Source organism: Flintibacter porci, from assembly GCF_041925195.1.
Lineage (GTDB): Bacteria > Bacillota > Clostridia > Oscillospirales > Oscillospiraceae > Lawsonibacter > Lawsonibacter porci.
In genome coordinates, this window is sequence record NZ_JBHEVB010000006.1 from 167,610 (window position 1) to 224,403 (window position 56,794).

The window sequence follows — 56,794 nt, forward strand, 5'->3', positions numbered from 1 at the left end:
GGAGGCGGTGCGCCATCCCTTTGAGCAGGGTATCACCGCCCGGGATGGTATTGAGTTTTAACTAGTTTGCCATAAGCTCACTTCCAGCGGATTCTTTTTCCCATCTGACTTTCCTTATTCTCATCTGTCTGTCTTTACGAGACGCCTTATCCCGGCGTCTCTTTTTCTTTTGCACAATTTCTTTCCTTTTTGTTTACTTTTTCTTCCTTTAAGCATTTTCTTAAGCAGAATAGTGAATTATTTTCTCTGAGCTCCATAAAAACCGTGAAAAATATCCAAGAACCGGTTGCAATATTTCCTTCAAATAGGTATAATATTTGCGCGGTAATTTCGTCGCTTTCCGAAAGGCGGCGGTACCATCGGTATGAGCGGCGCCGGCGTATCCGGCATTCGGCTGTTCCACGTGAGAAGGGGACAGGCCTTTGCGCCCCCGCCGTCATCACAGAAAGGAATGAAGTAAATGGCAAACAAGTTTGTGTACCTCTTCTCCGAAGGCAACGGCTCTATGCGTGAGCTGCTGGGCGGCAAGGGCGCCAACCTGGCCGAGATGACCAACCTGGGCATGCCCGTGCCCCAGGGCTTCACCATCACCACCGAAGCCTGCACCCAGTACTATGAGGACGGCGAGAAGATCAACGACGAGATCCAGGCCCAGATCATGGAGTACATCACCAAGATGGAGGAGATCACCGGCAAGAAGTTCGGCGATCTGGAAAACCCCCTGCTGGTCTCCGTGCGTTCCGGTGCCCGCGCCTCCATGCCCGGCATGATGGACACCATCCTGAACCTGGGCCTGAACGAGGACGTGGTTGAGGTCATTGCCAAGAAGTCCAACAACCCCCGCTGGGCTTGGGACTGCTACCGCCGCTTCATCCAGATGTACTCTGACGTCGTCATGGAAGTGGGCAAGAAGTACTTCGAGGAGCTCATCGACGAGATGAAGGCCAAGCGCGGCGTCACTCAGGACGTGGAGCTCACTGCCGAGGACCTGAAGGAGCTGGCTGGCCAGTTCAAGGCTGAGTACAAGGAGAAGATCGGTGCCGACTTCCCCTCCGATCCCAAGGAGCAGCTCATGGGCGCCATCAAGGCCGTGTTCCGCTCCTGGAACAACCCCCGCGCCATTGTTTACCGCCGCATGAACGACATCCCCGGCTCCTGGGGCACCGCCGTCAACGTGCAGTCCATGGCCTTCGGCAACATGGGCGATGACTGCGGCACCGGCGTAGCCTTTACCCGTAACCCCGCCACCGGCGAGAAGAAGCTCATGGGCGAGTTCCTGACCAATGCCCAGGGCGAGGACGTGGTAGCCGGCGTACGTACCCCCATGCCCATCCAGGAGATGGCCGACAAGTTCCCCGAGGCCTTCAAGCAGTTTGAGCAGGTCTGCCAGACTCTGGAGAACCACTACCACGACATGCAGGACATGGAGTTTACCGTGGAGAACGGTAAGCTGTACATGCTCCAGACCCGTAACGGCAAGCGTACCGCTGCCGCCGCTCTGAAGATCGCCTGCGACCTGGTGGACGAGGGTCAGATCACCGAGCAGCAGGCTGTTGCCATGATCGATCCCCGCAACCTGGACACCCTGCTCCACCCCCAGTTCGATCCCGCCGCTCTGAAGGCCGCCACTCCCGTGGGCACCGCTCTGCCCGCTTCTCCCGGCGCTGCCTGCGGTAAGATCGTCTTCACCGCCGACGACGCCAAGGATTGGGCCGCTCGCGGTGAGAAGGTGGTTCTGGTCCGTCTGGAGACCTCTCCCGAGGACATCGAGGGCATGGTCGCTTCTCAGGGCATCCTGACCGTCCGCGGCGGCATGACCTCTCACGCCGCCGTCGTGGCCCGCGGCATGGGCACCTGCTGTGTCTCCGGCTGCGGAGCCATCAAGATGGACGAGGCCAACAAGCAGTTTGAGCTGGCCGGTCGCGTGTATCACGAGGGTGACTGGCTGAGCCTGGACGGCTCCACCGGTAACATCTACGGTGAGGCCATCCCCACTGTGGACGCCTCCATCGGCGGCGAGTTCGGCCGCATCATGGCTTGGGCTGACAAGTACCGCCAGATGAAGGTCCGCACCAACGCGGATAACCCCCGCGATGCCAAGCAGGCCATGAAGTTCGGCGCCGAGGGCATCGGCCTGTGCCGCACCGAGCACATGTTCTTCGAGGCTGACCGTATCCCCGCCATCCGTGAGATGATCTGCTCTGACACTGTGGAGCAGCGCGAGAAGGCTCTGGAGAAGCTGGAGCCCATGCAGCAGGGTGACTTCGAGGCCATGTACGAGGCCATGGAGGGCAACCCCATCACCATCCGCTTCCTGGATCCCCCCCTGCACGAGTTCGTTCCCACCGAGGAAGCTGACATCGAGCAGCTGGCCAAGGACATGAATAAGTCCGTGGCTGACATCAAGGCCATCATCGCCGGCCTGCACGAGTTCAACCCCATGATGGGTCACCGTGGCTGCCGTCTGGCTGTTACCTATCCTGAGATCGCTGTGATGCAGACCAAGGCTGTCATCAAGGCTGCTCTGAACGTTCAGGCCAAGCACCCCGAGTGGAACATGGTTCCCGAGATCATGATCCCCCTGGTTGGCGAGGTCAAGGAGCTCAAGTATGTTAAGGACGTGGTGGTTAAGACCGCGGACGAGATCATCAAGGCTGCCGGCTCCAACATGACCTACAAGGTCGGCACTATGATCGAGATCCCCCGTGCCGCTCTGACTGCTGACGAGATCGCCAAGGAGGCCGAGTTCTTCTCCTTCGGCACCAACGACCTGACTCAGATGACCTTCGGCTTCTCTCGTGACGACGCCGGCAAGTTCCTGGACGCCTACTACGAGAAGAAGATCTACGAGTCCGATCCCTTCGCCCGTCTGGACCAGAACGGCGTGGGCCGTCTGGTGAAGATGGCTGCCAAGCTGGGCCGCGAGACCCGTCCCGACCTGAAGCTGGGCATCTGCGGCGAGCACGGCGGCGATCCCTCCTCCGTGGAGTTCTGCCACGGCGTGGGTCTGGACTATGTGTCCTGCTCCCCCTTCCGTGTGCCCATCGCTCGTCTGGCTGCTGCTCAGGCAGCTATCAAGAACCCCAGAAACTAAGCTTTCTTGTAGCATAAATACCCCCCGCCCCAACTCTAACTGAGTTGGGGCGGGGGGTATCCTTTTGTCTATCGATTCGTTGATGTTAATTTACCAGATTCTGCTTCTCCAAGGCCGCCAGCTTCAAACAGGTACAAAATACCTTGGCCGCTGTTTTCACATCCTCTAATGCCGGATACGAGGGCGCAATCCGAATATGACGGTCCTCCGGGTCCTTTCCATAGGGATATGCTGCTCCTGCCTGAGTCATCACAAGTCCTGCCTGTCGGCACAGTTCCACCGTCCGCTTGGCACAACCCGGCAGGGTGTAGAGGCTGATAAAGTATCCTCCCTGCGGCTGGGTCCACCGGGCAATCTCCAGGGGCCGCAGTTTCTCCAATTCAGTCAGAAATGCGTCGAATCGGGACCGGAGAAGCGCTGCGTGCCGCTGCATCAACTCCAATGTGTGTGCCGTATCTTTCAGGAATCGAACCTGTCGGAGTTGGTTGATCTTGTCGCAGCTGATCATCTGGGCATCCATCAGCCCGCTGAGGTACTGAATGTTGGCCTGGCTGGCAGCCATAACCGCCATCCCCGCTCCCGGAATGGTTATTTTTGAGGTGGATGCAAATTCATAGACCATATCCGGGCTTCCATTCCAAGCGCACAGCGACAGGATGTCGGCAATAGGCTGATACTCTCCCCGGAACTGATGGACGCAGTAGGCATTATCCCAAAGTATCATAAAATCGGGGGCCGCGGGCTTGAGGGCTGCCATGCGGGCAATCGTCCGCTCCGAATAGACGATGCCGTCCGGATTGGAGTATTTCGGCACGCACCAGATGCCCTTGACCTCCGGATCGGCGGCCAACCGCTCCACTTGGTCCATGTCCGGTCCCTCTTCTGTCATGGGAACCGGGGTCAGCTCCATGCCGAAGGACTAGGTGATACGGAAATGGCGGTCATATCCGGGACAGGGACACAGGAATTTGACCCGCTCCAGCTGGCTCCAGGGCTTTGGACTATGAAGCAGTCCGTTGCTCCAGGCTTTGGCTACCAGATCATACATCATGGTCAGGCTGGAGCTCCCGCCCACAAAACACTGTTCCGGCTCCACATCCAGCATCTGGGCCCAGTACCGCCTAGCGCAGGGCATACCGGCCAGTTCTCCATAATTTCTGGCGTCCACACCGTCCTCCACACAGTGGTCGAAATCCAGAATCGTAAATAACTCCCGGGACAGGGCCAGCTGCTCCAGGCCCGGCTTTCCCCGGGCCATATTCAGTGTTAGTCCCTTTGCTTTCCATGCGTCATAGTCTGCCTGAACCCGCTCCCTTTCCCACGCCAATTCTTCTCTGTCCCAATGTACGCAGCTCAAGACCGCCGCCTCCTTTTATGCTCCCGCATATCGGGTTTTTATGTAAGCCTCCAACTCTTCCATATACTGCTCCAGGGAACTGCACGAGAGATATTCACGCTCAGTATGGAAATCGCCCCCCCGGGGGCCATATAAAATCGTGGGAATTCCAAGGCTTTGATATAGGATGTTTCCGTCGCTCACGCTCTGGTTGATTTTCAGCTCCGGTACACGCTGAAACCGCTGCTTCAAAAGCGTGCGCAGCGCTGCTAAATCCGGTTGATTTTTCGGTAGCTGATAGGATGGGTAGCTTGGGATCTGTCTGGTGACGCGCAAGGTTCCCTGCCCCACCGCTTTCTCATAGATCCGCTTCAAATCCTCCAGGAAATCCTCGCCCCGTTCCTCTGCCATCAGCTGCTTGTTTATCAGGCAGGTGCAGCGTTGGGGGATATTCAAACTATATCCCGGATAATCACTGTGGATCATCAAACAGCAGTGAGACCCCACCCTTCCTTCCCGGTAGCAGCTTCCCCAGGTCTGGTTGACTGCCTGGAGCAAAGCCGCCATACAATCCACCGCATTGATCCCCTTTTCCGGCATCGCTGCATGGCCGGGCGCCCCGGTGACCTCCAGCTTCAGCAACACCTTTCCTGTGGCTCCCACAACAATATTATCAAAGTGGGGCTCCGCCATAATAAAAAAGGTCTCCGGCTGTGGCTGTTTTTCCTCCTGGACCCGCCGCACATAAGCATTGGCTCCCACCGAGTGGCGCTCTTCATCTGCCAGCCCCACAAATTCCACCTCTGCATCCCACAGCCCCCCCCGTTCCTTCAGGGATTTCAACACCATGAGCTGAGCTGCCAGTCCCCCTTTCATGTCACCTGCTCCTAGTCCGTGCAGCTGGTCTCCCTGCTGCACCAAACGGTAGGGATCGGTTTCCCAGAGGTCTGTGGGACTCACCGTATCCAGATGCCCGCCCAACATCAGTTTGCGGCGGGCTTTTCCCTTTATCGGCTGCCAGCATCCTGTCACATTGTAGCTTTTGCCCTCTACATGCTGAAGCTGTGTCTCCATCTCCAGCTCATCTTTGAGATAGTCCGCCAGAAAACGGGCATGAGCCTCCTCATTCTGCGATTCACTGGGGATTGCCACCAGCTGACGCAACAGGTCCAGACAGTCACTGATCTGACTCATACTTCCTCCTGTGTACCCACACTCCCATAGGAACGTCTGGACGGCCGCAGATTCAGCCGGGCGGCCATCTCTGCCCATGCAACCGCCAGGAACGCGGGATCGATGACCTTAATGCCAAACTCCTGCTCCAGAGCATCGCCATAACCCGAGTTTTTTGTCTGCTACAGCATAATCAGCCATTTTTGCAGATGCCTTAAAATAGAAACCAACTCCCAGCATCATGCATACATAAACCGCCAGAATACAATAATCCAGCACACCAATATTTATGTTTTCCACATCGTTCCCTCCTCAAATTATTATTCCCTCAAAAGCACCATTTTGTTACCACCAAATCCGGTCATAGGTGTTCAACACTTCGAATCCATCCTCTGTAACCAGCACTTCATCTTCAACTCTGCATCCTCCCAAACCGGTGTTGTAAAGTCCAGGTTCCAGTGTCAACACCATACCAGGGACAAGCCGAGTCAGATCTCCTTTCATCAGAAGTGGAGGTTCATCTACACTTAATCCGATCGCATGTCCAAGATAAGTCTGCGGTCCATTGTAGGCCAAGCTGAAATTGGAAGTAAACCCTTCGCGTAGCGCAATTTTCCCCGCAATTGCTTCCAAATCTTCCGCGACTACACCTGGACGGACCGCTTTGCAGCTTTCACTCAACATTTCGACCGTCGTATCAAGCACGTGTCGCTGTTCTGGACTAATTGTTCCAACAACCGCAGTTCTGCATACGTCAATCATGTAGTCCTTATATTTTCCATTTATTTCCATATTCACAAAATCGCCGTTTTGCAAGATTCGATCACTGGCCTCAGTATAATATACCTTCTCTGACCGCTCACCAGATTGACAAGTAGCAAATGCCCCAGTAACCCCACGTTTCTGAAGCTGACTGGTGATAAATGCATAGACATCGCGCTCCGAAATCCCAGGTCTGATAAACTGACGAAGTTCCGCCGCTACTTCATCCGATATCTGCGCTCCAGTCCGCATAATTTCAAGCTCATACTCGTTTTTCTGTGCCCTAATATTTTGGATCAGGTCATCTGCGAAATAAAATCTTGTATTCGGACACTCTGCACGAATGTCCTCATACAATGCGACACTCAAAATATCAGACCCGACCAATCCAATATCCTTTCTTTCCAAGCCATGCTTATGTATCGCTTTTTTAAAGCCGATGCCAGATCGTTATCTGCATACACATCCTTAATATACTCAATTCCGCCTGATGGAAGTCCTTTGATCAGACTAGGCTCACCGTGCAACGGGATCAAAAGTGCTGAGTAACCACGGCTGCGGCATCCAAATCTACGGGTATGCCCAGGCAGAAGCGGCATATGGCCTGCAAGATACATAAGGTCTCCGGCTCTTCTGGGTGCAAATCCTATAACAACCAGAGCCTCAAATGCTCTTTTTGCCGCCTCATCTCTCACTTTTGATAACCGGTTTTCAAATTCGATTTCTAATCTCTTGTCCACTTAAATCTCCTTTCCAAATCGCAGTTGGCTTTACTTGCACTTCTCCGCTTCATCTTGTCCCTTGCATTTTATAAATATTGTGCAAATTATGCAACAAGAAAACAGTCCTTGATTATATCATTTAGTTCTAAAACATTTTGACTGTTTACATTTGAGTACAGGAAAGAATTATTTTTTGATAGAGTACTGAGATCCTGCTGATAAGTTCTAATGCATCATTGATCCGATTTTTATTCTTTACCATTTGAGTCTTGACCAGACCATATTCCAGACTATTTTCCTTCAATTTATCCAGCCGGGAAAAATCCGCAAACAGGGGAATGGGAGCAGACAGCTTGGTATAACCGTAGCTATCCTGGGAGTATTTGTCTGTATAGGTCATAGTCACGTTGGTAATCTGGCGTGAAACCTCCTTGACAAAATCGTTATAATACTGTGCTCTCTCCCCCCGGAACGCCTCTTTCTGTTCCTGTACCTGAAGGACCAGATGTTCTGCCTGCTTCAGGTTCTCCAGCAAATCTGAGAAATCCATGTGACATCCGTACTCCTCTGCAAGCTTCTCCACCTTTCTCCGAAATTCTTTTATTTTTTGGGAAAAATCATAGGGCAGAAGTTCGATGGTCGCTAAGTCATAGATCACCTGAAGAGACACCTTGGTATCTTGTACCAGCACCTCGGGATCGCACTTGTCCAGGCCATCCTCCTTCGTATGGTTCCACCAGCCCAGAGTGGCTCCGTGGGCGTGCTCCATATAAGCCTGGGTAAAGGAGATTCGCTGGGTGATGGAAGGGACACCAATACCCATAAAGCTTTGATCCCCGATTTTTTTCAGAGACATGGCCCGCAACTCCATTTGCGGCAAAACCTTCTCCGCATTGGCCTTGGCAAAGTCCAGCAGTTCTTCGGAGGCCTTGATTTCAAACAGCTCCGTTTCCCGCACGCCGGTGGAATCAATGTGCATGTAACCGACACACTTTTTATTCAGCAGGTCCCAGTAGTTGTCCACAAACCAGGTGGAGCCAGCCGCTTCCGCCACCTCGTGGCCGTTCCAGAATACAAAATAAATGTCCCGATCCAGTTCTTTCCGGTGCTGGCTTAAAATTCTGCAGATTTCCAGGGTAGTAGCATTACCAGTAGCATTGCAGGTAACCCCCGGTTTCCAGGCATCCAAATGAGAACACACCAGTACAAATTCGTCTCGCTTCCCGTTGCCCTGTAGAATTCCTTTGGGCTGATGCACCTTGCTCCAGGTACGGTCGGCAATGGCAGTTACCTTTACCCGCACCGTCTTCCCCTCCTGACACCAGTCCTTTAATTTCAGACCGGCTCCACGGGTAATACCGACCCCCACCAGGTCGGGAATGTTCTTAACATTGCTCTCAGTCGGATTGCCCCACACGGCCTTCAGCCCTCGGTGACAGATGACTTCTTCGTCATTACCCCAATTCATGCACATAATGCCGGCCGCACCCATTTCGTAGGCAATCCGTGCCTTTTCCGGAACAGGCGGAGCATAAGATACCTCCACAAGAACCATCTTTCCCACTACGTCCAGCCCCTTATATGCCCCATAAGAACCATCACCCACATAGATCAGATCAAATTCCTCCCTTCCGGCTTGGTGCCACGGATATGGGCGCAGGGCAGGCTGTCGATCTCCAGAAACTCCGGCTGAAGGATCTGTACCTTTGGTACATGGGGTCGCTGTTATAGGTGTAGAAGGTCTCGTTGTCTACCTCCAGTCCGTACTCCTTCATCCGGTTGGCAACATACTCCGCTGCTGCTGCCTCGCAGGGACTACCCGCCAAACGATACGGAAAGTGTTCCGTCATATAGCGGATTGTCTCCATCATGCTCTCTTGGGTTACTTCTGATCTCAGTTCTCCTTTTTCCATCGCATTTAAGTCCTTTCCAATCCAATTTTCCTGCCGCTGTTTATCTGGCTCTATCATCCTCATAGTTCGTCTTTTTATCTTGGTTGCTTGGTTGCTTGGTCACCCACGTATTCTTAAAAAAAGAAGATGTTTACATCTTTGTTTTTATAGTATACACAAGAAACGACAAAAGTCAACTGTGACTTTTGTCGTTTTTGTTCTTTTTATTTTAAATAATCAATAGTTCCCTGAATGTGGTCAAACATAAGCTGCTTTGCCTTAACTGCATCCCGCTGTCTCAGCGCATCCACGATTTGCCGATGCTCCTTTGCTTCTAGCTCAACATTATGCATATCCAGCACATCGTGGGAAGTTGTCTGCATCATCTCCAAAATCGTACTCAGGACGATATCCAGTGTCTGCTCCATAAACATACTACCCGTTTTTTTTGCATACAGGCGGTGCAGATCAAACTCGCCTACTGTCGTCCCCGTCTCCTGAAATTTAAGAGCCATCCGCCCATAAGCTTCCTCAAGTTCCTGTAAATCCTCATCTGATGCATTCCTTACGATCAGTTCCATTGCCTTCTCTTCCAGCACTTGACGAACCTCATACGCCTCCCGCAAGGAATACCGTTCGAGATTTTTTGACATTTGGGCATACTTATCCTGCTGGGCACCATTGCTGGGCAAAGACCGCAAAAATCTTCCTCTCCCTTGGTGCGAAACGATGATCCCTCGCTGTTCTAACACATGGAACGCTTCACGCAATACATTACGGCTCACCCCAAGTTGCTCAATCAGCTCCCGCTCAGAAGGAAATTGAGCCCCCGGCTGCAGCTTCTGCTCATCAATAATTTGATACAGGGCATTGACCACTTCCTGGTACAGTAAGGGGCGACTAATTCGAGACGAAAAATTCATATTTTCACTGAACTCCTTCAGCACACAATCTATTCTTATTGTAGTGTGCCACCCAAGAAATGTCAAGTTTTGAACTCTGTCATCAGTAGTTCCAACAATGACACCTGCTAAGAAAAGTTCTAAACGCTTTAGCAGAACATCAAAATATCGTCCGTTCTATATAATTCGGATAATTGCATTTCACAAGAAAACATTTCCATCTTAGAATTTCACAGGTCAATGGCAAATATTTGCGTAAAAGATGGTACCGGGTTTCACCTGTTGTGTGATAACATAGTCTCTGATACCAATATTTTTGACATACAACTCATTATTTTGAGAGCATCGGATCGTCTTATTAATTCTCTCTTATTATGCATGGCACCTAGGCCGCTATCAAGCCCCCCAAAAATAAGCGAAAGCCCCGGCTCTGCTTCCAGAGCCGGGGGCTTCACTGCATCTTATGAATTTTCTTTTTTGCCGGGCAGAGCATCCCACCCCATCAGGCCATAGGCGGATTTTGCGCTGCAAACAGCCCGGCGGATCGCATGTTCCATGGCGCGGGCGGCCATGGCTCCCACCAGGTTCAAATCTCCGGACACGTCTCCCAGCGACAGGGCGTAGATACTGTCTCCGTCAGCCGTGGTATGCACGGGGCGGATTGCCCGGGCATAGCCGTTGTGGGTCATACCGGCAATTTTGGTCAGCTGGGTCTTATGGAACGCTGCGTTGGTGACCACCACGCCCAGGGTAGTATTCCCGGTGAAAAGATTCTCCTTTCCTTCCGCATCGGAAAACATCTCTTCCAGCGTGTTGGACAGGCCGGTTTTCTCCTGATTCAAAAGTCCTGCCATGGGCTCTCCATCCGCTCCGTACACGTCTCCCAAGGCATTCACCGCTACCAGGGCTCCTACCTTCAAATCACCGGTCTGGAAGGCACAGGTTCCAAAGCCGGACTTCATAGCTCGAGCCATCCCCCGGTACTTTCCAATGGAACAGCCGGTCCCAGCCCCTACATTACCCTCGGCAGGAGCTTCATAAGAGGCATTTTCACAGGCTTCATAGGCCATAGCCCCTGTGGGACGTACATCTTTGCTTCCCACCACCAGATCAAACAGACAGGACTGACTGACCAGCGGAACCTTGGTCACACCCACATCAAAGCCAATATCCCGCTCCTCCAGATACTTCTGTACTCCGCCTGCCGCATCAAGGCCAAAGGCGCTGCCTCCAGAGAGGAGCACAGCATTGATCCCTTCCGCCGCAGCCACCGGATTTAAAATCTGAGATTCCCGGGAAGCCGGTCCTCCTCCCCGGACATCCAATCCGGCCGGACTCATCCGGTCACAGAGGATCACGGTACATCCGGTAGCGGCCTGCACATCCTGAGCGTGGCCCACCCGAAAGCCGCCGACCTCCATAATTCCGATTTCCTTTAACATAAGCAGCACCTCCTGGAATGAGATCTGTTGGAATGTGATACGAATGTACTTCATTTTCCAGTGCTTGTCAAGGAAGCTCTCCCTCCCTCTTATGATGGTTTCCAGTCCTGGAGCAATCCCCGTCGTTCCACCAACGAGCAAGGAGCTGTGTACCCTTCATATTAAGCTTTCCATGGAATACTGGACTTTTTTACTAAAAAGAGGTATACTTCAATGAATATTGTTTTGGCCGGGTCCGTTTGATCTATCTATGTGTTGGAGGTTTTTATGTATCTTCTCCTCTGGATTTTCTTTGTTTATGCCTTTCTGGGCTGGTGTACAGAGGTCAGCTTTGCAGCCCTGACCTCAGGCCGCTTTGTAAACCGCGGCTTTCTTAACGGTCCGGTGTGCCCCATTTACGGCGTGGGCGTCGTGATCGTACTCTTCTTTTTGGACCCGCTGCGCGGCAACACCTTTTTGCTGTTTCTCGGCTCGGTGCTGCTCACCTCCCTGCTGGAGTGGGTCACCGGCTTTGTCTTGGAAAAAATCTTCCATCAGCGCTGGTGGGACTACTCCAATGAGCCCTTTAACCTGGGAGGATACATCTGCCTGCGTTTCTCTATTGCCTGGGGTCTAGCCTGTCTGTTTGTGGTGGAGATCATCCATCCCTCCATTCTCTGGCTGATTCACCTGATTCCGCACACCCTGGGCCTGGTCCTGCTGGCTTTGTTTTCTGCCGGGATGCTGGTCGATCTGGCTGCCACCGTGCGTACCATCGCCCGCATGAACCGGCAGCTCACTCAGCTGGATGAATTGGCCAGCCGCATCAAGGCTCTCTCCAATGAACTGGGCGAAAACCTGGCTGAGCGGGTCATCGATGCAGCGGAACTGGGCAGCGGACTGCGAGAGGACATTCAGGAGAACCTTGAGGATGCAAAGGATGTCCTGGCCCAGCGCCGGGAAGACCTTCAGGATAGCTTGGAGGATATGAAGGAGTCCCTTGCCGAGCGGCGTATGCAATACCAGATGGATCAGGCCGAGCGGCTGGAGCAGCGCCAGCGCGACTTGGCTGAACTGCGCACCAAGCTGGAGGCGGCGATGGCCCGTCCTATCTTTGGTCAGCGCCGTCTGATGCGCGCCTTCCCCAAGATGCGTTCCACTACCCACGCCCAGGCTTTGGAGCGTCTGCGCCAGTGGATGGAGAAGCGCTGAGTTCCCCCTGCGGAATGTAATATTCCATATTATATTTGTCTTTTTCTCCTCTTTGTGATAGCATAATGGTAATTACACCAAAGGAGGCCTTTTCATGGAAGAATTGCTGGACTTAAAGCAGCGCCTGGAGGGCCAGCGTCCCGCTTCCTGGCAGGAACTGCCTGATATTGCGCTGTATATGGACCAGATCATTTCCTATATGCCCCGGCAGCTGATCCATTTTGACGAAGGAGAAGCTCTCACCTCCGCCATGGTCAACAACTATATCAAGGAGGGACTGGTCCCCCGGGCAGACGGCAAACGCTATGGTCCCATCCATTTGGGGTATCTTACCGCCGTCTGCGCACTAAAAAAGATCCTCTCCGTGCGGGATACCGGGATTCTGCTGGCCGCCGGACAGGCCCGCAACAAAACGCCGGAGGAGCTGTATACCTACTTCTGCGCCGCGCTGGACCGGGCATTGGCAGATACCGCAGATACCATCGATGAAAACGCTACCCGGGAGGATCTGCCCAGACTGGCTCTGGATCTGGCTTTGCGCAGTTACGCCAATCAGCTGGCCTGCGCCCGTATTTTGGATATTCTTCAGCCCCCCCACTCGGAGTCGCCGAAAAAGGGGAAAAAATGATCCTGTATCTATAACATCTGTAAGGAGGTTTTCATATGTCTGAATTTGTTTTGGTCACTGATTCTTCCGCCGACCTCAGCGAAGAGATGGCCCAGGCAATCCGCGTTCCTGTCCTCCCCCTTCGCTTTACCATTCAGGGACAAACCTACCGCAACTACCCCGATAACCGGGAGATGGACCCGGCTTTGTTTTATGATATGCTGCGGGCGGGCGAGCTGGCCACCACCGCCGCCCTCAATCCCAATGATTTCGAGGAGGAACTGGAGCCCTACCTGAAAGATGGCAAGGATATTTTGATCCTGGCCTTCTCCTCCGGACTGTCTACTACCTTCAACTCCTCCCGCCTGGCCGTGGAGGAATTGCAGGAAAAGTATCCCCAGCGTAAGATTTACACCGTAGATACCCTCTGTGCCTCCATGGGACAGGGTCTGCTGGTGTGGCTGGCTGCCCAGAAGCGGGATGCCGGCGCTTCCATTGAAGAGGTACGGGACTGGGTGGAGGAAAACAAGCTCCACCTGTGCCACCAGTTTACAGTGAGCGACCTTCACTTTCTCAAGCGCGGCGGACGGATCTCCGCTACCACTGCGGTGGTGGGTTCTATGCTGCAGATCAAGCCGGTGCTTCATGTCGATGACGAAGGTCACCTCATCAACATCGGCAAGGCCCGTGGCCGCAACGCTTCTTTGAAGGCTCTGGTAGACAAGATGGAGAAAACGGTCACCGAAGAGGGCAAGAAAACCGTCTTTATCAGCCACGGCGACTGCCTCAAGGATGCGGAGCTGGTGGCTGACATGGTCCGGGAGCGCTTTGGCACCGAGGATATTCACATCAATTATGTTGGCCCGGTCATCGGCGCCCATTCCGGCCCCGGCACCCTGGCCCTGTTCTATCTGGGCACCGTCCGCTAAACCGCTTTCTTGAAAGAAAGCTTGGCAAAGAACTTCCTGCGAAACTTTGTTTCGCTTCTGCGCTTGCCTGAAAGCGGGCTGTGGGTGGAAAACGTCGAGCCCATCTCGTTCCAACACAAAACTCAGCGTGAAGTGGAATTTCACGCACAAAAATTTTTGCCCCGCTTTTTCGAAAAAGCGGGCGGGGTCCAGGGGCGGCGCCCCTGGCGGAAAGGAAGAAATACATGGCAGATACAAAGTGGCTGGAGATCGCCGTCAACACCACCCCCGATCGGCTGGACGAGGTGACGGCTAAGCTCACCGCCGCCGGTATGGCCGGACTGGTCATTGAGGACGAGGCGGAGTTCCAGCAGTTTTTGGAGCAGAACCGGCAGTACTGGGACTATGTGGACCAGGAGCTGCTGGACCGGATGAAGGGAGTCACCCGGGTCAAGTTCTACGTCACCGACGACACCGATGGCCGCGCCCAGCTGGCCCAGTACACCCATGGTCTGGACTGCGAGTACACGGTGACTCCTCTCAGCGACAACGACTGGGCATACAGCTGGCAGAAATACTACAAGCCTCTCTCCATTGGTGAGCGCCTGTATGTTGTCCCCCAGTGGGAGAAGGAGAATCCTGTCCCCGACGGCCGGGTCCCCTTCTATCTCAATCCCGGGCTCACCTTCGGCACCGGTTCCCACGCCTCTACTCAGCTGTGTCTGGAGGGTGTGGAGGCCCACACCAAGGCCGGAGACGCCGTTCTGGACCTGGGCTGCGGCAGCGGCATTTTGTCCATTGCCGCTCTGGTGCTGGGTGCAAGCCATGCTCTGGCGGTGGACATCGATCCCAAGGCGGTGGATGTAGCTTATGAAAACGCCGCCCTCAACGGCATTGGCAAGGACCGCTACACGGTTCGGGCCGGAGACGTGCTCAGTGATGCCGCTCTGGCCGCTGAGATTGCTCAGCAGCGCTACCCTCTGGTGTTGGCCAACATTGTTGCCGACGTCATCATCCCCCTGTCTGCTCAGGTGCCCAACCTGCTGACGGAGGACGGAATCTTCCTCTGCTCCGGCATCATCGATACCCGGGCACATGAGGTGGAGGCCGCGCTGGCCAAGAACGGTCTGAAGATTACCCGGAAGCGTGAAAAGAACGGCTGGGTCGCCCTGGAGGCCGTATTGGCGTAATTCTTTACTCAAATGATCGTCTGAACGGGGGGGAAGCATCCGTGTCACAAAATGCTATCATTATCCATCCGGAGTTTGCCCCCGGGCGTCGTATTCTAGCTGTCAGCGACATCCACGGCAATCTGCCCTTCTTCCAGCACCTGTTGGAGAAGGTCTCCTTCTCCCCTGACGACATTCTGGTCCTGGTGGGAGACATGCTGGAAAAAGGGCCGGACAGTTTGGGCCTGCTGCGCTACATTGTGCAGCTGTGCAAAACCCACACCGTCTACCCTCTGTGTGGAAACTGCGACGGCCTGGTGCTCAATTTCTTTGAGACGGACTCCCTGGACGAGAGCTTTTTCTCCCGCTACCTTCCTCAGCACCCGGAGAGCTGTATTTTTCAGATGGCCCATGAGGCAGGCTATGACGGTGATCCAACCGACCTGCCCCGTCTGCGCCAGACGCTGCGTGCAGCCTTTCCCCAGGTGCGGGAGTGGTTGGCCAAGCTGCCCACTATTCTGGAGACAGAGCACCTGGTATTCGTCCATGGCGGCGTTCCCTCGCTGGAGCATATGGAGCAGCTCAACCGCTGGCGGTGCATGAAAAACGATGACTTCCGCGGACAGGGACACTCCTTTGAGAAATACGTCATTGTGGGTCACTGGCCGGTGACCCTCTACCATGAGCACATCCCCAGCGCCGCTCCCATCTTTGACTGGGACCGGAAAATCATTTCCATTGACGGCGGCTGCGTCTTGAAGATCGATGGCCAGCTCAATGCCCTGATTCTTCCCTCAGAAGACGCCCAGAACTTCACTTGGCAGGCGTGGGATGGTCTGCCGGTATACACAGCCCTGGACGCGTAGGAGCCCTCCTGCGACTCGATAAACATCCGCTGGGGCCGCTCCGATCTGGAGCTTTTGGAGGCGGGAGAGGAATTTTCCCGCTGCCGCCACCTGGAGACCGGACGGGAGCTTGACATTCTCAACTCCTACCTGCGCCATACCGGAGAGCGGCTGTGGTGTGAGGACTCTACCGATTACCATCTGCCTGTGACTCCAGGCGACTGTCTGTCCCTGGTGGCCAGGACCAGCCGGGGCTATCTGATGAAAAAAAACGGCGTCACCGGCTGGTATTTCGGCCGTCTGGCGGACAAACTAGGAAAAACAAAATGAGGATTTAAATTTATGCTAGAATTTCACCCCCTGCAACTGGAAGATCTGCCCAAACTGTGGGACTTTTTCGCTTACAGCGGAAGCCGTATCTGTGACACCACCCCCGGCACCGTGTTTATGTGGCGGGACATGTACCACACCGAGTGGGCTGTCCACGACGGCTCGCTGTACTTCAAAGTGGACTATCCCGGCCTGGGTCCCACCTTTACCCTCCCCCTGGGAGGCGGCCGGCCGGAACACTACCGCCAGATCGCCGGCTACTGCTGCCGGCGGGGCATGCCCATCTCCTTCTACCCCGTCCCCAAGGATGAGCTGGACCGTCTGCAAACCGCTTTTCCCAACTCGGCAGCCATCCCCACCCGGGACGCTTATGACTACCTATATCGGGCAGAGGATCTCCAGTTCTTCCGTGGCAAAAAGCTCAGCGGTCAGCGCAACCACGTCAACAAATTTTTGAAAACCTATGGCAACTGGTCCTTCCGGGTCATTACTCCGGAGGATCTTCCCGCAGTAGGAGCCTTCCTGGACCGCTATGCCGCCGGAGTAGACAAACCCTCCGCCTCCTTCCACGAGGATTTGGCCAAGACCCGGGAGGTTCTGGGCAACTACACCACCTATGATATGCTGGGCGGTATGCTGCTGGTGGAAGGTGAGATCGTGGGCTTCTCCCTGGGCGAGATCGTGGGAGACACCCTGTTTACCCACATTGAAAAGGCAGACCGGGACTACCAGGGCTGCTATCAGATGCTGGTGGCTCAGTTCGCCCAGCAGTTTGCCCAGGACGGAGTCCACTTTATCAACCGCGAGGACGACGCCGGCGACCCCGGCCTGCGCAAGAGCAAGCTGTCCTACCATCCGGTAACTCTGCTGGAGAAGTACCTGGTCACGGTGGACGAGCCCTGCAAGTTCTGTGACTGCGAAGATACCTGATTGATAAAACAGAGGCGGCCTAAAATAGGCCGCCTCTGTTCACGTATTAAGGCTGAATTTCAAAGGGAGAACCATTGTAGTCGGTGGACAGCAGCGATTCATAGTCGCGGATGCCCACCACCACGTCAGGCTGGTACAGGGCAATATAATCCGCCAGCGTCATATCCTTATAGTGGCGCAGGTCAATGGTGCGCATCTCATCAAAGCTGTAATACATCAACCCCTCCACCGGGTTGGTAAAGCTGTCTCCGTAGATGAGCAGGGAGGGCAGCTCATCCCGGCCGGTATCAATGACCGTTTCTGCAATGTCGCCCCCCATATAGGCCGCGTAGGCCACCTCGTCGGTGTCATTGCCCGGCAGCGTATACACGGTAGCCGGCACCTCCTGGCCGTTGTCCGTCCGAGTAAAGGGAATGGGCTGGGACGGCAGGCCGATCTCCAGCTTCTCATCCGTCTCCCATAGTCCAAACACCTTCCGTGCCCGAGAGCCCAGGTAGGGATTGGGCAGGGTCTCCCGCACCAGGCTGTCCTCGTCCAGCACAGTGAGAGAGTGGTCAAAGTCCTGGTTGATCCGCTCCAGAATAGCCAGATAGGTGGCGTAGGCTCCGCCAAAGGTGTAGTGGTAGTCCACGGTGGAGTAATATTCCGGCGGGTTGCCCTGCTGCGCCAGAATTTCTCCCATTTCAATCAAAGTGACTCCCTGCTCCTCCATAGCCTGCTGGAACGCGGGGATCTCCAGGTCGGTATAGGTATCCCGGTTATTTAAAAAGTCGGGATGCACCTCTTCAAAATAGGTGTACTGGCCGGGCACCGCCACATAATAGAACTTCCCGCCGTAACTCTCCACCACATCCCGAAGTTCTCCCAGCTGTCCGGCCATGGCGTCGGCCTGCTGCTGGATCAGCTCCGGGTCCGGCGTCTCATAGGGGTTCCAGCTCAGCAGCATCCCCTCCGCCGGAATGACCTGATTGACCACCGGACGATGAAACAGCTCCATGTCCATCCATGCAGACAGCTTCAGCAGGGTATTGCGCCCGGCGGCGTGGTCCTGAAGGGTAGGTTCTACACTGTTAGCAAAGGTTCCATCCCAGAGAGTCTGGGGCGTAAGCTCCTCCATTTGGGCCAGAGTGCGGTTTTCATAGTAGGACCAGCCCCCTTGGGGTTTTCCCAGAGTGATAACCATAGCCGCCGCCAGAAAGCCTGCAAAGGCGAGGACAAGCACAATATTTGCAATTTTCTTTTGTTTCATCGTGCTGTCCTCCTTAGAATTGGAAGTAAATGAACGGGTTGAAGGAGCTGGTGACCAGTTTCAGATAGGACAGCCCCAGCAGCCCCAGAGCCAGTCCCTTGGGCGCCCAGATCAGGATGGTCTGCCCCAGGTTCCCACCCTGCTTCAGCTTCTCCTGGAGCCAGCCCTTCACCGGCAGGCTGGCCACGATGGCCAGCAGCCACTCCGGCCAGTACTCCAGCAGGTAATAGGCTGCCTGACCGTCCTGGGCTAGTCCGGTAGTCTGGCCGAACATGGCACCCAGATAGGCCCAGGCCTGGGGCAGATCCACACTGCGGAACAGCACCCAGCTAATGACCACTGCCAGCATCGTATAGCCGTGGCGCACCAGAGCGGGAGTCTTATTCAGCACACCGCCCCACAAGAACTTCTCGCCCAGCAGCAGCAGGCAGAACCACACGCCCCACAAAATAAAGGTCCAGGCCGCACCGTGCCACAGGCCGGTAAGCAGCCACACCACAGTAATATTGCGCACGTGCTTCCACTTCACGCAGCGGTTGCCTCCCAAGGGGATATACACATAGTCCCGAAACCAGGTGGACAGGGAGATATGCCAGCGCCGCCAGAACTCGGTGACACTTTTGGAGATATAGGGATAGTTGAAGTTCTCCAGAAAATGAAAGCCGAACATGCGGCCCAGGCCAATGGCCATGTCCGAATAGGCGGAGAAATCAAAGTATATCTGGAAGGTATAGGCCAAGGCTCCTACCCAGGCCAATCCCGGGTCCAGGTTGGCCGCGGTCTGGTTGAAGACCCCATCGGCAATCTGTCCCATGGCGTTGGCAATGACCATCCTTTTGGCCAATCCAAAGCAGAAGCGGGTCACTCCGGCGGCAAACTCATCCAGGGTCTCCCGCCGATGGGTAATGTCCTCCATCACCGTGGTGTAGCGCACAATGGGGCCCGCCACCAACTGTGGAAAGAGGGCCACATACAGCGCTACATCCAGAGGATTTTTCTATGTGGGCGCATCGCCCCGGTAAACGTCGATCACATAGCTGAGTCCCTGGAAGGTGAAAAATGAGATTCCAATGGGCAGGGTGATATGGGGTACCGGAATGGCAAAGCCCAGGTCACAGATAGTCTGGGCCAGAAAGCCGGCATATTTGAACCAGCCCAGCAATCCAAGCCCCAGGACCGCCGCAAACCACACACCGAATTTGGCCAAGGCCGGATGGTCTCTCCGCCCGGCCATCAAACCGCCCAAGTAGTTGACCAAAATGGATGCCACCATCAACAAAACCAGCTGATGGGCGCCCCACTGGTAGAAAAACAGGCTGAAGGCCAGCAGCACCAAATTGCGCAGCCACCGCACCTTGGCCGGAATAATAAAATAGATCACCAGCAAGCACGGCAAAAAGCCCAGCAGAAATTCCAAACTGCTGAAAACCATGGCATTTCCCCCTCATCTCTCTGCACCCGGCTTTTCAAGACAAAAAGAACGGGCAATCAGCTATTAGTGTACCCGATTCTTCCAATTTCGTCAAATCCTTCCCTTCCGTTTTTTCTCTTTTTTCAAGATTTTTTGTCCAAAATCTCTTGACAAGCCCATATCCCACTGATATACTTTTAGAGCCGCTTTGAGTAGGTCTTCAAATGGGTCAGACCCATGCCTAGGAGAGCGAGCCCGTAATAAAGGAGTTGAATTTCATGCAGGCTATTATCGTAACCGGCGGCAAGCAGTATAAGGTGGCTCAGGGTGACACCCTGTTCATCGAGAAGCTGGAGGCCGAGGCTGGCGCCGAGATCACCTTCGATCAGGTTCTGGCTATTCTGAACGAGGACAAGGCTACCTTCGGCGCTCCCACCGTGGAGGGCGCTTCCGTGGTTGCCACCGTGGTGAAGAACGGCAAGGGCAAGAAGATCCGCGTCTTCAAGTACAACCCCAAGAAGGGTTACCGCAAGCGCCAGGGTCACCGTCAGCCCTACACCAAGGTGCAGATCAGCGCCATCAACGCCTGATTTATGACCACCGTAACATTCCATACCGCGGGCGAGCGCATCACTGGATTTACCGTCCAGGGTCACAGCGGCTTTGCCCCGGAGGGAGAGGACATCGTCTGTGCCGCCATCACCAGCGCTGTGCGTTTGGTGGAATGCGCCGTGAACGACGTACTGGGGCTTGAGGCCTCGGTCAAGGTGCGGCAGAAAGATGCGTCCATTCAATTAAAGCTTCCCGGCGGCCTGAGTGAGGCCAATGAGAGCACCTGTCAGACCCTTCTGACCGCCCTCATGGTACACTTTGTGGCCTTGGCCGAGGAATATCCCGACCATATTACCGTCTTGGAGGTGTAACTTATGCTGAATATCGGTTTGCAGTTCTTCGCCCACAAGAAGGGCGTTGGCTCCACCCGTAACGGCCGCGACTCCCAGTCCAAGCGTCTGGGCGTGAAGCGTGGCGACGGTCAGTTCGTTCTGGCCGGCAACATTCTGGTCCGTCAGCGCGGCACCCACATCCACCCCGGTGTGAACGTGGGCAAGGGCAGCGACGACACCCTGTTTGCTCTGAAGTCTGGCAAGGTGAAGTTCGAGCGCCTGGGCAAGGATCGTAAGCAGGTCTCTATCGTGGAGATCGCTCAGTAATTTTGCTGAACAAAGCCGCAAACGAGTCTCGTTTGCGGCTTCTTTTTTGGAAAGGAGGTCCATTTATGGAGTATCGGAAATTTGATCAGGGCTATGTCCTGCGCCTGGACCCGGGCGAAGAAGTCGTGAGTTGTCTCACCCGTCTGGTGGAGCAGGAACAGGTCCAACTGGGCTGCGTATCTGCTCTGGGTGCCGCCAACGACGTTACCATCGGTATCTTTGACACCACAGAAAAACAGTACCACGCCCGCCGCTGTCAGGGCCAGTTTGAGATCTCCGCCCTGGTGGGGAATGTGACCCGGAAGGACGGGGAACCCTATCTCCACCTGCATATCACCTTTGGAAACCCGGTCACCGGGGAGGTATATGCCGGGCACCTGACCTCCTGCACCATCAGCGCCACGCTGGAGCTCTTTCTCCAGGTCTGGGACGGCCAAGTGGGCCGCGCTTTCAGCGATACCGTGGGGCTGAACCTACTGAATTTTTAAAGGAGGACCGCTATGGCAGCACCTTTTGTAGATACCGCCCGTATTACTGTCCGCTCCGGCAACGGCGGCAACGGCGTGGTTTCCTTCCACCGGGAAAAATACGTGGCCGCCGGCGGCCCTGACGGAGGCGACGGCGGTCAGGGCGGCAATGTGGTGGTAGTCATCGACGACAACATGTCCACCCTGATGGATTTCCGTTATAAGCGCAAGTATGTGGCGGCCAACGGCATGGACGGCGGCGGCAAGCGCTGCACCGGCCGCAACGGCGCCGATCTCACCCTTCGCGTCCCCCGTGGCACCATTATCCGGGACGCGGAGACCAAGGAGATCATCTGTGATATGTCCCAGACCCAGTCCTTCGTCCTGTGCAAGGGCGGTCGGGGCGGCTGGGGCAACCAGCACTTTGCTACCCCCACCCGGCAGGTCCCCCGCTTTGCCAAGGCGGGCCTGCCCGGTCAGACCCGGGACGTGATCCTGGAGCTGAAGCTGCTGGCCGATGTGGGTCTGGTGGGCTTCCCCAACGTGGGCAAATCCACTCTGCTCAGCGTGGTCAGCCGCGCCCAGCCCAAGATCGCCAACTACCACTTCACCACCCTCTTCCCCAACCTGGGCGTGGTCTATGTGGAGGAAGGCGTCTCCTTTGTCATGGCTGACATCCCCGGCATCATCGAGGGTGCCGCTCAGGGCGCCGGTCTGGGCCATGACTTCCTGCGTCATATCGACCGCTGCCGTCTGCTCATCCACGTGGTGGATGTGTCGGGCAGCGAGGGCCGTGACCCGGTGGAGGACTTTGAGGCCATCAACGCCGAGTTGGCCGAGTACTCCCCCACCCTGGCCTCCCGGAAGATGATCGTGGCCGCCAACAAGGTGGACATCATGCAAGACCCGGAACTTCTGGAGCGCCTGCGGGAGCACGTCAAGGCCAAGGGCATGGAGCTCTTTGAGATCTCCGCTGCCGCCCATATGGGCACCCGCGAGCTGATGAAGAAGGCGGCCGAGGAACTGCAGCACCTGCCCCCTGTGGCGGTGTACGAGCCCACCTATGTGGAGCGTCCCCCCGAGGTGGATACCAGCGGTGAGGTCTCCATCGAAAAGTTCGACGACACCTGGGTGGTGGAGGGACCGTGGCTGCAGCGGCTCATCTCCAACGTCAATTTCTCTGACTACGAGTCCCGCAACTGGTTTGATAAGAACCTGCGCCAGTCCGGTCTGTTTGACCGGCTGGAGGCCATGGGCATCCAGGACGGGGATATCGTGTCCATGTACGACCTGGAATTTGAATATCAGCGCTAATAAGCTCAAACGCGGTGCATACCACAGGTATGCACCGCGTTTTGCTGTTACAGGTGGAAATCGTGGCAGCCGATGGTCATATAAAAGGGGCGGTTCTGGTTGATCCAGTTTACCGGAGAGAGCTTGGGTGCATAGAAATACAGCGCCGAACCAATGACATCTGCCCCCTCCAGGCTGATTTTGGCCGCCAGAACCGCCGAGTCGGTGGGCTCGTCATAGACCGTACCGTTTTCTACCGGCTCAAACTGAATGGCATACTTATCATCAAAGATCACCTCTTTGACTGTGTTTGGGAACTGCTTATTCGCCACTCGATTAAGTACCACGTTGCCCACGGCGATCTGCCCCAGCAGGGGCTCTCCCCGGCTCTCTGCCGAGATGATGCGGGACATCCAATACAGGTCCTCCTCGTCATAGTCGGCCTGGGCAGGGACCGTCCCACGGGTATCCAGCTGAGCAGTGCCGCTGGCAGCGTCCCAGCTCAGCTTTCCCCCTGTTACCTGGGAGAGCAGGCGCAGAGAAAAGACGGTGCGTCCGTCCACCACCCGCACTCCCTCAGCCACATACAGACCGCGGTCGTTGGAGAGGATGTAGATGGCTCCGGGAGCCGCTGTCAATTCCAATCCATTCCCCTCCAGGATGGCTTGCTTGCCATCCCAGCTCAGGGTACGGCCCGTCTCCCGGGCAAAGGCAGCCAGGGTGATATAGCTGGTTCCATGTTCAATCCAGGCCTCTTGCTGGCTCAGTGTGGTACCGCTGAGCTTTACATTTCCCCCGGCGGCCTGAGCTCCGGGTATCAGAGCAAGGGCGGCCAGAGTTCCGGCCACGCCTCGCTTCCAGTTCAATTTCATGATATTTTGCTCCTTTTTAGCGGGTTTTACTCTGAAATTGTACCGGATTTTCTATTTTCCATCAAGCTGTAAATCCTGTCATCCTCATATAGGGCATCAAAAGATTTCCTGACAAGAAAACAGAGGAGGCCGCATATGCGGCCTCCTCTGTTCTTGTTCATAATCAACCTAGAAGGTCTTTGACAGCTTGGGTATCGGTGGATACCACCATCAGCACCGTGTTGCCCGCCTGCTGCAGGAAGGCATCCTCCAGCTTGGGAATCTCTGCGGGACGGTAGTTCTTGTTCTCCTCGATCTCACTCTGGAGATAGCTCTCCATCGCGGTCTTGGCGTTCTTAGCGGACTCCTCGTCCTGGAAAATCAGCAGGGCCAGCTCCTCACAGGTACCGCCGGAGGAGCGGTGTACCACTCCGTCGGTGAGCTGATCCCGGCTCACCCCGGCTCCCTCCAGCTGGTACAGGGACCAGGCCGTGTCCAGGTCCAGGTCCTCCAACTGCTCACTGAATACAGATCCATCCAAAAGCTTCTGGGCCTGCTCCTTGGTGTAAGCGGCTGTGGTCTGCTTCCCGCCGCAGGATATCAAAGACATAAGACATACCAAGGCAATTACCACGCCCAAGATCTTTTTCATTCCGCTGCTCCTCCTTCTGGGTACAGAGTCTCATAAGAGACCGTATGTGTCTTTAAGTACTCCAGCCAGGCCTTATAGTACGCGCCGCTGAGATGGACGCCGTCGGTGCTGGCATCTGCAGGCAGCTGTCCATCCTCGCCCACAAAGGCCGAGTACAGATCCAGATAGACGACCTGCTTCTCCTGGGCCACCTTCTGGGTCAGTTCATTATAAACCCGCAGGTGCTCATTGGTCAAATATTCCGATCCGCCCCGGGCGGCAATGGTGTCCTCGTTGAGGGGGATGAGGTTCTGGATGTAGATGACCGCATTGGGCTGACTGGCCTTGATATCATCAATCACCTGGCAATAGGAGTCATAGAAGCCCTGGTCGTTGAAATAGCCCAGTTCATTGACCCCCAGGCAGATATAGACCTTGTTGTACTGCTTCTGGGCCAGCGCCTCCACCAGAGTGTAATCCACTCCGTCAATGGTGATGGCCTTCTTGCTCTCCAGCTTGAAGATGGAGATGCCGATGGAGGTGTACTTATCCACCTCTCCAATGCCGCTGTACAGCATCAGGCCCTCGGTACGGGAGTCGCCGATAAAGGCAGCGTCGGCAAAGTAGCTGTTGTCCACCGCCGGGCTCTCCGGACAGGGTTTGGAAAAGTCGTATGCGGCCTGCTGGCTGCCGTCCTCCGGCAGGGAGGCAGAACCATTGGCGGTCACGCTGGAGCCGTCAGGCTGACTCACATCGCCGCCGGGGTTATTTTCTGATGTAGACACGTCTGCCGACGACTGGTCAGAGCCCTGGGAATTATTTTTGGGAGCGCATCCGGAAAGCAGTGCAGCGCTCAGGAGAACACCGGCCAGCAGCCGGCGGTTATCATAGAAAAAATGCATAGTTAAGCCCTCTTTTTAATGTTTCTTCTTTTCTCTGCTCAATCGCGGCAGTAAAGTTCGCAGTACCGTGGAAGCAAGCATAGCTCCCACAGCCAGAGATGCTGCCATCCCAAAGGTATGCAGCATCGTGGAAATAAATTGATCGGTCTCTCCAGCCACACAGTAGCGCATGGCGTTATAGATGCCCGCTCCGGGTACCAGCGGCAAAAGCGCCACCTGGAGATACCCGGTTACCGGACAACGGCGCACCCGGGCCATCAGTTCCGAGTAGATGGCAATGCACACCGCAGCCAGAAAGGCCGGTAAAATATCGCCTCCCAGCAGGCGCTGAGCAATCAGATAGACAAACCAGCCCAGCGCTCCGCCCAGACCACAGATTAAAATGCCTCCGCCCTGGATATTGAACACCAATCCAAAGCCTACACAGGCTATCATACCCCACAGGCAGGGTAAAAGCAGTTCTTGTATCACTTCCATGGCATCCCCCTCACATTCCAATCGCCAGAGAGATCACCACGCCCAGAGAGATGGCCGCAGCAGTCAAGATGGCCTCTGCCGTACGGTTCACACCGGAAATAATATCTCCGGCCATGATCTCCCGCATGGCATTGGTCAGCGCCATACCGGGCACCAGTACCATCAATGTTCCAATGGTAATGGCGTCCACATTCTCTCCCACGCCGATTCTGGTAAGCAGCAGCGCCAACAGTGACGCAATGGCTGCGCCAATGAGAGTCTGGAAAAAGCCGTTAAAGCCCATCTTTCCTCCCAGATACAGCATCCAGAATCCAACACCAAGGCCGCAAATTCCTGCGCTGACCGCATCCAAAACTCCGCCGTTGAAGAAGGCAGCAAAAAATCCAGCGGCCACCACATAGCCCAGCAGAAGCACTGGGGTGGAATATTGCCTCTTATTTTGGCTCAGACCGTCCACCAGCTCCTTGGCCTGCTTTACCGGGGGAACTTCCCGGCACAGGCGGCGGCACAGATCATTGCACCGCTCCAACAGCTCAATGTCGGTTCCATGGGAGGGAATCCGGCGCATCCGGGTGATGGGATGGCCTTGAGGGGTATTTAAACTTACGATCAGGCAATTTGGAATGGCAAACACCTGGGGCTGCAGCCCATAGGCAGTAAGCAGACGGTATACCGACTCTTCCACACGGTAGATTTCCGCACCGCTGAACATCAGCTGATAGCCCAATTCCGTTCCCATATTCAGCAGGTCGTCATACTCCATTCCATCCGCCTCCCTGAAACAGAATACCATGTTTCAGGAAAATAACAAGTCACAATTTTATTACAAAAATTTTCTCCTTTCCCCTTCTTTCTGGAGATTTCGATCTCACATTATAAAAAGACGCGGCGAGAGGAGAAAAGGTTTCCTCTCGCCGCAAAATATTTTTTAATTTTCAGGTTCTTACTTCTGCTCCGGGTGGAACTGGGTGCAGGTGCACTTCTTCCACTTCAGGCCGGAACCGCAGGGACAGGGATCGTTGCGGCCGATCTTGATGGCCTTGCGCTGAGGCTGCTTGCGGACGGTGCCGTCGCTGGCGCCGGACTCGCCGGTGATCTTGGCCACGCGCTCACGCTTGACCTCCTCGTTCTTGCGCAGACGCACCAGGAACAGACGGCGCAGGGTCTCCTCCTGAATGGCGGCCACCATCTGCTCGAACATCTCGTAGCCTTCCTTCTTGTAGGCCACCACGGGATCGGTCTGGGCGTAGGCCCGCAGTCCGATGCCCTGCTTGAGGTCGTTCATGGAGTCGATCTGATCCATCCAGTACTCGTCAACCACCCGCAGCATGAGCACCCGCTCCAGCTCCCGCATGAGGGGAGAGCCGATCTCCTGCTCCTTGGCGGCATAGACCTCCTTGGCACGGTTCTCCACCAGCTCCACCAGCTGCTGCTCGTTGCACTTCTGCAGCTCCTCATCGGTAAGAGCAAGCTCGCCGGGCTGGAGGAACATGGTGTGGAACAGAGCGGTAGCCTCCCGGAAGGACTCGGCATCCATGTGCTTCTGCTCGCCCATATGGCCCTGGATGGCGTTCTCCACCATGGTGTGGATCATATTCTGGATGGAACCCTGCAGGTCCTCGCCATCCAGCACCTGGCGGCGCTGCTTGTAGATGACCTCACGCTGGGTGTTCATAACGTCGTCGTACTGCAGCACGTTCTTACGGGTCTGGAAGTTACGGGACTCCACCTGCTTCTGGGCGTTCTCAATGGCGTTGCTGAGCATCTTCTGCTCAATGGGGGTATCCTCGTCTACGCCCAGCTTCTCCATCATGCCCATGACCCGCTCAGAGCCGAACAGACGCATGATGTCGTCCTCCAGGGACAGGTAGAAGCGGCTCTCGCCGGGGTCGCCCTGACGGCCGGCACGGCCGCGCAGCTGGTTATCGATACGGCGGGACTCGTGGCGCTCGGTGCCCAGGATAAACAGGCCGCCGACCTCACGTACCTTCTCCGCCTCTTCCTTGATCTCGTCCTTATACTTAGCCTCGGCGTCGGCAAACATCTTCCGGGCGTCCAGGATCTCCTGGTTGTCGGTCTCGGCGTAGCCGGTAGCCTCGGCGATGAGTTCGTCGGACATGCCCGCCTTACGCAGGTCGGCCTTGGCCAGATACTCGGCGTTACCGCCCAGCATGATATCGGTACCACGGCCGGCCATGTTGGTGGCCACGGTGACCGCGCCCAGCTTACCGGCCTGGGCCACGATCTCAGCTTCCTTCTCGTGGTTCTTGGCGTTCAGGACGTTGTGCTTGATGCCGCGGCGCTTGAGCATGTCGGACAGCTCCTCCGACTTCTCAATGGACACGGTACCTACCAGAACAGGCTGGCCCTTCTCGTGGCACTCCTCGATCTGGCTGACCACCGCACGCAGCTTACCGGCCTCGGTCTTGTACACCACGTCGTGGTGGTCGACACGCTGCACGGGCTTGTTGGTGGGGATCTCCACGATGTCCAGCTCATAGATAGTGCCGAACTCTTCCTCCTCGGTCATAGCAGTACCGGTCATACCGGAGAGCTTGTCGTAGAGACGGAAGTAGTTCTGGAAGGTGATGGTGGCCAGGGTCTTGGACTCGTTGGCCACTTCCACGTGCTCCTTGGCCTCGATGGCCTGGTGCAGGCCCTCGTTATACCGACGGCCGAACATCAGACGGCCGGTGAACTCGTCCACGATGATGACCTGTCCGTCCTTCACCACGTAGTCGATGTCCCGCTTCATCACGCCCCGGGCCTTGATGGCCTGGTTGATGTGGTGGGACAGGGTGGTATTCTCGGGGTCGGCCAGGTTCTCAATGTTGAAGGCTTCCTCGGCCTTCTTGATGCCCCGGGCGGTGAGGGTAGCGGTGCGGGCCTTCTCGTCCACGATATAGTCCGCATCGATATTGACATCCTCTTCCTCCTTGTCATCCACCTTGGCAATGCGCTGGCAGGTGAGCTTGGAGACAAACTGGTCCACCACGGTGTAGAGCTGGGTGGACTTCTCGCCCTGGCCGGAGATGATTAGAGGGGTACGGGCCTCGTCGATGAGGATGGAGTCCACCTCGTCCACGATGGCAAAGTAGTGGCCACGCTGTACCAGCTCCTGGGAGTAGATGGCCATGTTATCACGCAGATAGTCAAAGCCAAACTCGTTGTTGGTACCGTAGGTGATGTCGGCGTCGTAGGCCGCCTTCTTATCCTGGCCCATGACTCCGTGGATGACCAGACCCACGGTCAGACCCATGAAGCGGTAGACCTTACCCATCCACTCGCTGTCGCGCTTGGCCAGGTAATCGTTGACGGTGACGATGTGCACGCCCTTGCCGGCTAGTGCGTTGAGGTAGGCAGGCAGGGTAGCCACCAGGGTCTTACCTTCACCGGTCTTCATCTCAGCGATACGGCCCTGGTGCAGGATGATACCACCGATGAGCTGTACCCGGTAGGGACGCATGCCCAGCACACGCCAGGCGGCCTCACGGCAGGCGGCAAAGGCCTCAGGCAGGATATCGTCCAGGGTCTCGCCGTCCTTCAGACGCTGCTGGAACTCCGGGGTCTTGGCCTGGAGTTGCTGGTCGCTGAGCGCTTTGTACTCATCCTCCAGGGCCTCGATCTTCTCCACCAGCGGCATAATCGCCTTGACCTCCCGCTGAGAACTGGTGCCGAAAATTTTCTTCAGGAAACTCATATTCGATCACACCTCGTTGTTGTTACTCGTAAAATCGCTCCGCCCGGGAAAGCCATCCGGGCATATTATCGTCTCAGTATACCACAAGCCTTCGGCGGAAAAAAGAGCAAATTGTAAACTTTCCCTCACAGAATCTCCAATTTCTTTCTATCCCGCCCTCAAATATCCACCACATGCACATAAATGTACGCCAGGGGTTGACAGTTTGTAGCACCTGTGGTATGGTTAGATTCACAATTGAACAGGACAAACGAAGCGCCCAGGAAAATGGCCGTCGGCCTGCCGAAGGAGTAACACTCTCAGGTGTCCCTGTTGGGACGAGGACTGTGCGTGGATGTGACTCTGGAGAAGCTCGACCACGAGTGCCGAAGGTGCAAAGCGGGAATTCCCGCCAATCTCTCAGGCAAAAGGACAGAGACGAACAAACCGCCCCGCCGTTTTTTCGGCGTGGGTCTGTTTTCGCCCCATCATAGACCGTGGAAGCTTCCACGGTCTTTTTTGTTCTGGATATTTTAGGGGGAGAAAACGATGTCTGAAGCACTGCAATCCTTAGAGGCCGCACTTTATCCTATCGTGGTCAATATCAACACCTACCTGTCCAGCTATATTCTGGTCTTCCTGCTCATCGGCGTGGGTCTTTTCTATTCCATCCGAACCCGCTTTGTTCAGGTACGCTGCTTCGGCGAGGGCATGAAGAAGGTATTCGGAAATGTGTCTTTGCGTGGCGGACGGCAGGAGCAGGGTATGAGTTCCTTCCAGGCTCTGGCCACCGCCATCGCCGCCCAGGTGGGCACCGGCAACATCGTAGGCGGCTCCGGCGCTATTCTGGCCGGCGGCCCCGGCGCCATCTTCTGGATGTGGATCATTGCCTTCTTCGGCATGGCCACCATCTATGCAGAGGCTACTCTGGCCATCAAGACCCGCATCACCGACGAGAAGGGCGACTTCCACGGCGGCCCCGTCTACTACATCACCACCGCTTTTAAGGGCGCTTTCGGCAAGTTCCTGGCCGCTTTCTTTGCGGTAGCCATCATTCTGGCCCTGGGCTTTATGGGCTGTATGGTTCAGTCCAACTCCATCGGCTCTACCTTCCAGACCGCCTTCGGCGTGCCCTCCTGGATCGTGGGCGTGGTGCTGGTTATCATCTGCGGCTTCATCTTTGTGGGCGGCGTGCAGCGTCTGGCCGCTGTCACCGAGAAGATCGTCCCTATCATGGCCGCTATCTTCCTGCTGGGCGCGCTGGCCGTACTGGTCATCCGCATTCAGTATATCCCCGCCACCTTCGCTATGATCTTCCAGTATGCCTTTGAGCCCCAGGCCATCATCGGCGGCGGCTTCGGTTACGCATTGAAGGAAGCCATCAGCCAGGGTGCCAAGCGCGGCCTCTTTTCCAACGAGGCCGGCATGGGTTCCACCCCCCACGCTCACGCTCAGGCCAACGTGAAGGATCCCCACGACCAGGGCGTGGTAGCCATGGTCAGCGTGTTCATCGACACCTTTATCGTGCTGACCCTCAATGCTCTGGTGGTCATCTCCACTCTGTACACCCCCGGCGGCATTCTGGCCCAGGGCTACACCGAGGAGGTTTCCCAGGTCATCAACAAGACCAACCTGGCCCAGACCGCCTTTGGTACCGTGTTCGGTACCCAGGCCGGCGCCATGTTCGTGGCCGTTTGTCTGTTCTTCTTCGCCTTCTCTACGGTGCTGAGCTGGAACATGTTCGGCAAGATCAACATCATCTACCTCTTCGGCAAGAAGGCCGCTCCCGTCTATTCCGTCATCGCTCTGGTGTTTATCTTCCTGGGCACCCTCATGTCCAATGACCTGGTGTGGGAGCTCACCGACATGTTCAACAACCTCATGGTCATCCCCAACGCCATCGCCCTGTTTGCCTTGTCGGGCGTGGTGGTAAAGATTTGTCACATGAGCAAAAAGGCTTCCAAATAATTTTGTGCAGTTTATATGAAAACACGAAAAAGACCGCCGTCCCCTTGACAGGGTCGGCGGTCTTTTGTTATCCTAAGGGCGGATCATATGACTGACGGAAGTGGAGAGACCACAGGGAGTATGATCGTCATGATGCCGACCGTCTGGGCGCCGAAAAGTGGCCCGGAAGGGCGGCTTTTTTGCGCCTTTTTTTGCCTATTCAGGGCGGAAAGGAAGTATTTTTCATGACCGGATTCATTCATTCGCTGGAGAGTATGGGACTGGTGGACGGCCCCGGTGTACGGGCCGTGGTCTTTCTTCAGGGCTGCCCTCTCCGCTGCCTCTACTGCCACAATCCGGACACTCAAACCTTCTCCGGCGGACAGGAGACTACGCCCGAGGCCCTGGTCAAACGGCTGCTCCGCTTCCGGCCTTATTTTGAATCTTCCGGCGGAGGCGTTACCTTCTCCGGCGGCGAGCCCCTCGGACAGCCCGACTTTCTACTGGCGTGTCTGAAGCTGCTCAAAGCAGAGGGGGTCCACACCTGCATCGACACCTCCGGCGTAGGCCGAGGTGACTACGAGGGCATTCTCAAACACACCGACCTGGTGCTCTACGACGTAAAGCACCATCAAAGAGAGGGCTACCGGAAGATCACCGGTCTGGAGATGGACCCCACCCTGGCCTTTGTGGAGGCAGTACGGAAGGCAAACGTCCCCATGTGGGTGCGCCACGTGGTGGTCCCCGGCCTCACCGACCGTCCGGAGCATTTGACTTCCCTAAGCGAATACATCGCCACCCTGCCCCGGGTGGAGAAGGTGGAACTTCTCCCCTACCACACCCTGGGCGTTCACAAGTATCAAACGCTTGGCATCCCCTATCCGTTGGAAGGGGTGCCGCCGATGAACAAGACAACACTGGAACCTTGGAACCGGCAGCTCAATGAAGCCTGCTGCCGGAACACAGACAACTAAGAAAGGAATGGGAGCTATGAGCATCGACGTCAACTGCACCGCTTGGAAAGGATTTCGCACCGGCGAGTGGCGCCACCTGGTGAATGTGCGCAACTTCATTCAGAAAAACTACACCCCCTATCAGGGAGGGGACGACTTCCTGGCCCCCATCTCCCCCAAGACCGCCAAGGTCTGGGAGAAGGCAGAGTCCCTCATTCTGGAGGAGATCAAAAAGGGCATCATCGACGTGGAGACCCACGCTGTCTCCGGCATCGACAACTTTGCCCCCGGCTACATTGACAAGGACAACGAGGTGGTCGTGGGCCTTCAGACCGACGCCCCCCTCAAGCGCATCGTCAACCCCTTCGGCGGCATCCGCAACGCCGTCTCCGCCTTGGAGCAGTACGGCTACCAGCTGGACCCGGAGATCGAGCGCCACTTCCGCCTCTACCGCAAGACCCACAACGAAGGCGTCTTTGACGCCTATCCCAAGCGTACCCGGGACGCCCGCCACGCCGGTCTGCTCACCGGCCTGCCCGACGCCTATGGCCGCGGCCGCATCGTGGGCGACTACCGCCGCGTCCCCCTGTACGGCACCGACTTCCTTATTGAAGAGAAGCAGAAGGATCTGGACATGCTGGACGGCCCCATGACCGACGAGCGCATCCGCCTGCGGGAAGAGGTCCAGATGCAGATCCGCGCTCTGAAGGAGATGGCCTCCATGGCCGCCAAGTACGGCTGCGACATCACCCGCCCCGCCGAAAACGCCCATGAGGCGGTGCAGAATCTGTACATGGCCTACCTGGCCGGTATCAAGGAAAATAACGGCGCTGCCACCTCCCTGGGCCGTGTGTCCACCTTCCTGGATATCTACATCCAGCGTGACCTGGACAACGGCCTGCTGGACGAGCAGGGCGCCCAGGAGCTCATCGACCAGTTTGTCATCAAGTTGCGCCTGGTGCGTCACCTGCGCACCCCCGAGTATAACGAGCTCTTCGGCGGCGACCCCACCTGGGTCACCGAGTCCATCGGCGGCATGGGCATTGACGGCCGCACCCTAGTCACCAAGAACTCCTTCCGGATGCTCCACACTCTCACCAACCTGGGCACTGCCCCCGAGCCCAACCTCACCGTCCTCTGGAGCAAGGACCTGCCTCAGGGCTTTAAGGACTACTGCTCCAAGATGAGTATTGCCACCGACTCCATCCAGTACGAGAGCGACGAGCTGATGCGCCCCATGTACGGCGACGACTACTGCATCGCCTGCTGTGTGTCCGCCATGGCGGTGGGCAAGCAGATGCAGTTCTTCGGCGCCCGGGCCAACCTGGCCAAGAGCCTGCTGTACGCCATCAACGGCGGCGTGGATGAGAAAAAAGGCGGCGTTATCGTCCCCGGCATCGAGCACGACATGGACGAGGTGCTGGACTACCCCAAGGTGCTGGCCAATTATAAAAAGGTACTGGCCTATGTGGCTGAGCTCTACGTGGACACCATTAACATCATCCACTATATGCACGACAAGTACGCCTATGAGAGCAGCCAGATGGCCCTCCACGACACCCTGGTGGAGCGGCTGGCCGCCTTCGGCGTGGCCGGCCTGTCCATCGCCGCCGACTCCCTGTCCGCCATTAAGTTTGCCAAGGTGCGCCCCATCCGCAACGAGCAGGGCGTAGCCGTGGACTTCACCATTGAAGGTGACTTCCCCAAGTACGGCAACGACGACGACCGGGTGGATGACATCGCCGTGGAGATCGTCTCCTACTTCTCCGCCGAGCTGAAAAAGCACCCCCTGTACCGCAATGCCATCCACACCCTCTCCGCCCTCACCATCACTTCCAACGTGATGTACGGCAAGAAGACCGGCGCCACCCCCGACGGCCGCAAGGCGGGTGAGCCCTTTGCCCCCGGCGCCAACCCCATGCACGGCCGTGACATGAACGGCGCTCTGGCCTCCCTCAACTCGGTGGCCAAGATCCCCTACCGTGCTGTGTGTCAGGACGGCGTGTCCAACACCTTCTCCATCGTCCCCGAGGCCCTGGGCAAGGACGAGGACCAGCGCCGAGCCAATCTGGTGGCTATTCTAGACGGCTACTTTGTCCAGGGAGCCCACCACCTGAACGTGAACGTCCTGCACCGGGAAACTCTGCTGGACGCCATGGATCACCCCGAGAAGTATCCCAGCCTCACCATCCGTGTCTCCGGCTATGCGGTGAACTTCAACCGCCTCAGCCGGGAGCAGCAGCTGGAGGTCATCCAGCGCACCTTCCACAGCGCCATGTGATTTTTCCACACCTTCTGCCCCGCCGGTGCAAAACCGGCGGGGTTTTTTATCTTTACGCAGCGGGGGCAGACATGGTATGATGGGGGAAAACAAACATGTGGGAGGCGCCTCATGGCCGACTGGAAGAAAAATTCACTGCATGATCTGCACATCGACAGCTACACCGCCCAAGGCTTCGGTGTGGCCCGGCTGGATGGCCGGGTGGTCTTTATTCCCGGCACCATCCGGGGAGAGGACTGGAAGGTTCAGCTATTAAAGGTACAAAAGAACATCGCCTGGGGCCGTGGCGTGGAGCTGCTCACCCCCTCTCCCGCTCGTGTGGAGCCCGACTGCCCCATCAGCGGCAAGTGCGGCGGCTGCCAATACCGTCACATGACCTACGAGGAGGAGCTGACGGCCAAGCGGGACCGGGTCAATGACGCTCTGCGGCGGCTGGGCGGCCTGGATTTGGAGCTGCCTCCGGTGCTTGGGGCGGAAGATCCCCTGCGCTACCGCAACAAGGTGCAGCTGCCCGTGGCCCAGGGAAAGCAGGGCCTGTCCATCGGCTACTTCCGTCCCCGGAGCCATGACGTGCTGGATGTGGAGGACTGCCCTCTCCAGCCTCTGGCGGTGACCCGGCTGCGCGAGGCCTTCAAGGACTGGATGGAACAGTGGTCGGTGCCTGCCTATGACGAGAGTACCTGTCAGGGACTGATCCGTCACCTCTATGTGCGCACCAACCAGGCAGGACAATCTTTGTGCTGTGTGGTTGCCAACGGGAAAAAGCTGCCCCAGGTTTCCGAATTGGTAGAGGCTCTGTGCAAAGCGGAACCGGGACTCATCGGTCTGGTTCTCAACATCAATCAGGCGGATACCAACGTAATTTTAGGTCCTGAGTACCGCACTTTGTGGGGCCAGGATTTTCTGGAGGAGACCCTGTGCGGTATGACCTTCCGGCTGTCTGTCCCCTCCTTTTTCCAGATCAACTGGGCTCAGACCCAGCGGCTCTATGCCCAGGCGGTGGATTTTGCCTCCCTCACTGGACAAGAGACCGTGCTGGACCTGTACTGCGGCATCGGCACCATCTCTCTGGCTTTGGCCCAGAAGGCGGGGCAGGTCATTGGCGCCGAGATCGTCCCCCAGGCCATTGAGGACGCTAAGGCCAATGCTGCACGCAACAAGGTGAATAATACCCGTTTCTTCTGCGGCGACGCGGGATCAGTGGCCGCTCAGCTTGCCCGGGAGGGTGTGCGTCCCCAAGTCATCTGCGTGGACCCACCCCGGAAGGGATTAGCACCGGAGGTACCCGCCATTCTGGCCTCCATGGCCCCGGAACGTATCGTCTATGTCTCCTGCGACCCGGCCACTCTGGCCCGGGACGCCAAGCGTCTGGAGGAGCTGGGCTACTGGGCAGTCAAGGTCCAGGCCGTGGACCTCTTCCCCCGCACCGCTCACGTGGAAACGGTTGTCTTGCTTTCCAAGGGTGAGATCGACTCGAAAAAGGTTCGGGTTGAGTTCTCTTTGGAAGATATGGATATGTCTGATTTTCAAGATAAGGCAACCTACACACAGATTAAAGACTATGTGTTGGAGCATACCGGACTAAAGGTATCTAACCTGTATATCTCTCAAATCAAGAGAAAGTGCGGGTTGGAGGTCGGAAAGAACTACAATCTGCCGAAAGCGGAGGATTCCAGACAGCCCCAGTGTCCGCCTGAAAAAGAGAACGCAATCCGAGAAGCAATGAAATATTTTGGGATGATTTAATCCCGTATTTTGGAGGTTCTTATGGATAAGGTGATTTCTTGTGAGTTCAATATGGATACCGCCTGTGTGGAGCTTCGCTTCGCTGACGGCAGCATGATTTCCATTGACTGCACCGCTGTGGAGAACGAGGTAGCAGACAATATGTATCAGAGATCAGAGCTTGACTATCTGATTTACAATGATCCGGCAGCCTATGCAGATTTAATCCTCAACGGCAATGCGGAAACCTACTTGAAAACCGTAACAGAATATAAACCTTTGGATTGATTGCCAAAGATAAAGCAAGCCGCCTGTGCGGGCATGAGAAATGCTCGTACAGGCGGTTTTTTGGGTAGTGGATGTTGGCATAGAATTAGATTTTTAATTACTTGACCGAATCGGTTATCGGTGCTATACTATGAATAACCGAATCGGTCACTTGAAAGGAGAAATTAAATGGACAAATTTTTTGCACTAAGCGAGGAAAAGCAAATTACCATCATCAATGCGGCACTCCAGTGCTTTGGTAAGTTTGGATATGATAAGGCTTCTGTCAACGATATTGCTGTAACGGCGCATATTTCAAAGGCATCCGTATTTCAGTACTTTGGCAACAAAAAACAACTGTATACCTACCTGTTGGAATATTGTATGAAAATCATTATGCCTTCGTTTGACCAAACGATACTTGATTCAGAAACCGATCTGTTTAACCGCATTCTGGTTTCCAGCAAGATGAAAATGGCCGCAATGAAAACACACCCGTTTATTACTCAATTTATAGCAAGTGTTTGGGAAGAAGCTTCTCCTGAAGTCAATGACCTACTTGCTTCATTGAAGATGGAAGCAGGGAATTTCAGAAATGAAATGGTTTTACGAGAGGATGATTCCTTAAAGTTCAAAAATCCCGAAGATGCTCAACCTGTTTACAATATGCTTTTAGTGATGGCGGAGGGGTATGCAGCCCGTTATCGTAACGTAGCCGTTTTTGATTTTGAAACAGTTATGAATGAATTTGAAAAAACCATTTCAATTCTAAAAAACAATTTCTATAAGGAGGAATATTTAAAATGAGTGAATACGCTATTGTCTTGAACCAACTGACCAAGCACTATGGGAAACACAGAGGTATCAGCAACCTCAATCTCACAGTTAATCAGGGCGAGTTCTTTGGCTTCATTGGCCCAAACGGTGCGGGTAAGTCCACCACCATCCGCACTCTGATGGGTCTGATCCGTCCCAGCGGTGGCAACGCTTCTATTTTCGGTTTAGACTGCCAGAGTCAGGCAAGTGTCATTGCCAGAGATGTGGGCTACCTCCCCAGCGAGAACAGCTATTATGAAAACATGAAGGTGCGGGAACTACTGCAATACACCGCCGACCTGTACGCCATGAACTGTGAAACGAAAATGTATGAGCTTTCCGAACGGCTCAATTTGGATTTGTCCCGGAAGATTGCAGACCTGTCTCTGGGCAACAAGAAAAAGGTGGGCATCGTGTCTGCCATTATGACTTCCCCTAAGCTGCTGATTATGGATGAACCTACCAGCGGCTTAGACCCGCTGATCCAGCAGGCATTCTATGATATTCTGAAGGAGGAGAACAACCGGGGCACCACCATTTTCTTCTCCTCCCATGTACTCAGCGAGGTACAGAAGCTGTGTGACCGGGTGGCAATCTTAAAAGAGGGTAAGCTCATGAGCATCCAGTCTATCAGAGAGCTGCGGGAAAGCGGTTATAAAAAGGTCAGCCTTACCACCAAAACACCGATTTCCAGTGATTTCTGGGAGCTGCCTGGTATTGCGAATTTCGCTGAGACCCCGGACAAGACCTCTGTTTCCTTTATGTATAACGGCAATATCACAGCAATCATTGATAAACTTCACCTGCTGCATTTGGACGATGTGCTTTTGGAAGAGCCCTCTTTGGAGGAAATCTTCATGCACTACTATGAGTAAGGAGGTGTCAGGTATGGTCATTTTGAAATATGAACTGAAACGGCATCGAACCTATATCCTGGGCTGGGCCATTGCCTTGGCTGTGTGTATCTTTTTGATGACACCGACTTATTACAGCTTCCTGGATGTTGCCTCCGTGGAACTCTTTGAAACCATGGGCACCACGGACTTTTACAGGAGTGTCGGCGTATCGATGGAATACTTGACTTCCCCGTTGGGCATTTATGGGTTTCTGACCAGCTTTTTTATGATTGCCTCCGGCGTTTTCGGAATGCACTTCGGCATTTCTGTTCACACCAGAGAATGTACGGAAGGAACTTCGGAATACCTGTTTACAAAGCCCTTTCCTCGGAAAACAATCTATTGGGCAAAGGCATTGACTGTATTGATCGGAGTGGTGGTCGTAGGTGCTGCGTATCTGCTGGCTTCTTTTTTGGCCATGGCAATGTTTCGTTCCGGAACTCCATGGGGAGAGTTTTTCCTGATTGCCCTGTCCCTGACCCTTGTTACGCTGTTCTTCGCTGCAATGGGTCTGATGGTGGGAATTTTGTTTTCCCGCAACCGCAGCCCGCTGCTGACTGCCGGATTAGTCGTGTTTGTGGAGTATTGCATAACAAGCTTCTCCAACATCATCAGTAACCGGGCTATCAGTTTCCTGTCCCCATACTCCTTCTTTGGAGCTGCAAAAATTTCCGAAACTGGCTTCTATGATATGACCTATCTTGGCTGGGGCGTGCTGCTGGTTACCTTGTTTTTGGTGCTGTCTTACGGTGTCTTTCTGAAAAAAGACATTCAGTTTCGTTCATAAGGGGGTGCAAACATGAAAACATTGATTAAAAATGAGTTCCGCCAAACCAGAAGGCTCTTGTTGATCTGGTTGGGGATCATGCTGCTTCTGTGCGGTTTCTGCTATTTTGAGCTTCTGTCTCTACAGGACAGTCTGAATGAAATGGCAACGATGGTCAGCCAATTTCCGAGACTGATCATGATTATGTTTGGGGTCAAAGGCGATTTAACCACATCCCTTGGCTGGTATGTGTGCATCTATTTCTGGGAAGGATTGCTGGCGTTCCCTTATGCCATGTCGCTGGGGTTGTCCTGTGTGGCGAAGGAAAAGAAGTTCGGAACCTCGGAATACCTGTTCACAAAGCCTGTGGAGCGGAAAACCATTGTACTGGCGAAGGTGATCGTTTCAGCGGTGAATCTACTGGTGTTCGCCCTGTTCAGCGGTTTATGTAATTATTTTACAATCGTTCTTCCTTTGGGCGGTCTGGAACAGCCGGGAGCAGTGCTCACCACAACCATGGGAATGTTCTTTACCCAGTTCCTCTTTTTCGCTCTGGGGCTGCTGTTTGCCAGCCTGTTTATGTCCTATAAGGCTGCGGTGAGGACAGGTACGATTTCCATGCTGGCTGCCTATGCCCTGGCCTTTACAGCCGAATACACAGAAAATCAAATTTTGGATTACCTGACCCCTCTGCGCTACTACGATGTGTATGAGGTGGCACTGCACGGATTCCGACTTTCCTTTATCGTTTTGACATTCGCTGTTGTGGGTGCTTGTATCGTTGCTGCATTGAATCAGTGGAAGCGGCGTGAATTGTAAGCCTATGTTCAAATCTTCAGTATAACTGTCTCAAGTCTACATAAAAAAGCAATTCCTGTTTTCATGGGGGAATTGCTTTTTTTCGAGCTTTTTTCTTCTTATGGAGGTAAACTTTACTCGCCTTTATTCACACATTTCAAAAGCGAACATCGTTTCTTTTGGCAACTTTTCATTTTCACAATTCAAGAGATACCGGATTGCCTGTTGTGCAAACACATTGAAAATCATGGTATCCCAATCGGCAAGCCGGACAATCGACCCTGTGCCGTTTTCAAAATCGAATACAATTTCTCCCCATTCGCCATCGCAGTCTGCCTGATATTCGTAGACTGCGGTGGCGATTTTCTTTTTTCGCTTGATTTTTGACTTCTGTTTCAGCCGGACTGCATGGACACCGCCGTTTTCCACCAGCAACAGGGTCAGATGTTCCGCTGCCTTTCGGTAGGCTCGCTCTGCACCGCTGGTGGAGCTGCCCTCGAACATGACAGCAAGTTCTTCAAATGTAGGACGGTCTTTCCAAGAACCCACACGCCCACAGGTCATGCAGATGGCAAGCCGCTTTTCCAGCAAGGTCTGTTCCCGGTAGTTCAGCTTTTCAAATGCTTTCCGCACCTTTTCAGCCTGTATACCATCCCATAAAATGTCTGCATAGTTCCAGCTGTCATCACGGGTCACATCCTCGCCTGTTTCCTCGCCGTCCTCGTCCTGCTCGGTCACGAAGAATGGCTGCTGATTGCGGATACCACGGACAACCTTCAAATATTCCTCCGCCAGCGCAAGATCGCAGTCATATTTCTTTGCAAATTCACCGATGGCATCTCTCGTGTTGTGGTAAAGCCATGCCATGGTACGGAGCATCTTATAGCTGGTCAGCGAGGACACCGACCATTGTTCTTCGCCCATACGGAAACGGAGCATGGCATCCCGTATGAAAGGGTAAATGTAGGTGACATATTCAGCCCCCTTTTTGGGGTCATAGTCTGGCAGCTTCTGGAGCATAGCTTCCCGACAGGAGAGCTTTATATCCAAAAAACGCTCCGGGTCATACTGATCGCTTCCATCCGTGCAAAGAAATGACCGGATGCGCTTGTTGAGCTGCTGCTCATAGTGGTGCAGGAAAAACGAAAAGTATTTCAGATTCTTTTCCCGGAGGGCAGAGAGAATGTAATCATTGATATTCTCTGCCTTTGGTGGCTCCGGTTCCAGTTGGAAGATGCGCTCTGCCATATATCTTGTAATGCCGCCGTCGGGCGTACTGGGAACAGATTTGGGATTGTATCCGGTCATGTCCCATGAATATTCTCTCAGCATAGCAGCGCACCTCCCTTCGGCTTGGTTGATTGTATCTTATCTCTTAAACAAACTGTGATTATTTAAGATAGTAGCGCCGTACCGCTTGCGACTTTTTCTTTTACTGCGGAGACAGTATCTTTAAGTGAGTGTGTAGTTGTATCTATAACATTTGATTCATAGATTCCTAAATTGGAAAATTGTTCCCACATTGTTTCCACTAATTCCATATTTGTTTCTCTGTCTAACTTTGAGCGTTCGATAGCACGCTTCATAGTTTCTTCTTTACTCGCTCTCAAAACGATATAGTGTACTTCATAATGCTCTTGAACAATGTTAAGCCACGGTTCTAAAAACCATGTTCCTATGATACCATCTACAATTACATCGTATCCACCTCTGACGTATCGTTTTGCTGCTTCCAAAAATGCTTCTATTACAATCAAATTTTGATCATTTGACTCTGGCAAATATGGTGGTATTGCGCCCTTGCTCAAATAATGATAAAAGTCATCTGTGTGCATATGCACAGATTTTTCCAAATCTGATTCCTTTGCAACAACAGATGCCGTTGTTGTCTTTCCTGTTCCCGGTGAACCTGTGATTACAATAATTCTTCCTTGATTCATCTATACTTTACCCCCACAAATTTCAATTTCCCTTTGCAAAGCATCCTGTTCCATTTCCTTTTCATAATCCCCACGGGCATAGGCAACATCGCTGATTGCCCGGAGCATCTTATCCTTTGCCAGCTTTTTCATCGCCTTGGCAAGTTCCTCATCCAGCGTACCTCGCTTGATATATCGGTTTATGGTATTCAGCCGGGTTACATATACCTGTTTTATTGGGTGATCGTCCGCAAGTTCTCGCTGCGTTCTGCCTTTCAGATTGCCAATCTGCCGACAGGTGCGGTGCAGCTTGTCCCCCGGTGCATAGCCGCCGCAGTATTTTGTATGCCTTGCGTTGGTGGTCAGGAACCATTTGCCGCAGATACGGCATTTCTTTGGAGCGTGACCGACACACAGCCCCTCAAACAAATCCGTACGGAACATCCCTACAAAAGTCAGGAAGTGCATCCGCTTGACCAGCATCGGCACATCATAGCCGGGACGGAGTGCAGAAACATACTGGATAGAATTATTGGATGCAGCCATCCAGGCATTGCCCTCCGTAATGGAGAACTCCGGCGGGAAATAGGTGCCAAACAGCTTTGCAAATCCTTCTGCTGTACGGTTTGCTTCATTGCCATCTGTTTTTTCAGCAAAATCGAGCATAGCCTTTTGATATTCTCCAAGAGAGTACGCCAGATGCCCGAAAACTGCCGTGTAACGTTGAAGCAGCATTGCATCCGCATACATCGGGACTTCCTCAAATGGCAGTGAATTTGTCGCTGCCTTGATTGCGAACTCTACATATTTTTGTGCGTTCTCCGCTGTAAAGACCGTCTGAATCCGTTCCCGGTGCTTTGGAATGTCCATATAGGAAAACGGAGGGGTAACGCTGAGAATATCAAGCATTGTCAGCGCAGCTTCCCTTACCATGGGAAACAATGCAGAAGCATCCTGAGCGGCGTTCAGCTGTCCCAGCAGCAGATTGATTTTGTCGCACTGCTCGCTCATCCGGGCAAGGGTATCAGCGGATACATTCAGCGCATCACAGGCAAGTGTGCCGATGGGCAGCGTTTTATCCTCATATATGACCGTGTCCTGCCAGAAGTCCAGCGTCATCAATTCCTGATTCATATTCGTCCTCCTGTCCTGTTTTCCTTTTTCTCTCATTATATCATCCAAATGTGAAGAAATCTACTGCTGTCCTGTTTTTTGAAACAGGGTTGTCCTCCGATTAGCCTGTTTTTTGCGAAATCCGGCATAACCATAGTAGAAGGAGCAAAGCACCTGCCACCCGGCGGGTGTTTTTCTTTTTCAAAACTATGAAATGGAGGATTTTCAATGACAATCTATGAAACCATCAAGGCGGCTGTCCCGGTCAGACAAGCCGCTGAACACTACGGGCTGCGGGTCAACCGAAGCGGTATGACTTGCTGTCCGTTCCACAATGACCGAAATCCCAGTTTGAAGCTGAATGAGGACTATTTCTACTGCTTCGGCTGCGGAGCCAAGGGCGATGTGATCGACTTCGTGGCAAAGCTGTTTGATCTCAGCAACTACGAAGCGGCACAAAGACTGGCTGCGGACTTCGGTATCAGCACCGAACCGGGACAGATTGCGGCAGCTCCCCTCAAGCAAAAGCGTCCCCATATCCGTCAGTTCCGGGAGGATGAAATGCTCTGCTTCCGGGTGCTGACGGATTATCTGCATCTGCTGGAAGATTGGAAAGTGCGGTATGCACCCAAAACACCGGAGAACAAGCTGGATGACCGTTTCGTGGAAGCCTGCCAGATGCTCGACCACATGGAATATCTGGCGGACATTTTGACCGTAGGCACTCTGGAAGAACGGGTTGCCGTGGTGGACGGGCTGATGAAGGAGGGCAAAATTGCTTTCCTTCAGGACTATGTGGCACGAAAGAAAAAGGAGGAATTGCACCATGAGCAAAGAAGCAGCACAGAATCCATCCGCTGATATTGTGGTATGGTTTGACGGAAAAACAATCAACGAAGTCATTTTCTGTGAGGAATTTCTCAGGGACTATCCCATGATTATGGTAAACGGAACTTTTTTCACAGTCAACGGCATCGTGAATGATGAAAACAGGCTGAAAAAAGAAATCTATGATCGTATCAAGCCCTATGTGACCAGCAACATTGCAAAACGGGTTACGAACCTTCTGGATGTGATGCGAATGGAGTGCTGTGCCGCCGATCTTCTCCTGTACCAAGACCGCATCCATGTGGCAAACGGCACCTATCATTTGGATGGCACATTCAGCACGGAAAAGGATTACTGCCGCAATCGCTTGCCCGTTGCCTATCTTCCAGACGCTCCGCAGCCTGTGACATGGCTGCATTTTTTGTCCCAGCTTTTGGAGCCGGAAGACATTTTGACCTTGCAGGAATTTATCGGCTATTGCTTCATTCCCTCCACCAAAGGTCAGAAGATGCTCATGCTGACCGGAAAGGGCGGCGAAGGAAAGAGCCGGATCGGCGTTGTTCTTCGTGCGCTGCTGGGAACAAACATGAAAACCGGAAGTGTGGCAAAGGTGGAGACAAGCACCTTTGCCCGTGCCGATCTGGAACATGAGCTTTTGATGCTGGACGATGATATGAAGCTGGAAGCACTGCCCCAGACCAACAATATCAAGGCGATCATCACCGCAGAGCTGCCCATGGATTTGGAGAGAAAGAGACAGCAAAGCTATCAGGGAGATTTATATGTGCGGTTCATCGGGCTTGGGAACGGTGTTCTGCAAGCCCTCCATGACCGGAGCGTGGGTTTCTTCCGCAGACAGATTATCTTGACCACCAAGGAGAAAGACCCAAACAGAAAAGACGATCCCTATATTGCGGAAAAGATGGCTGCCGAAGCAGAGGGCATCTTCCTCTGGGCATTGGAGGGACTGCACCGATTGATTGCAAATGATTTTCATTTTACACTGAGCCAGTCGGCTTTGGACAATCTGAACGATGCCGTTTCGGATGGAAACAACATCATTGATTTTCTGGCTTCCGAGGGCTATATCCGCTTCCGTGCGGATTATGAAGCAAGCTCCAAAAATCTGTACGCTGTTTACAAGCAGTGGTGTGATGATAATGCTTTGAACAGCCTTTCTCAAAAGAGCTTCTGTTCGTTTCTAAAGCAGAATGAAAGCCGCTATAACCTTGAATACACCAACAAGGTCAACATCGGCGGCGGGCGATTTGCCAGAGGGTTTGTGGGCATCGAGCTTCTGCAAAGACCGTTTCTGTGAAAGCGGCAGTAACTCAGAAGTACATGTACCATCCGTACCGGAAGGAGCCGAGTGTCAATCGTACACTTGGTACACGTACTTTTTGCTTACTGTCGTTTTTCTGCCGTGGAAGCATTCGCAGCACCCTTGTTTTTGGGGATGGAAAATCAATGGTAGTGGAAACAGCGAATTTTTTGACCACAGGACGAAATCATTTTGCGAAACAGTGCTTCTCTGTACAGTGAACAGCCTTTGCGAAAATATGGCTGTTTTCACTGTTTCAGACCAAAGCAAACAAAACAGTGAAATGGGATAGGGTCGCTTATGGGCAGGACATCACAGGCGATATTTCTATCGCATTTTATGACAATCAGATATTACACGGTACAGCGAAGCGGACACGCCAAAGGGCGCAGCTGCTTCGCTTTTTCATGAACAAAATTATGGAGGTTTTTCAATATGAGTAATGTACGAAATGAAATCAAGGCACAGATCGTCCGTGCCGGATTTACCATGCAGAATGTGGTGGACAGACTGGCGGAGGATTACGACTGGTCGGACAGCGTTTCCAATCTGTCCGCAAAGCTGCAACGAGAGAGCATCCGCTACAAAGAGGTCATCGAGCTTGCCGATGTGCTGGGCTATGACATCGTGTGGCAGAAACGGAGGGAGCGATGATGCGCCGTACCCTATCCCCTCGCAGCTCCCGTCCCCATAGGAAGTGCCGCAGTGCTTCCTATGGACAGGCAGTGAAAACATCCGGTTTTTCGCTGCCGCTGTCTGCAAGGAATTGTGGTGCAATTCCGCCGACAGACAGGCTGGACAAGAGAAAATGGCAGAGGGCATTTTTCGAGCTGGACAGCAGAGGTCACCGCAGTGACCGCACACCCCCTCCGGAGGAGCCCTCGGAGAGCCCACGGCACTTTGCAGCCAGTATGGATGAAAGTGTAATAGTGGGTTATTACACTTTGAAAAAGTGCCTCTCCGCAGCCCCAGCCTTCGTAAATCTCTCTCGGAAAGGAGCATGACCCATGGCAAGAAATGACGGAATCGACCGCACCGTAGCCCGTAATCAGGACATTGAAACCGCCGACGATCTGGCAAAGGTGCAGGAACACAACGAACGGGAAAAAGACAGTTACAGCAATCAGGACATCGTGCCGGAGCGTTCTTCTCTGAACATTCACTTCAAAGAGCCGACAGCCGATTATGAAGAAATGTTTGCACAGATGGAACAGGACAAGGTGATCTCCACCAGAGGTCTGAAAGCGGATGCCGTGAAATACGGTGAGCTGGTATTCGATGTGAACTCCGCTTACTTCTATAATCACGGCGGCTATGAATTTGCCAAACAGTTCTACGCTGATGCCTATAAAGCCGCCGTGGAGGTTGTGGGCGGTGAGCAATATATCCTCTCCGCTGTTATGCACGCCGATGAGCGCAACCAGGCAATGTCCGAAGCTCTTGGCGAAGATGTGTACCACTATCATCTCCATGTGGTCTATATCCCGGTGGTGGAAAAGCAGATTCTCTGGTCGAAGCGGTGCAAGGACGAAGCCCTCCGGGGAACAGTCAAGGAAACGATCATGCAGGTCAGCCGCAGTAAGAAATGGGAATCCAAACCCGTTCTTGACGGGAACGGCAATCCCATGCTGAACACAAAAGGTAAAAAGATTTTGAAGTCGTCCTACAGCGTGTTGCAGGATGACTTTTTCAATTTCATGCAAGCTGCCGGATATACCGATGTAGAGCGTGGAGAGCGTGGCAGCACCGAGGAACATCTGACGGTAACACAGTTTAAGGTGCAAGCAGAAACCCAGCGTCTGGAAGCTGTGACCGCACAGGCAGACCAAGCGGAGCAGGCACTGACGGATACCCAATCCGCTGTGGAGAAACAGGAAAAGAAGCTGAAAGCTCTGCAAAAGGAAACCAAGACTGCAAAGACGGTGGCAGTGACCGTGCAGGATATTGAAGCGATGGGTAAGAAAAATTCCTTCACCGGAAATGTCACCCTCACAGCAGACCAGTGTGATACCCTGAAACGATACGCCACAAACGGGATTATCTTCAATGCTGAGAATGATCGCCTGAAAGAAAAATTGGCTTCCGCTGTAAAATCCGCTTCCATCTGGAAACAGCGGCATGACGAACTGAACGAAAAATATAAAGAACTGAAAGAAAAAGCCCAGCCCTATCTGGATGCGTTGGAAATCGCAGCAGAACGGGTCAGGGCTTTTCTTTCTGCCATCCTCGCCAGAGGAAAGGAAACTCGTGAACACAAGGCTCCTGCCCGCCGACGTGGACAGGACATGGAACTTTAATTTATGGAGGATTTGCCTATTGACTAAATATTATGAGGAAGCAAAATATAATGCGGCATTTGACCGCTGTGTGGATGTAATGACCCGGTTGATTCAAAAGTATGGTCATCAGGTCTTGGAAAATAAAGAAGCGGATGCTCTGAAAGAAACGGAGTGTCCTGAGGATGATAAACAAGCGCAGCCTTTGAATAAACAAGCTGCGTAAAAATTTACAATTTACACGTTGCGTACTTGGCGTAGCTATGCTATAATGAGTACGCAACGTGTATTTTTTGTTTTATGGAGAAAATCAAATGGATAGTAAAAACAGAATTATAAAGTTGCGGGAAAGCACAGGCATGAACCGGAAGGACTTCTGCAAATGTGTCCATATCCCATATCGTACCATGACGGAGTGGGAACTGGATAATCGCCATGCACCGGACTATGTGCTTTGGCTTTTGGAGTATTATGTCCGCAACGAAGGATTGATGGTAAAGGAAATAGACGAGGGAGGTGGCGATTCTGAAAAAGAAGCAAATTAAATGTTATCTATATACAAGAGTGTCCACCGCCATACAGGTTGATGGGTACAGCTTGGATGCCCAGCGAGATAAGCTGCGGAAATATGCGGCATACGAGGATATGGTTATTGCCGGAGAGTATTCTGACGAGGGATTTTCCGGAAAGAATATCCAAGGACGGCAGGAGTTCCAGCGGATGCTGAACGACATTCAAGATGGAAAAGATGGCGTTTCGTATGTACTCGTCTTTAAGCTCTCCCGGTTTGGCAGAAATGCAGCAGATGTTTTGAACTCCTTGCAGCTCATGCAGGATTTTGGAGTCAATCTGATTTGCGTAGAAGATGGCATTGACAGCTCCAAGGATGCCGGTAAGCTGATGATTTCGGTACTGTCTGCGGTTGCGGAGATTGAGCGAGAGAATATCCGAACACAGACAATGGCAGGACGAGAGCAAAAGGCTCGTGAAGGTAAGTGGAACGGCGGCTTTGCTCCCTATGGCTACAAGCTGGAAAACGGTAATCTTGTCATTGCTGAGGACGAGGTCGAAGTTATCCGTGTCATCTATGACCGCTATATCCACACTAACGATGGTGTTGCCGGAGTTGCCAAATATCTGAATCGGAATGGCTATGTAAAGAAGCTGCGGCAGAACAATACCATTCCCGGATTTTCGAGGGACTTTGTGCTGGATGTGCTTGACAATCCTGTTTATATGGGTAAAATCGCCTATGGCAGACGGAGAACCGAAAAGAAACAGGGTACGAGAAATGAAATGCACGTGGTTGAGCAATCGGAGTTCCCTATCTATGAGGGGCAGCATGAAGCTATCATATCCGAAGAAGATTGGGCACTGGCACAGGATAAACGTAAGCTCAATTCCTTCAAGCGGGAAAAGGTGAACAATCCAGACCATGCACACATCCTGTCCGGCATCCTGAAATGTCCATGCTGCGGCAAAAGTATGTACGGCAATATTGCCAAAGCTCACAGCAAGGACAAGAAAACAAGGTATTATTACTACTGCAAAAACACGGTCACAGCCACGGGACATGAGTGTAGCTTCCGGCTCAACATTGAGCAAACGGAAATCAATAAAATGGTGGCAAAAATTATTTCTGCTATGGTCAACAAGCCCCGGTTTGTGGAAGCGATTAAAGCGAAGATCGGAACGGCTGTTGATACGGCAGATATGGAAAAACAGGTTACTGTTTTGCAGGGACAATTAAAGCAGGTTTTGGGTACAAAAAGTCGATTGGAGCGTCAGATGGACACCTTGGACATCAATGATGCCCATTATGACAGAAAAATTTTGGATTTGCAGCGCCGTTATGATGAACAGTATGATATGATAGGTGAAATCGAAGCGCAGATTGACGAGCTGCAAAATCAGATCCGCAGCATCAGACAAGAGAAAATTTCCGGCGACAATATCTATCAGCTCTTATTGGCGTTTGATGAAGTCTACAATTCTGCAACGGAAGCGGAGCAGAAAGAGTTTATGAAAGCCTTTATTGAGCGAATCGATATGTTTCCGGAAAAGAGGAAGGACGGCTGTTGGATTAAAAACATTGTGTTCAATTTCCCTGTGCCGATTGACGGCGAGGAAGTGAAAGAACTTCCCTTGGAATATGGGACAACACTCGAGACAGTCCTGCTCCTGGTCCGGGCAAACTGATCCCGGACCGATATCCTTTGTTTATCCTATTTCCATTATATATAAAGGAGTGTTGTTTATGTACGAACTTTGGGAAGGCCTGAAGCGGGCCAAAGAGTACAAGTGGGTAGAGCTCTCTCACCCCCTGGACAACGACAGTCCCTTCTGGGCTGGAATTCCCGAGGGCTCGGTGGAGCTGTGCAAGACCGTGTATGACTGGGGCAACCCCATGCTGGATTGTCTCATCCAGACCTTCTGCTTCCCCGGTCAGTTCGGCACCCACATCGACTTCCCCAGCCACTTTGACAAAGAAGGCGTCTCCTCCGAGGCCTACGGCGTGGAGCAGCTGGTCTTCCCTCTGTGCGTCATTGACGTCACCGACAAGGTGGCCCAGGATGTGCACTACGCGGTAACCGTCCAGGATATTCTGGACTATGAGACCAAGTACGGTCCCATCCCCGAGGGCGCTTTTGTGGCCCTGCGCACTGACTGGAGCAAGCGCTGGCCCAGCATGGATGCCCTGTCCAACTTTGACGCTGAGGGCGGTGAGCATACCCCCGGTTGGTCCATGGAGGCCCTGAAGTATATCTATGAGACCCGCTCCGCCGCTGCCAACGGCCATGAGACCATTGACACCGACGCCTCCGCACTGGCTGCTCAGGCCGGCGACCTGGCCTGCGAGCGGTATGTGCTCAGCCATGGCAAGGTGCAGGTGGAGCTGCTGTGCAATCTGGATCAGGTTGCCCCTGCCGGCGCGGTGGTGATGGTGTCCTTCCCCCGCATTACCGGCGCTACCGGTCTGCCCGCCCGGGTTTGGGCGGTCACCCCCTGATTATTTTAATTCCTGCCACTGTAAAGAGGAGCGCAAAGCGCTCCTCTTTATACTTTTTTAACAGTATTTCCACGATCTTTTCGTCTTTTCTCCTGTTTCCATGCTATAATAGTTATATTATTGCATTTTAAGGAGGTAGATAATGGATCACGTTCTTTTGCTGGTTGGTACCGTTATCCTGATTTGTATTCTAATGAACCGCTGGGTGGAAAAACTGGCCGTCCCCTCCCTTCTCGTCTTTATTGTCCTGGGTATGTGCTTTGGAGAAAACGGTCTTCTGCACATCCAGTTTGACGATTATGCGGCAGTCAACACCATCTGTTCTGTCAGCCTGATCTTTATTATGTTTTACGGCGGCTTCGGCACGAATCTGACTGCTGCCCGCCCGGTGGCAGTGCAATCCGTCGTCCTGTCCACCCTGGGCGTGGCCTGTACCGCCGGCAGTGTGGCGGTCTTTGTCCATTTGGTGTTCCATCTGTCCTGGGCAGAGAGCCTGCTTATCGGCTCGGTGATTTCCTCCACTGACGCGGCCTCGGTGTTCAATATCCTGCGCACTAAAAAGTTAGCTCTAAAAGAGCATACCGACTCTCTTTTGGAGCTCGAATCCGGTTCCAACGACCCCATCTCCTATATGCTCACCTCCGTCGCGGTGGCTGTCCTCACCGGGCAGGAAATCTCAGTTCCTCTTCTGCTGCTCCAGCAGATCGCTTTGGGTGCCGCAGGAGGCCTGCTGCTTGGTCGGCTGTCTGCCTGGATTTTAGGACGAGGCACATTCCAGTCGGATCAGAACCAGACCATCTTCATCTTTTCTATGGTCATCACCGCTTACGCCCTGCCCTCTGTGCTTGGCGGAAACGGTTACCTCAGCGTCTACCTGTGCGGTATTTGGCTGGGCCGGTGCAGTCTGCCCCAGAAGCGGTACATGGTCCACTTCTTTGATGTGATCACCCATGTGTGTCAGGTACTTATCTTCTTCCTTTTAGGCCTGCTGGTCACCCCGGTGGAACTGCCCGCTGTACTTCTCCCCGCTCTGGCTATCACCGCCTTTCTCACCCTCATTGCCCGTCCTGCCGTAGTGGGCCTGCTGCTGCTCCCCTTCCGCCCCTCTTTGGGGCAGATCGGTGTGGTATCCTGGGCTGGCCTGCGCGGTGTAGCCTCTATCGTGTTTGCCATTATGGCAGTGCTGGGCGGCGCTTCTACCCATTATCACCTGTTCAACCTGGTGTTCTGCATCGTTCTGCTGTCCATTTCCATTCAGGGTACCCTACTGCCCTGGATATCTGCCCGGCTGTCCATGATCGACCACACCGGTGATGTGGGCAAAACCTTCAACGACTACCAGGAGGAGAGCAGCATTGATTTTATCAAAGTGCATCTGGACCAGTCTCACCCCTGGACTGGACAGACCTTGAAGGATCTTCTGCTGCCCAATGATTTGCTGGTCGTTATGATTGCCCGGTCCGGGCAAACCATTGTCCCTCAGGGCGATACGCTGCTTCAGGCGGGAGATCTGCTAGTCATCGCCGCACGAGGCTTTGAGGACCGGGAGCAGTTGTCCCTTCAGGAAGTGGCCGTGGAACGCGGCCACCGCTGGCAGGGAAAACAGCTGCGTGATCTCAATCTTCCAAACCACACGTTGATCATTCTCATCAAGCGTGGACTGGATACCATCATTCCGGGCGGAGACACGGTTATTTTGTCTGGTGACTTGCTGGTCATCGCACAATCCAGCCCTGTCCCCACCTGAATTTGGCACACGTATACAAAAACAGGCATGGTAAGAGGACGTTTTCCTCTCCATGCCTGTTTGTTTTGCTATTGATTCCAGGAAATATTTGTTGTATGATTTACTCTTGTCTGGTCGGGAAGAAACCTGGTATATTCAGAGTTCCTTCCGGCCTGCTATTTTTGTGAAATTCTCTTCACATACCCCGGCTCAGCGTGTTATAATATAGGCAAACCATCCAAAAAAAGCACCAGCTGGCAACGTGAGGACAGGAAGAAAGGACGATCGCACCATGTTAGGCAAACCGCGCCACCAGATGGATATGTGCCATGGATCACTTGCGGATAAGATTTTAAAGTTTGCCATTCCCTTGATGGCATCCAGTATCCTCCAGCTCCTGTTTAATGCCGCAGACGTTATCGTGGTCGGTCGGTTTGCAGGCAAGGAGTCACTGGCCGCCGTAGGCTCCACTACCTCTCTGATCAACCTGCTCATCGCCCTGTTTGTTGGCCTGTCGGTTGGTACCAACGTAGTAGTGGCCCGAAATCTGGGCGGTAAGCGCCATGACATGGTAAGCAAAGCGGTACATACCTCCATTCTCATGGCTCTGGTCAGCGGCGCGGTGCTGGCGGTATTCGGTGCCATCATGTCCCATCAGCTTCTGGTATGGATGTCCTCTCCCGAGGACGTAATCAACCTGTCCACTCTCTATCTGCGCATCTACTTTTTGGGTATGCCCGCCACTATGGCCTACAACTTCGGCGCAGCGATTCTTCGCGCCCAGGGCGATACCCAGCGTCCTTTGTTCTACCTGATCATTGCCGGCGTGGTAAATGTAGTGCTGAATCTGATCTCTGTTATCCTGATGGGCATGGGCGTGGCTGGCGTAGCGATGGCCACGACCATCTCTCAGTACATCTCGGCCGGTCTGGTCCTGATGTGCCTTACCCACGAGGACGGCCCCCTGCGCCTGAACCTGCGGGATATGCACATCGACCGGCACATTCTGGGGCAGATCATGGAAATTGGCCTGCCTGCCGGTTTCCAGGGCATCGTCTTCTCCCTGTCCAATGTGCTTATCCAGTCCTCCATCAACTCCTTCGGCTCCACGGTAGTAGCTGGCTCCGCCGCCTCCGCCAACATTGAAAACTTCGTCTACCAGGCCATGAACGCCTTCTATCAGACCAACCTCACCTTTACCGGACAGAACTACGGTGCCGGCGAATGTAAGCGTGTGGATAAATCTCTCATCTACTGCCAGACCTTCGTCATCATCACCGGTGTGGTACTGGGCAACCTTGCCTATCTGTTTGGCCATCCTCTGGTAAGCATTTATGCCCCTGGCGAGGAGGACGTCATCCAGCAGGGCATCATCCGTCTTGGCTACATCGCCCGAACCTACGCTCTGTGCGGTATCATGGACACCATGGTAGGCAGCCTACGCGGCCTTGGCTACTCGGTAGGCCCCATGATCGTCTCCCTCATCGGCGCCTGCGGCCTTCGTATTGTCTGGATCTTCACCATCTTCCAGGTGGACCGCACCCCGGAAAATCTGTATATTTCCTATCCCATCTCCTGGATCGTGACCGGCGCGGTACACATTATTTTCTTCCTGATCGTACGCAAAAAAGCCTTTGCTCTGGTACGTGCCAACTCCCATGTGGAGGCAGAGGGTGCCCACCCAGAGATTTCCAAATCATAAGCACAAAAAATCCCGTGCTTCCTTACCAAAGGAAGCACGGGATTTTCTTATTCCACACTGGCCTCGTCCCACAGCACCGGTTCGCCCCGCTCCAAAGAGGGCTGAACCTCCAAAATACGCTGGTTGGATGAGCCACGGAAGCGCAGGCTCAGATTTTTCTGGGCAATGACAAAGGGACCGTCCACCAGCACGTCCAGCTGTTCCAGCAGAGCACGGCCATAGTCCCCCACCTTTCCGGCAGCCAGATCCTCAAAGAGGTAGCCGGTGTAGCACCAGATATCCTTCTGGGGATACTGCTGTCGGACCTGCTTGACCAGTTCCAGCACCGTCTTCTGATTGTTGGGGTGGAAGGGTTCGCCACCCAGCAGAGACAGTCCCCGCACATAGGACTTGCCCAGCGCTGAGAGGATCTGTTCCACCTGCTCCGGGCCAAAGGGCGCTCCATACTGGAAGTCCCAGGCCTCGGGGTTAAAGCACTCCGGGCAGGCGTGGGTGCAGCCGGAGACAAACAGGGAAACCCGGATACCCGGGCCGTTGGCCACATCGATGGGCCGGATGTCAGCATAGTTCATAGTTTTCAGCCTCACAGCATTTCCGCCCAGGCGGAAACATAAAGATGATTTTCTTTAAAAATACCGTGCCCTCCAGCCGTGCAGCGGCCGGAGGGCACGGAGGTACAAAGCGCAGCTTTGCAGGAAGTTCTTTGCCAAGCTTTCTTTCAAGAAAGCGGATCAAAGGTGCAGAACGCGGGATTTGATTTCCTTCGTCTTACCTACATTCCAGTAGTTCTCCCCCAGATAACCGCAGGTACGGCGGGTGACGTTCATCTTGCTCTGGTCAGTGTTGTGGCAGACGGGGCACTCCCACTGGAAATCATCGTTGATGGTGATCTCTCCGTCGTAGCCGCAGCACTGGCAGTAGTCGCTCTTGGTGTTGAACTCGGCGTACTGAATGTTGTCGTAGATGAACTTGACAACCTCCTTCAGGGCCTCCAGATTGTGGCGCATGTTGGGGATCTCCACATAGGAGATACAGCCGCCGGTGGATATCTTCTGGAACTGGCTCTCAAAGGTAAACTTATCGAAGGCGTCGATGTGCTCCCGCACATCCACGTGATAGCTGTTGGTGTAGTAGCCCTTATCGGTCACATCAGGAATGGAACCGAAGCGCTCCTTGTCGATGCGGGCGAAGCGGTAGCACAGGCTCTCAGCGGGAGTGCCGTAGAGAGCGAAGCCAATGTTGGTCTCCGCCTTCCAGTCGTCGCAGGCCTTGCGCAGCCGGGCCATCACCTTCTGGGCAAACTCCTGGCCGCCGGGCTGGGTGTGGCTGACTCCCTTCATGAGCTTGGTCACCTCATAAAGGCCGATGTAGCCCAGAGAGATGGAGGAGTAGCCGCCGTAGAGCAGAGGCTCAATGGGCGCACCCTTGGGCAGGCGGGCAATGGCGCCGTACTGCCAGTGGATGGGGCTGGAGTCGGAGTGGACGTTCTTCAGGGCCTCATGGCGGCACATCAGAGCCTCAAAGCACAGCTGCAGCCGCTCATCCAGCAAGGACCAGAACTTCTCCTCGTTTCCACCGGCCAGAATACCAATCTGGGGCAGGTTCAGGGAGACCACGCCCTGGTTGAAGCGGCCCTCAAACTTGTAGTTGCCGTTCTCGTCCTTCCAGGGAGACAGGAAGGAGCGGCAGCCCATGGGAGAGAAGACGTTGCCCTCGTAGTTTTCCCGCATCTTCTTGGCAGAGATATAGTCGGGGTACATCCGCTTAGCGGAGCACTTGACGGCCAGCTCGGTGATATAGTCGTACTTGCCGCCCTTGAGGCAGTTGTGCTCGTCCAGCACGTAGACCAGCTTGGGGAAGGCGGGGGTGATATACACGCCCTTCTCGTTTTTGATGCCCTCCAGACGCTGGCGCAGCACCTCTTCCACGATCATGGCGTTCTCCTCCAGGTAGGGGTCGCCCTCCTGGAGATTGAGGAACAGGGTGACAAAGGGGGACTGACCGTTGGTGGTCATGAGGGTATTGATCTGATACTGGATGGTCTGCACGCCGCTCTTGAGCTCGTCCCGCACCCGGTCATCCACCAGACGCTCCACAGTCGCCTCGTCCACCAGGCCGGCGCACTCATAGGAGATGTGCTTGCGGAACTTCTCCCGGCTGCGGCGCAGATACTTGCCCAGGTGGCTCATATCCACGCTCTGGCCGCCGTACTGGTTGGAGGCCACACAGGCGATGATCTGGGTGGTGACGGTGCAGGCCACCTGGAAGCTCTTGGGGGACTCAATGAGCTTACCGTTCATTACGGTGCCGTTGTCCAGCATGTCGCCGATGTTGATGAGGCAGCAGTTGAAGATGGGCTGGATAAAGTAGTCGGCGTCGTGGAAGTGGATGGCACCCTCGTCGTGAGCCTTGGAGATATACTCAGGCAGCAGGATGCGGCGGGTCAAGTCTCGGCTCACCTCGCCGGCAATGTAGTCGCGCTGAGTGGCGGCGATCATGGTGTTCTTATTGGAGTTCTCCTCGGCCAATTCCTTGTTCTCATTGCGCAGCAGGGAGAGGATGGACTCATCGGTCGTGTTCTGCTTGCGCACCAGAGCCCGGGTATAACGGTAGATAATGTAAGTCTTGGCCAGATAGAACTTGTTCTCATTCACCAGGCCCTGCTCCACCAGGTCCTGGATCTCCTCCACGGGCAGCTTATCCCGGCCCAGATCCTCAATGCGGCTGACAATGGCCTCGATCCGGTCCAGGCTCAGCTGCTCCTCCTCGGAGACCTCGGCGTTCGCCTTCTGGATTGCGGTGATGATCTTGCTGCGGTCGTAGTCCACAACGGAACCGTCACGCTTGACAACTTTCATAAGGGCTCTCATAGGTGCTCTCCTTCTCGTTCGTGATGTAGATATGAAAAGCCGGGCCGCCCCAGCCTTGTTCGTAACGGTTTTTGATTATAGCATGCCCCGCAGGCCGTGTCCACTA

The 56,794-nt window shown here is 54.1% G+C and carries 55 protein-coding genes, 1 pseudogene and 3 riboswitches (1 of these 59 running past the window's edge); of the genes and pseudogenes, 33 read left to right on the forward strand and 23 right to left on the reverse strand.

Features of this window, described 5'->3' with window-relative positions:
• A protein-coding gene (locus ACEVJL_RS08420) for a cob(I)yrinic acid a,c-diamide adenosyltransferase (RefSeq protein ID WP_235397308.1) crosses the window boundary here: on the forward strand, positions 1 to 61 show its final stretch. It extends 443 nt beyond the left edge of the window; only the last 61 of its 504 coding nucleotides appear in the window; its start codon lies beyond the left edge, outside the window; its stop codon occupies positions 59 to 61.
• 399 nt (positions 62 to 460) lie between these two features.
• Positions 461 to 3,094 (forward strand): pyruvate, phosphate dikinase, encoded by a 2,634-nt coding sequence (gene ppdK, locus ACEVJL_RS08425; protein ID WP_374737468.1) that lies wholly within the window; start codon positions 461 to 463, stop codon positions 3,092 to 3,094.
• 85 nt (positions 3,095 to 3,179) lie between these two features.
• Here ppdK and ACEVJL_RS08430 read toward each other — a convergent pair.
• The 9 genes and pseudogenes from ACEVJL_RS08430 to ACEVJL_RS08470 all read right to left on the reverse strand — a co-directional run bounded on the left by ACEVJL_RS08430 (position 3,180) and on the right by ACEVJL_RS08470 (position 11,323).
• Positions 3,180 to 4,451, reverse strand: a pseudogene (locus ACEVJL_RS08430) (aspartate aminotransferase type Ic).
• 15 nt (positions 4,452 to 4,466) lie between these two features.
• Positions 4,467 to 5,624 carry a M20 family metallopeptidase gene (locus ACEVJL_RS08435; RefSeq protein WP_374737469.1) on the reverse strand — a complete coding sequence of 386 codons (1,158 nt, stop codon included), beginning with the start codon at positions 5,622 to 5,624 and terminating at the stop codon, positions 4,467 to 4,469.
• 108 nt (positions 5,625 to 5,732) lie between these two features.
• Positions 5,733 to 5,903: a hypothetical protein gene (locus tag ACEVJL_RS08440; RefSeq protein ID WP_374737470.1), complete on the reverse strand. Its 171-nt coding sequence runs from the start codon at positions 5,901 to 5,903 to the stop codon at positions 5,733 to 5,735.
• Positions 5,904 to 5,948: 45 nt separating this feature from the next.
• On the reverse strand, positions 5,949 to 6,773 hold the full coding sequence (locus tag ACEVJL_RS08445) for a M24 family metallopeptidase (RefSeq protein ID WP_374737471.1): 825 nt from the start codon (positions 6,771 to 6,773) through the stop codon (positions 5,949 to 5,951).
• Positions 6,731 to 7,105, reverse strand: coding sequence for a hypothetical protein (locus ACEVJL_RS08450; RefSeq protein WP_276919572.1), 375 nt, complete (start codon positions 7,103 to 7,105; stop codon positions 6,731 to 6,733). The genes ACEVJL_RS08445 and ACEVJL_RS08450 overlap by 43 nt, the downstream gene beginning before the upstream one ends.
• 145 nt (positions 7,106 to 7,250) lie before the next feature.
• Positions 7,251 to 8,642, reverse strand: a complete 1,392-nt coding sequence (locus ACEVJL_RS08455) for a M28 family metallopeptidase (protein WP_325207354.1) — start codon at positions 8,640 to 8,642, stop codon at positions 7,251 to 7,253.
• A gap of 61 nt (positions 8,643 to 8,703) precedes the next feature.
• Positions 8,704 to 9,000, reverse strand: a complete 297-nt coding sequence (locus tag ACEVJL_RS08460) for a zinc-binding metallopeptidase family protein (RefSeq protein WP_374737472.1) — start codon at positions 8,998 to 9,000, stop codon at positions 8,704 to 8,706.
• 203 nt (positions 9,001 to 9,203) lie between these two features.
• Positions 9,204 to 9,902, reverse strand: a complete 699-nt coding sequence (locus ACEVJL_RS08465; protein ID WP_374737473.1) for a FadR/GntR family transcriptional regulator — start codon at positions 9,900 to 9,902, stop codon at positions 9,204 to 9,206.
• Between the two features lie 440 nt (positions 9,903 to 10,342).
• The gene (locus tag ACEVJL_RS08470; protein ID WP_325207343.1) at positions 10,343 to 11,323 is read right to left on the reverse strand and encodes a P1 family peptidase; all 981 of its coding nucleotides are present in this window, start codon (positions 11,321 to 11,323) and stop codon (positions 10,343 to 10,345) included.
• A gap of 267 nt (positions 11,324 to 11,590) precedes the next feature.
• Between ACEVJL_RS08470 and ACEVJL_RS08475 the strand changes: the two genes are divergently transcribed.
• From ACEVJL_RS08475 to ACEVJL_RS08505, 7 genes are all read left to right on the forward strand, one after another.
• Complete coding sequence (locus ACEVJL_RS08475) at positions 11,591 to 12,514, forward strand: putative ABC transporter permease (protein WP_235397290.1); 924 nt, start codon at positions 11,591 to 11,593, stop codon at positions 12,512 to 12,514.
• Between the two features lie 94 nt (positions 12,515 to 12,608).
• The gene (locus ACEVJL_RS08480; RefSeq protein ID WP_302668252.1) at positions 12,609 to 13,142 is read left to right on the forward strand and encodes a DUF1836 domain-containing protein; all 534 of its coding nucleotides are present in this window, start codon (positions 12,609 to 12,611) and stop codon (positions 13,140 to 13,142) included.
• A gap of 35 nt (positions 13,143 to 13,177) precedes the next feature.
• A complete protein-coding gene (locus tag ACEVJL_RS08485) occupies positions 13,178 to 14,050 on the forward strand; it encodes a DegV family protein (protein WP_151075502.1) in 873 nt (290 codons plus the stop codon).
• Between the two features lie 224 nt (positions 14,051 to 14,274).
• Complete coding sequence (gene prmA / locus ACEVJL_RS08490; protein ID WP_325207345.1) at positions 14,275 to 15,219, forward strand: 50S ribosomal protein L11 methyltransferase; 945 nt, start codon at positions 14,275 to 14,277, stop codon at positions 15,217 to 15,219.
• Positions 15,220 to 15,260: 41 nt separating this feature from the next.
• Positions 15,261 to 16,064, forward strand: coding sequence for a metallophosphoesterase (locus tag ACEVJL_RS08495; RefSeq protein ID WP_374737474.1), 804 nt, complete (start codon positions 15,261 to 15,263; stop codon positions 16,062 to 16,064).
• Positions 16,065 to 16,118: 54 nt separating this feature from the next.
• The gene (locus ACEVJL_RS08500; protein WP_374737475.1) at positions 16,119 to 16,373 is read left to right on the forward strand and encodes a hypothetical protein; all 255 of its coding nucleotides are present in this window, start codon (positions 16,119 to 16,121) and stop codon (positions 16,371 to 16,373) included.
• Between the two features lie 12 nt (positions 16,374 to 16,385).
• Positions 16,386 to 17,303 (forward strand): DUF2156 domain-containing protein, encoded by a 918-nt coding sequence (locus tag ACEVJL_RS08505; protein WP_374737476.1) that lies wholly within the window; start codon positions 16,386 to 16,388, stop codon positions 17,301 to 17,303.
• Between the two features lie 46 nt (positions 17,304 to 17,349).
• Here the strand turns inward: ACEVJL_RS08505 and ACEVJL_RS08510 are convergent, their stop codons facing one another.
• From ACEVJL_RS08510 to ACEVJL_RS08520, 3 genes are read right to left on the reverse strand one after another with little or no spacing between them, the layout of a single operon-like run.
• Positions 17,350 to 18,552, reverse strand: coding sequence for an alginate O-acetyltransferase AlgX-related protein (locus tag ACEVJL_RS08510; protein ID WP_374737477.1), 1,203 nt, complete (start codon positions 18,550 to 18,552; stop codon positions 17,350 to 17,352).
• 13 nt (positions 18,553 to 18,565) lie between these two features.
• Positions 18,566 to 19,540 (reverse strand): MBOAT family O-acyltransferase, encoded by a 975-nt coding sequence (locus ACEVJL_RS08515; protein ID WP_374737507.1) that lies wholly within the window; start codon positions 19,538 to 19,540, stop codon positions 18,566 to 18,568.
• A 9-nt stretch (positions 19,541 to 19,549) separates the two neighbouring features.
• Entirely contained in the window at positions 19,550 to 19,984 is a 435-nt protein-coding gene (locus ACEVJL_RS08520) for an MBOAT family O-acyltransferase (RefSeq protein ID WP_235397273.1), read from the reverse strand.
• Between the two features lie 257 nt (positions 19,985 to 20,241).
• Here ACEVJL_RS08520 and rplU point away from each other — a divergent pair, with 257 nt between their 5' ends.
• The 5 genes from rplU (at position 20,242) to obgE (ending at position 22,955) form a co-directional block, all read left to right on the forward strand.
• Positions 20,242 to 20,553 carry a 50S ribosomal protein L21 gene (gene rplU, locus ACEVJL_RS08525; RefSeq protein ID WP_008980082.1) on the forward strand — a complete coding sequence of 104 codons (312 nt, stop codon included), beginning with the start codon at positions 20,242 to 20,244 and terminating at the stop codon, positions 20,551 to 20,553.
• Positions 20,554 to 20,556: 3 nt separating this feature from the next.
• Positions 20,557 to 20,886, forward strand: a complete 330-nt coding sequence (locus tag ACEVJL_RS08530; RefSeq protein WP_008980081.1) for a ribosomal-processing cysteine protease Prp — start codon at positions 20,557 to 20,559, stop codon at positions 20,884 to 20,886.
• A 3-nt stretch (positions 20,887 to 20,889) separates the two neighbouring features.
• Positions 20,890 to 21,174: a 50S ribosomal protein L27 gene (gene rpmA, locus ACEVJL_RS08535; RefSeq protein WP_235397268.1), complete on the forward strand. Its 285-nt coding sequence runs from the start codon at positions 20,890 to 20,892 to the stop codon at positions 21,172 to 21,174.
• Between the two features lie 65 nt (positions 21,175 to 21,239).
• Complete coding sequence (locus ACEVJL_RS08540; RefSeq protein WP_110441197.1) at positions 21,240 to 21,662, forward strand: PPC domain-containing DNA-binding protein; 423 nt, start codon at positions 21,240 to 21,242, stop codon at positions 21,660 to 21,662.
• 12 nt (positions 21,663 to 21,674) lie between these two features.
• Positions 21,675 to 22,955, forward strand: coding sequence for a GTPase ObgE (gene obgE, locus ACEVJL_RS08545; RefSeq protein ID WP_008980078.1), 1,281 nt, complete (start codon positions 21,675 to 21,677; stop codon positions 22,953 to 22,955).
• A gap of 47 nt (positions 22,956 to 23,002) precedes the next feature.
• Here the strand turns inward: obgE and ACEVJL_RS08550 are convergent, their stop codons facing one another.
• The 6 genes from ACEVJL_RS08550 to secA all read right to left on the reverse strand — a co-directional run bounded on the left by ACEVJL_RS08550 (position 23,003) and on the right by secA (position 29,495).
• Positions 23,003 to 23,806 carry a cell wall hydrolase gene (locus ACEVJL_RS08550; RefSeq protein ID WP_374737478.1) on the reverse strand — a complete coding sequence of 268 codons (804 nt, stop codon included), beginning with the start codon at positions 23,804 to 23,806 and terminating at the stop codon, positions 23,003 to 23,005.
• A 163-nt stretch (positions 23,807 to 23,969) separates the two neighbouring features.
• The gene (locus ACEVJL_RS08555) at positions 23,970 to 24,437 is read right to left on the reverse strand and encodes a DUF4358 domain-containing protein (protein WP_008980076.1); all 468 of its coding nucleotides are present in this window, start codon (positions 24,435 to 24,437) and stop codon (positions 23,970 to 23,972) included.
• Positions 24,434 to 25,318, reverse strand: coding sequence for a GDSL-type esterase/lipase family protein (locus tag ACEVJL_RS08560; protein WP_008980075.1), 885 nt, complete (start codon positions 25,316 to 25,318; stop codon positions 24,434 to 24,436). Before ACEVJL_RS08560 ends, ACEVJL_RS08555 begins: the two co-directional genes overlap by 4 nt.
• A gap of 15 nt (positions 25,319 to 25,333) precedes the next feature.
• Positions 25,334 to 25,795 carry a threonine/serine exporter family protein gene (locus ACEVJL_RS08565; protein WP_008980074.1) on the reverse strand — a complete coding sequence of 154 codons (462 nt, stop codon included), beginning with the start codon at positions 25,793 to 25,795 and terminating at the stop codon, positions 25,334 to 25,336.
• A 10-nt stretch (positions 25,796 to 25,805) separates the two neighbouring features.
• Positions 25,806 to 26,558 (reverse strand): threonine/serine exporter family protein, encoded by a 753-nt coding sequence (locus ACEVJL_RS08570; protein ID WP_235397255.1) that lies wholly within the window; start codon positions 26,556 to 26,558, stop codon positions 25,806 to 25,808.
• A 180-nt stretch (positions 26,559 to 26,738) separates the two neighbouring features.
• Entirely contained in the window at positions 26,739 to 29,495 is a 2,757-nt protein-coding gene (secA, locus tag ACEVJL_RS08575) for a preprotein translocase subunit SecA (protein WP_374737479.1), read from the reverse strand.
• A 250-nt stretch (positions 29,496 to 29,745) separates the two neighbouring features.
• Positions 29,746 to 29,832: riboswitch (glycine riboswitch) on the forward strand.
• Positions 29,833 to 29,920, forward strand: a riboswitch (glycine riboswitch).
• 103 nt (positions 29,921 to 30,023) lie between these two features.
• Between secA and ACEVJL_RS08580 the strand changes: the two genes are divergently transcribed.
• From ACEVJL_RS08580 to ACEVJL_RS08620, 9 genes are all read left to right on the forward strand, one after another.
• On the forward strand, positions 30,024 to 31,442 hold the full coding sequence (locus tag ACEVJL_RS08580; RefSeq protein WP_302668264.1) for an alanine/glycine:cation symporter family protein: 1,419 nt from the start codon (positions 30,024 to 30,026) through the stop codon (positions 31,440 to 31,442).
• A 77-nt stretch (positions 31,443 to 31,519) separates the two neighbouring features.
• Positions 31,520 to 31,598, forward strand: a riboswitch (ZMP/ZTP riboswitch).
• Between the two features lie 68 nt (positions 31,599 to 31,666).
• A complete protein-coding gene (gene pflA / locus ACEVJL_RS08585; RefSeq protein WP_374737480.1) occupies positions 31,667 to 32,395 on the forward strand; it encodes a pyruvate formate-lyase-activating protein in 729 nt (242 codons plus the stop codon).
• A 16-nt stretch (positions 32,396 to 32,411) separates the two neighbouring features.
• Positions 32,412 to 34,655, forward strand: a complete 2,244-nt coding sequence (pflB, locus tag ACEVJL_RS08590; RefSeq protein ID WP_374737481.1) for a formate C-acetyltransferase — start codon at positions 32,412 to 32,414, stop codon at positions 34,653 to 34,655.
• Positions 34,656 to 34,766: 111 nt separating this feature from the next.
• Positions 34,767 to 36,401 (forward strand): 23S rRNA (uracil(1939)-C(5))-methyltransferase RlmD, encoded by a 1,635-nt coding sequence (gene rlmD / locus ACEVJL_RS08595; RefSeq protein ID WP_374737482.1) that lies wholly within the window; start codon positions 34,767 to 34,769, stop codon positions 36,399 to 36,401.
• Positions 36,402 to 36,422: 21 nt separating this feature from the next.
• Positions 36,423 to 36,668, forward strand: coding sequence for a DUF6061 family protein (locus ACEVJL_RS08600; protein WP_374737483.1), 246 nt, complete (start codon positions 36,423 to 36,425; stop codon positions 36,666 to 36,668).
• A 168-nt stretch (positions 36,669 to 36,836) separates the two neighbouring features.
• A complete protein-coding gene (locus tag ACEVJL_RS08605) occupies positions 36,837 to 37,454 on the forward strand; it encodes a TetR/AcrR family transcriptional regulator (RefSeq protein WP_374737484.1) in 618 nt (205 codons plus the stop codon).
• The gene (locus ACEVJL_RS08610; protein WP_374737485.1) at positions 37,451 to 38,338 is read left to right on the forward strand and encodes an ABC transporter ATP-binding protein; all 888 of its coding nucleotides are present in this window, start codon (positions 37,451 to 37,453) and stop codon (positions 38,336 to 38,338) included. The genes ACEVJL_RS08605 and ACEVJL_RS08610 overlap by 4 nt, the downstream gene beginning before the upstream one ends.
• A 13-nt stretch (positions 38,339 to 38,351) precedes the next feature.
• On the forward strand, positions 38,352 to 39,146 hold the full coding sequence (locus ACEVJL_RS08615) for an ABC transporter permease subunit (RefSeq protein ID WP_374737486.1): 795 nt from the start codon (positions 38,352 to 38,354) through the stop codon (positions 39,144 to 39,146).
• Positions 39,147 to 39,158: 12 nt separating this feature from the next.
• On the forward strand, positions 39,159 to 39,944 hold the full coding sequence (locus tag ACEVJL_RS08620) for an ABC transporter permease subunit (RefSeq protein ID WP_008726796.1): 786 nt from the start codon (positions 39,159 to 39,161) through the stop codon (positions 39,942 to 39,944).
• A 123-nt stretch (positions 39,945 to 40,067) separates the two neighbouring features.
• Here the strand turns inward: ACEVJL_RS08620 and ACEVJL_RS08625 are convergent, their stop codons facing one another.
• The 3 genes from ACEVJL_RS08625 to ACEVJL_RS08635 all read right to left on the reverse strand — a co-directional run bounded on the left by ACEVJL_RS08625 (position 40,068) and on the right by ACEVJL_RS08635 (position 42,976).
• The gene (locus tag ACEVJL_RS08625) at positions 40,068 to 41,255 is read right to left on the reverse strand and encodes a sigma-70 family RNA polymerase sigma factor (protein ID WP_374737487.1); all 1,188 of its coding nucleotides are present in this window, start codon (positions 41,253 to 41,255) and stop codon (positions 40,068 to 40,070) included.
• Between the two features lie 62 nt (positions 41,256 to 41,317).
• Positions 41,318 to 41,863, reverse strand: a complete 546-nt coding sequence (locus ACEVJL_RS08630) for a P-loop nucleotide/nucleoside kinase family protein (protein ID WP_374737488.1) — start codon at positions 41,861 to 41,863, stop codon at positions 41,318 to 41,320.
• Positions 41,864 to 42,976, reverse strand: coding sequence for a DUF6076 domain-containing protein (locus ACEVJL_RS08635; protein ID WP_374737489.1), 1,113 nt, complete (start codon positions 42,974 to 42,976; stop codon positions 41,864 to 41,866).
• Positions 42,977 to 43,183: 207 nt separating this feature from the next.
• On the opposite strand from ACEVJL_RS08635, the gene ACEVJL_RS08640 reads away from it, so the two are divergent.
• The 10 genes from ACEVJL_RS08640 (at position 43,184) to ACEVJL_RS08685 (ending at position 53,818) form a co-directional block, all read left to right on the forward strand.
• Positions 43,184 to 43,816, forward strand: a complete 633-nt coding sequence (locus tag ACEVJL_RS08640; protein ID WP_374737490.1) for a CHC2 zinc finger domain-containing protein — start codon at positions 43,184 to 43,186, stop codon at positions 43,814 to 43,816.
• Positions 43,782 to 45,101 carry a DNA primase family protein gene (locus ACEVJL_RS08645; RefSeq protein ID WP_374737491.1) on the forward strand — a complete coding sequence of 440 codons (1,320 nt, stop codon included), beginning with the start codon at positions 43,782 to 43,784 and terminating at the stop codon, positions 45,099 to 45,101. The genes ACEVJL_RS08640 and ACEVJL_RS08645 overlap by 35 nt, the downstream gene beginning before the upstream one ends.
• Before the next feature lie 438 nt (positions 45,102 to 45,539).
• Positions 45,540 to 45,758, forward strand: coding sequence for an LLM class flavin-dependent oxidoreductase (locus tag ACEVJL_RS08650; protein WP_374737492.1), 219 nt, complete (start codon positions 45,540 to 45,542; stop codon positions 45,756 to 45,758).
• A gap of 353 nt (positions 45,759 to 46,111) precedes the next feature.
• Positions 46,112 to 47,401 (forward strand): plasmid recombination protein, encoded by a 1,290-nt coding sequence (locus tag ACEVJL_RS08655; RefSeq protein ID WP_374737493.1) that lies wholly within the window; start codon positions 46,112 to 46,114, stop codon positions 47,399 to 47,401.
• A 19-nt stretch (positions 47,402 to 47,420) separates the two neighbouring features.
• Positions 47,421 to 47,606, forward strand: a complete 186-nt coding sequence (locus tag ACEVJL_RS08660; protein WP_374737494.1) for a hypothetical protein — start codon at positions 47,421 to 47,423, stop codon at positions 47,604 to 47,606.
• Between the two features lie 88 nt (positions 47,607 to 47,694).
• Positions 47,695 to 47,925: a helix-turn-helix domain-containing protein gene (locus ACEVJL_RS08665; protein WP_374737495.1), complete on the forward strand. Its 231-nt coding sequence runs from the start codon at positions 47,695 to 47,697 to the stop codon at positions 47,923 to 47,925.
• Positions 47,897 to 49,579, forward strand: coding sequence for a recombinase family protein (locus ACEVJL_RS08670; protein WP_425475191.1), 1,683 nt, complete (start codon positions 47,897 to 47,899; stop codon positions 49,577 to 49,579). The genes ACEVJL_RS08665 and ACEVJL_RS08670 overlap by 29 nt, the downstream gene beginning before the upstream one ends.
• 58 nt (positions 49,580 to 49,637) lie before the next feature.
• Positions 49,638 to 50,390, forward strand: a complete 753-nt coding sequence (locus ACEVJL_RS08675) for a cyclase family protein (protein ID WP_110441206.1) — start codon at positions 49,638 to 49,640, stop codon at positions 50,388 to 50,390.
• A 142-nt stretch (positions 50,391 to 50,532) separates the two neighbouring features.
• Positions 50,533 to 52,137 (forward strand): potassium/proton antiporter, encoded by a 1,605-nt coding sequence (locus ACEVJL_RS08680; protein ID WP_374737496.1) that lies wholly within the window; start codon positions 50,533 to 50,535, stop codon positions 52,135 to 52,137.
• A gap of 271 nt (positions 52,138 to 52,408) precedes the next feature.
• Positions 52,409 to 53,818, forward strand: coding sequence for an MATE family efflux transporter (locus ACEVJL_RS08685; RefSeq protein ID WP_374737497.1), 1,410 nt, complete (start codon positions 52,409 to 52,411; stop codon positions 53,816 to 53,818).
• Positions 53,819 to 53,865: 47 nt separating this feature from the next.
• Here ACEVJL_RS08685 and nrdG read toward each other — a convergent pair whose 3' ends face one another.
• Complete coding sequence (gene nrdG / locus ACEVJL_RS08690) at positions 53,866 to 54,390, reverse strand: anaerobic ribonucleoside-triphosphate reductase activating protein (RefSeq protein WP_374737498.1); 525 nt, start codon at positions 54,388 to 54,390, stop codon at positions 53,866 to 53,868.
• Positions 54,391 to 54,549: 159 nt separating this feature from the next.
• Positions 54,550 to 56,676, reverse strand: coding sequence for an anaerobic ribonucleoside-triphosphate reductase (gene nrdD / locus ACEVJL_RS08695; protein ID WP_040649222.1), 2,127 nt, complete (start codon positions 56,674 to 56,676; stop codon positions 54,550 to 54,552).
• Positions 56,677 to 56,794 lie beyond the last annotated feature (118 nt).

Bases quoted from the DNA above. Each gene is read 5' to 3' on its own strand.
- ppdK (WP_374737468.1), top strand. From the start codon at position 461: ATGGCAAACAAGTTTGTGTACCTCTTCTCCGAAGGCAACGGCTCTATG.
- ACEVJL_RS08435 (WP_374737469.1), bottom strand. From the start codon at position 5,624: ATGAGTCAGATCAGTGACTGTCTGGACCTGTTGCGTCAGCTGGTGGCA.
- ACEVJL_RS08455 (WP_325207354.1), bottom strand. From the start codon at position 8,642: ATGGTTCTTGTGGAGGTATCTTATGCTCCGCCTGTTCCGGAAAAGGCA.
- ACEVJL_RS08460 (WP_374737472.1), bottom strand. From the start codon at position 9,000: ATGGAAAAAGGAGAACTGAGATCAGAAGTAACCCAAGAGAGCATGATG.
- ACEVJL_RS08465 (WP_374737473.1), bottom strand. From the start codon at position 9,902: ATGAATTTTTCGTCTCGAATTAGTCGCCCCTTACTGTACCAGGAAGTG.
- ACEVJL_RS08470 (WP_325207343.1), bottom strand. From the start codon at position 11,323: ATGTTAAAGGAAATCGGAATTATGGAGGTCGGCGGCTTTCGGGTGGGC.
- ACEVJL_RS08475 (WP_235397290.1), top strand. From the start codon at position 11,591: ATGTATCTTCTCCTCTGGATTTTCTTTGTTTATGCCTTTCTGGGCTGG.
- ACEVJL_RS08480 (WP_302668252.1), top strand. From the start codon at position 12,609: ATGGAAGAATTGCTGGACTTAAAGCAGCGCCTGGAGGGCCAGCGTCCC.
- ACEVJL_RS08485 (WP_151075502.1), top strand. From the start codon at position 13,178: ATGTCTGAATTTGTTTTGGTCACTGATTCTTCCGCCGACCTCAGCGAA.
- prmA (WP_325207345.1), top strand. From the start codon at position 14,275: ATGGCAGATACAAAGTGGCTGGAGATCGCCGTCAACACCACCCCCGAT.
- ACEVJL_RS08505 (WP_374737476.1), top strand. From the start codon at position 16,386: ATGCTAGAATTTCACCCCCTGCAACTGGAAGATCTGCCCAAACTGTGG.
- ACEVJL_RS08510 (WP_374737477.1), bottom strand. From the start codon at position 18,552: ATGAAACAAAAGAAAATTGCAAATATTGTGCTTGTCCTCGCCTTTGCA.
- ACEVJL_RS08520 (WP_235397273.1), bottom strand. From the start codon at position 19,984: ATGGTTTTCAGCAGTTTGGAATTTCTGCTGGGCTTTTTGCCGTGCTTG.
- rplU (WP_008980082.1), top strand. From the start codon at position 20,242: ATGCAGGCTATTATCGTAACCGGCGGCAAGCAGTATAAGGTGGCTCAG.
- ACEVJL_RS08530 (WP_008980081.1), top strand. From the start codon at position 20,557: ATGACCACCGTAACATTCCATACCGCGGGCGAGCGCATCACTGGATTT.
- rpmA (WP_235397268.1), top strand. From the start codon at position 20,890: ATGCTGAATATCGGTTTGCAGTTCTTCGCCCACAAGAAGGGCGTTGGC.
- ACEVJL_RS08540 (WP_110441197.1), top strand. From the start codon at position 21,240: ATGGAGTATCGGAAATTTGATCAGGGCTATGTCCTGCGCCTGGACCCG.
- obgE (WP_008980078.1), top strand. From the start codon at position 21,675: ATGGCAGCACCTTTTGTAGATACCGCCCGTATTACTGTCCGCTCCGGC.
- ACEVJL_RS08550 (WP_374737478.1), bottom strand. From the start codon at position 23,806: ATGAAATTGAACTGGAAGCGAGGCGTGGCCGGAACTCTGGCCGCCCTT.
- ACEVJL_RS08555 (WP_008980076.1), bottom strand. From the start codon at position 24,437: ATGAAAAAGATCTTGGGCGTGGTAATTGCCTTGGTATGTCTTATGTCT.
- ACEVJL_RS08560 (WP_008980075.1), bottom strand. From the start codon at position 25,318: ATGCATTTTTTCTATGATAACCGCCGGCTGCTGGCCGGTGTTCTCCTG.
- ACEVJL_RS08565 (WP_008980074.1), bottom strand. From the start codon at position 25,795: ATGGAAGTGATACAAGAACTGCTTTTACCCTGCCTGTGGGGTATGATA.
- ACEVJL_RS08570 (WP_235397255.1), bottom strand. From the start codon at position 26,558: ATGGAGTATGACGACCTGCTGAATATGGGAACGGAATTGGGCTATCAG.
- secA (WP_374737479.1), bottom strand. From the start codon at position 29,495: ATGAGTTTCCTGAAGAAAATTTTCGGCACCAGTTCTCAGCGGGAGGTC.
- ACEVJL_RS08580 (WP_302668264.1), top strand. From the start codon at position 30,024: ATGTCTGAAGCACTGCAATCCTTAGAGGCCGCACTTTATCCTATCGTG.
- pflA (WP_374737480.1), top strand. From the start codon at position 31,667: ATGACCGGATTCATTCATTCGCTGGAGAGTATGGGACTGGTGGACGGC.
- pflB (WP_374737481.1), top strand. From the start codon at position 32,412: ATGAGCATCGACGTCAACTGCACCGCTTGGAAAGGATTTCGCACCGGC.
- rlmD (WP_374737482.1), top strand. From the start codon at position 34,767: ATGGCCGACTGGAAGAAAAATTCACTGCATGATCTGCACATCGACAGC.
- ACEVJL_RS08600 (WP_374737483.1), top strand. From the start codon at position 36,423: ATGGATAAGGTGATTTCTTGTGAGTTCAATATGGATACCGCCTGTGTG.
- ACEVJL_RS08605 (WP_374737484.1), top strand. From the start codon at position 36,837: ATGGACAAATTTTTTGCACTAAGCGAGGAAAAGCAAATTACCATCATC.
- ACEVJL_RS08610 (WP_374737485.1), top strand. From the start codon at position 37,451: ATGAGTGAATACGCTATTGTCTTGAACCAACTGACCAAGCACTATGGG.
- ACEVJL_RS08615 (WP_374737486.1), top strand. From the start codon at position 38,352: ATGGTCATTTTGAAATATGAACTGAAACGGCATCGAACCTATATCCTG.
- ACEVJL_RS08620 (WP_008726796.1), top strand. From the start codon at position 39,159: ATGAAAACATTGATTAAAAATGAGTTCCGCCAAACCAGAAGGCTCTTG.
- ACEVJL_RS08625 (WP_374737487.1), bottom strand. From the start codon at position 41,255: ATGCTGAGAGAATATTCATGGGACATGACCGGATACAATCCCAAATCT.
- ACEVJL_RS08630 (WP_374737488.1), bottom strand. From the start codon at position 41,863: ATGAATCAAGGAAGAATTATTGTAATCACAGGTTCACCGGGAACAGGA.
- ACEVJL_RS08635 (WP_374737489.1), bottom strand. From the start codon at position 42,976: ATGAATCAGGAATTGATGACGCTGGACTTCTGGCAGGACACGGTCATA.
- ACEVJL_RS08640 (WP_374737490.1), top strand. From the start codon at position 43,184: ATGACAATCTATGAAACCATCAAGGCGGCTGTCCCGGTCAGACAAGCC.
- ACEVJL_RS08645 (WP_374737491.1), top strand. From the start codon at position 43,782: ATGAGCAAAGAAGCAGCACAGAATCCATCCGCTGATATTGTGGTATGG.
- ACEVJL_RS08650 (WP_374737492.1), top strand. From the start codon at position 45,540: ATGAGTAATGTACGAAATGAAATCAAGGCACAGATCGTCCGTGCCGGA.
- ACEVJL_RS08655 (WP_374737493.1), top strand. From the start codon at position 46,112: ATGGCAAGAAATGACGGAATCGACCGCACCGTAGCCCGTAATCAGGAC.
- ACEVJL_RS08665 (WP_374737495.1), top strand. From the start codon at position 47,695: ATGGATAGTAAAAACAGAATTATAAAGTTGCGGGAAAGCACAGGCATG.
- ACEVJL_RS08675 (WP_110441206.1), top strand. From the start codon at position 49,638: ATGTACGAACTTTGGGAAGGCCTGAAGCGGGCCAAAGAGTACAAGTGG.
- ACEVJL_RS08680 (WP_374737496.1), top strand. From the start codon at position 50,533: ATGGATCACGTTCTTTTGCTGGTTGGTACCGTTATCCTGATTTGTATT.
- ACEVJL_RS08685 (WP_374737497.1), top strand. From the start codon at position 52,409: ATGTTAGGCAAACCGCGCCACCAGATGGATATGTGCCATGGATCACTT.
- nrdG (WP_374737498.1), bottom strand. From the start codon at position 54,390: ATGAACTATGCTGACATCCGGCCCATCGATGTGGCCAACGGCCCGGGT.
- nrdD (WP_040649222.1), bottom strand. From the start codon at position 56,676: ATGAAAGTTGTCAAGCGTGACGGTTCCGTTGTGGACTACGACCGCAGC.